At 64.2% G+C, this 57,392-nt stretch carries 58 protein-coding genes (1 of these 58 running past the window's edge); 13 read left to right on the top strand and 45 right to left on the bottom strand.

Annotated elements, in window-relative coordinates; genetic code table 11:
* Positions 1-341: 341 nt before the first annotated feature.
* The 8 genes from VKT51_07630 to VKT51_07665 form a co-directional block, all read right to left on the bottom strand.
* Complete coding sequence (locus VKT51_07630; protein HLJ84022.1) at positions 342-1,832, bottom strand: glycosyltransferase family 39 protein; 1,491 nt, start codon at positions 1,830-1,832, stop codon at positions 342-344.
* Entirely contained in the window at positions 1,829-3,262 is a 1,434-nt protein-coding gene (locus tag VKT51_07635) for a glycosyltransferase family 39 protein (GenBank protein ID HLJ84023.1), read from the bottom strand. The genes VKT51_07630 and VKT51_07635 overlap by 4 nt, the downstream gene beginning before the upstream one ends.
* Before the next feature lie 8 nt (positions 3,263-3,270).
* The gene (locus tag VKT51_07640) at positions 3,271-4,023 is read right to left on the bottom strand and encodes a sigma-70 family RNA polymerase sigma factor (GenBank protein ID HLJ84024.1); all 753 of its coding nucleotides are present in this window, start codon (positions 4,021-4,023) and stop codon (positions 3,271-3,273) included.
* Positions 4,024-4,025: 2 nt separating this feature from the next.
* On the bottom strand, positions 4,026-5,252 hold the full coding sequence (locus VKT51_07645; GenBank protein HLJ84025.1) for a type II secretion system F family protein: 1,227 nt from the start codon (positions 5,250-5,252) through the stop codon (positions 4,026-4,028).
* A gap of 102 nt (positions 5,253-5,354) precedes the next feature.
* Positions 5,355-6,443 carry a type IV pilus twitching motility protein PilT gene (locus tag VKT51_07650; protein ID HLJ84026.1) on the bottom strand — a complete coding sequence of 363 codons (1,089 nt, stop codon included), beginning with the start codon at positions 6,441-6,443 and terminating at the stop codon, positions 5,355-5,357.
* 79 nt (positions 6,444-6,522) lie between these two features.
* A complete protein-coding gene (locus VKT51_07655; protein ID HLJ84027.1) occupies positions 6,523-7,992 on the bottom strand; it encodes a glycosyltransferase 87 family protein in 1,470 nt (489 codons plus the stop codon).
* On the bottom strand, positions 7,989-9,449 hold the full coding sequence (locus VKT51_07660; protein HLJ84028.1) for a hypothetical protein: 1,461 nt from the start codon (positions 9,447-9,449) through the stop codon (positions 7,989-7,991). Before VKT51_07660 ends, VKT51_07655 begins: the two co-directional genes overlap by 4 nt.
* Entirely contained in the window at positions 9,446-11,329 is a 1,884-nt protein-coding gene (locus VKT51_07665) for a hypothetical protein (GenBank protein HLJ84029.1), read from the bottom strand. Before VKT51_07665 ends, VKT51_07660 begins: the two co-directional genes overlap by 4 nt.
* A gap of 177 nt (positions 11,330-11,506) precedes the next feature.
* On the opposite strand from VKT51_07665, the gene VKT51_07670 reads away from it, so the two are divergent.
* Positions 11,507-12,430, top strand: a complete 924-nt coding sequence (locus VKT51_07670; protein ID HLJ84030.1) for a glycosyltransferase — start codon at positions 11,507-11,509, stop codon at positions 12,428-12,430.
* 186 nt (positions 12,431-12,616) lie between these two features.
* Here VKT51_07670 and VKT51_07675 read toward each other — a convergent pair whose 3' ends face one another.
* The 14 genes from VKT51_07675 to VKT51_07740 are packed head-to-tail and all read right to left on the bottom strand — an operon-like array spanning position 12,617 to position 23,838.
* Positions 12,617-13,315, bottom strand: coding sequence for a hypothetical protein (locus VKT51_07675; GenBank protein HLJ84031.1), 699 nt, complete (start codon positions 13,313-13,315; stop codon positions 12,617-12,619).
* Positions 13,316-13,341: 26 nt separating this feature from the next.
* Positions 13,342-13,518 carry a hypothetical protein gene (locus VKT51_07680; GenBank protein HLJ84032.1) on the bottom strand — a complete coding sequence of 59 codons (177 nt, stop codon included), beginning with the start codon at positions 13,516-13,518 and terminating at the stop codon, positions 13,342-13,344.
* Between the two features lie 32 nt (positions 13,519-13,550).
* Positions 13,551-13,955: a hypothetical protein gene (locus VKT51_07685; GenBank protein ID HLJ84033.1), complete on the bottom strand. Its 405-nt coding sequence runs from the start codon at positions 13,953-13,955 to the stop codon at positions 13,551-13,553.
* Positions 13,956-14,007: 52 nt separating this feature from the next.
* Positions 14,008-15,081, bottom strand: a complete 1,074-nt coding sequence (locus tag VKT51_07690; GenBank protein ID HLJ84034.1) for a glycosyltransferase family 2 protein — start codon at positions 15,079-15,081, stop codon at positions 14,008-14,010.
* Between the two features lie 3 nt (positions 15,082-15,084).
* On the bottom strand, positions 15,085-16,212 hold the full coding sequence (locus tag VKT51_07695) for a DegT/DnrJ/EryC1/StrS family aminotransferase (protein ID HLJ84035.1): 1,128 nt from the start codon (positions 16,210-16,212) through the stop codon (positions 15,085-15,087).
* Position 16,213: 1 nt separating this feature from the next.
* On the bottom strand, positions 16,214-16,948 hold the full coding sequence (locus tag VKT51_07700) for a cephalosporin hydroxylase family protein (protein ID HLJ84036.1): 735 nt from the start codon (positions 16,946-16,948) through the stop codon (positions 16,214-16,216).
* Between the two features lie 2 nt (positions 16,949-16,950).
* Entirely contained in the window at positions 16,951-17,619 is a 669-nt protein-coding gene (locus VKT51_07705; GenBank protein ID HLJ84037.1) for an acetyltransferase, read from the bottom strand.
* Positions 17,616-18,842, bottom strand: a complete 1,227-nt coding sequence (locus VKT51_07710; GenBank protein ID HLJ84038.1) for a class I SAM-dependent methyltransferase — start codon at positions 18,840-18,842, stop codon at positions 17,616-17,618. The genes VKT51_07705 and VKT51_07710 overlap by 4 nt, the downstream gene beginning before the upstream one ends.
* Positions 18,839-19,927 (bottom strand): CDP-glucose 4,6-dehydratase, encoded by a 1,089-nt coding sequence (gene rfbG, locus VKT51_07715; protein HLJ84039.1) that lies wholly within the window; start codon positions 19,925-19,927, stop codon positions 18,839-18,841. The genes VKT51_07710 and rfbG overlap by 4 nt, the downstream gene beginning before the upstream one ends.
* Complete coding sequence (gene rfbF, locus VKT51_07720; GenBank protein HLJ84040.1) at positions 19,918-20,691, bottom strand: glucose-1-phosphate cytidylyltransferase; 774 nt, start codon at positions 20,689-20,691, stop codon at positions 19,918-19,920. The genes rfbG and rfbF overlap by 10 nt, the downstream gene beginning before the upstream one ends.
* Complete coding sequence (locus tag VKT51_07725) at positions 20,688-21,491, bottom strand: shikimate dehydrogenase (protein ID HLJ84041.1); 804 nt, start codon at positions 21,489-21,491, stop codon at positions 20,688-20,690. The genes rfbF and VKT51_07725 overlap by 4 nt, the downstream gene beginning before the upstream one ends.
* Positions 21,488-21,991, bottom strand: a complete 504-nt coding sequence (locus VKT51_07730; GenBank protein ID HLJ84042.1) for a YqeG family HAD IIIA-type phosphatase — start codon at positions 21,989-21,991, stop codon at positions 21,488-21,490. The genes VKT51_07725 and VKT51_07730 overlap by 4 nt, the downstream gene beginning before the upstream one ends.
* 5 nt (positions 21,992-21,996) lie before the next feature.
* On the bottom strand, positions 21,997-22,953 hold the full coding sequence (glpX, locus tag VKT51_07735; GenBank protein HLJ84043.1) for a class II fructose-bisphosphatase: 957 nt from the start codon (positions 22,951-22,953) through the stop codon (positions 21,997-21,999).
* A 27-nt stretch (positions 22,954-22,980) separates the two neighbouring features.
* Positions 22,981-23,838 carry a CBM20 domain-containing protein gene (locus tag VKT51_07740; GenBank protein HLJ84044.1) on the bottom strand — a complete coding sequence of 286 codons (858 nt, stop codon included), beginning with the start codon at positions 23,836-23,838 and terminating at the stop codon, positions 22,981-22,983.
* A gap of 107 nt (positions 23,839-23,945) precedes the next feature.
* Between VKT51_07740 and VKT51_07745 the strand changes: the two genes are divergently transcribed.
* From VKT51_07745 to VKT51_07755, 3 genes are read left to right on the top strand one after another with little or no spacing between them, the layout of a single operon-like run.
* Complete coding sequence (locus VKT51_07745) at positions 23,946-25,484, top strand: mannosyltransferase family protein (GenBank protein ID HLJ84045.1); 1,539 nt, start codon at positions 23,946-23,948, stop codon at positions 25,482-25,484.
* 8 nt (positions 25,485-25,492) lie between these two features.
* Complete coding sequence (locus VKT51_07750; protein HLJ84046.1) at positions 25,493-25,924, top strand: GtrA family protein; 432 nt, start codon at positions 25,493-25,495, stop codon at positions 25,922-25,924.
* Positions 25,921-27,411, top strand: coding sequence for a glycosyltransferase family 39 protein (locus VKT51_07755; GenBank protein HLJ84047.1), 1,491 nt, complete (start codon positions 25,921-25,923; stop codon positions 27,409-27,411). The genes VKT51_07750 and VKT51_07755 overlap by 4 nt, the downstream gene beginning before the upstream one ends.
* Here the strand turns inward: VKT51_07755 and VKT51_07760 are convergent.
* From VKT51_07760 to rpsB, 14 genes are all read right to left on the bottom strand, one after another.
* Positions 27,397-28,059, bottom strand: coding sequence for a hypothetical protein (locus VKT51_07760; GenBank protein ID HLJ84048.1), 663 nt, complete (start codon positions 28,057-28,059; stop codon positions 27,397-27,399). The genes VKT51_07755 and VKT51_07760 overlap by 15 nt on opposite strands.
* Positions 28,040-28,882, bottom strand: coding sequence for a DUF2837 family protein (locus tag VKT51_07765; GenBank protein HLJ84049.1), 843 nt, complete (start codon positions 28,880-28,882; stop codon positions 28,040-28,042). Before VKT51_07765 ends, VKT51_07760 begins: the two co-directional genes overlap by 20 nt.
* Before the next feature lie 9 nt (positions 28,883-28,891).
* A complete protein-coding gene (locus tag VKT51_07770; protein HLJ84050.1) occupies positions 28,892-30,169 on the bottom strand; it encodes a pitrilysin family protein in 1,278 nt (425 codons plus the stop codon).
* Entirely contained in the window at positions 30,157-31,326 is a 1,170-nt protein-coding gene (locus VKT51_07775) for a polysaccharide deacetylase family protein (GenBank protein ID HLJ84051.1), read from the bottom strand. The genes VKT51_07770 and VKT51_07775 overlap by 13 nt, the downstream gene beginning before the upstream one ends.
* Before the next feature lie 12 nt (positions 31,327-31,338).
* Positions 31,339-32,784 (bottom strand): proline--tRNA ligase, encoded by a 1,446-nt coding sequence (gene proS / locus VKT51_07780; GenBank protein ID HLJ84052.1) that lies wholly within the window; start codon positions 32,782-32,784, stop codon positions 31,339-31,341.
* Positions 32,785-32,820: 36 nt separating this feature from the next.
* Positions 32,821-34,230: a hypothetical protein gene (locus VKT51_07785; protein HLJ84053.1), complete on the bottom strand. Its 1,410-nt coding sequence runs from the start codon at positions 34,228-34,230 to the stop codon at positions 32,821-32,823.
* A gap of 26 nt (positions 34,231-34,256) precedes the next feature.
* Positions 34,257-35,393: a flavodoxin-dependent (E)-4-hydroxy-3-methylbut-2-enyl-diphosphate synthase gene (ispG, locus tag VKT51_07790; protein HLJ84054.1), complete on the bottom strand. Its 1,137-nt coding sequence runs from the start codon at positions 35,391-35,393 to the stop codon at positions 34,257-34,259.
* Positions 35,390-36,415: a M50 family metallopeptidase gene (locus VKT51_07795; GenBank protein ID HLJ84055.1), complete on the bottom strand. Its 1,026-nt coding sequence runs from the start codon at positions 36,413-36,415 to the stop codon at positions 35,390-35,392. Before VKT51_07795 ends, ispG begins: the two co-directional genes overlap by 4 nt.
* 96 nt (positions 36,416-36,511) lie before the next feature.
* Positions 36,512-37,687: a 1-deoxy-D-xylulose-5-phosphate reductoisomerase gene (gene dxr, locus VKT51_07800; GenBank protein ID HLJ84056.1), complete on the bottom strand. Its 1,176-nt coding sequence runs from the start codon at positions 37,685-37,687 to the stop codon at positions 36,512-36,514.
* 12 nt (positions 37,688-37,699) lie between these two features.
* A complete protein-coding gene (locus tag VKT51_07805) occupies positions 37,700-38,557 on the bottom strand; it encodes a phosphatidate cytidylyltransferase (protein ID HLJ84057.1) in 858 nt (285 codons plus the stop codon).
* Positions 38,554-39,075, bottom strand: a complete 522-nt coding sequence (gene frr, locus VKT51_07810) for a ribosome recycling factor (protein ID HLJ84058.1) — start codon at positions 39,073-39,075, stop codon at positions 38,554-38,556. The genes VKT51_07805 and frr overlap by 4 nt, the downstream gene beginning before the upstream one ends.
* A gap of 16 nt (positions 39,076-39,091) precedes the next feature.
* Positions 39,092-39,850 carry a UMP kinase gene (gene pyrH / locus VKT51_07815; protein ID HLJ84059.1) on the bottom strand — a complete coding sequence of 253 codons (759 nt, stop codon included), beginning with the start codon at positions 39,848-39,850 and terminating at the stop codon, positions 39,092-39,094.
* Between the two features lie 2 nt (positions 39,851-39,852).
* Positions 39,853-40,407 carry an elongation factor Ts gene (locus tag VKT51_07820; GenBank protein ID HLJ84060.1) on the bottom strand — a complete coding sequence of 185 codons (555 nt, stop codon included), beginning with the start codon at positions 40,405-40,407 and terminating at the stop codon, positions 39,853-39,855.
* 71 nt (positions 40,408-40,478) lie between these two features.
* On the bottom strand, positions 40,479-41,243 hold the full coding sequence (rpsB, locus tag VKT51_07825) for a 30S ribosomal protein S2 (protein ID HLJ84061.1): 765 nt from the start codon (positions 41,241-41,243) through the stop codon (positions 40,479-40,481).
* A 203-nt stretch (positions 41,244-41,446) separates the two neighbouring features.
* Between rpsB and VKT51_07830 the strand changes: the two genes are divergently transcribed.
* Together VKT51_07830 and VKT51_07835 are read left to right on the top strand one after the other, a co-directional pair.
* Positions 41,447-42,373 (top strand): AAA family ATPase, encoded by a 927-nt coding sequence (locus VKT51_07830; GenBank protein HLJ84062.1) that lies wholly within the window; start codon positions 41,447-41,449, stop codon positions 42,371-42,373.
* Entirely contained in the window at positions 42,370-43,077 is a 708-nt protein-coding gene (locus VKT51_07835; protein HLJ84063.1) for a hypothetical protein, read from the top strand. The genes VKT51_07830 and VKT51_07835 overlap by 4 nt, the downstream gene beginning before the upstream one ends.
* Positions 43,078-43,080: 3 nt before the next feature.
* On the opposite strand, the gene csrA is transcribed toward VKT51_07835, so the two are convergent.
* Together csrA and VKT51_07845 are read right to left on the bottom strand one after the other, a co-directional pair.
* Entirely contained in the window at positions 43,081-43,287 is a 207-nt protein-coding gene (gene csrA, locus VKT51_07840) for a carbon storage regulator CsrA (protein HLJ84064.1), read from the bottom strand.
* 96 nt (positions 43,288-43,383) lie between these two features.
* Positions 43,384-43,659, bottom strand: coding sequence for a hypothetical protein (locus VKT51_07845; GenBank protein HLJ84065.1), 276 nt, complete (start codon positions 43,657-43,659; stop codon positions 43,384-43,386).
* A 182-nt stretch (positions 43,660-43,841) separates the two neighbouring features.
* On the opposite strand from VKT51_07845, the gene VKT51_07850 reads away from it, so the two are divergent.
* Positions 43,842-44,342 carry a TlpA disulfide reductase family protein gene (locus VKT51_07850; protein ID HLJ84066.1) on the top strand — a complete coding sequence of 167 codons (501 nt, stop codon included), beginning with the start codon at positions 43,842-43,844 and terminating at the stop codon, positions 44,340-44,342.
* Positions 44,339-45,907 (top strand): long-chain-fatty-acid--CoA ligase, encoded by a 1,569-nt coding sequence (locus VKT51_07855; protein HLJ84067.1) that lies wholly within the window; start codon positions 44,339-44,341, stop codon positions 45,905-45,907. The genes VKT51_07850 and VKT51_07855 overlap by 4 nt, the downstream gene beginning before the upstream one ends.
* A gap of 78 nt (positions 45,908-45,985) precedes the next feature.
* On the opposite strand, the gene VKT51_07860 is transcribed toward VKT51_07855, so the two are convergent.
* Positions 45,986-46,762, bottom strand: coding sequence for an ABC transporter permease (locus tag VKT51_07860; protein HLJ84068.1), 777 nt, complete (start codon positions 46,760-46,762; stop codon positions 45,986-45,988).
* Entirely contained in the window at positions 46,759-47,679 is a 921-nt protein-coding gene (locus VKT51_07865) for an ABC transporter ATP-binding protein (protein ID HLJ84069.1), read from the bottom strand. Before VKT51_07865 ends, VKT51_07860 begins: the two co-directional genes overlap by 4 nt.
* A gap of 203 nt (positions 47,680-47,882) precedes the next feature.
* Here VKT51_07865 and VKT51_07870 point away from each other — a divergent pair, with 203 nt between their 5' ends.
* A complete protein-coding gene (locus VKT51_07870) occupies positions 47,883-49,340 on the top strand; it encodes a hypothetical protein (GenBank protein HLJ84070.1) in 1,458 nt (485 codons plus the stop codon).
* Here the strand turns inward: VKT51_07870 and VKT51_07875 are convergent, their stop codons facing one another.
* Positions 49,341-50,489, bottom strand: a complete 1,149-nt coding sequence (locus VKT51_07875) for an aminotransferase class V-fold PLP-dependent enzyme (GenBank protein HLJ84071.1) — start codon at positions 50,487-50,489, stop codon at positions 49,341-49,343. It lies immediately after the preceding gene.
* Between the two features lie 89 nt (positions 50,490-50,578).
* Between VKT51_07875 and VKT51_07880 the strand changes: the two genes are divergently transcribed.
* On the top strand, positions 50,579-51,364 hold the full coding sequence (locus tag VKT51_07880) for a CAP domain-containing protein (GenBank protein HLJ84072.1): 786 nt from the start codon (positions 50,579-50,581) through the stop codon (positions 51,362-51,364).
* 7 nt (positions 51,365-51,371) lie between these two features.
* On the opposite strand, the gene VKT51_07885 is transcribed toward VKT51_07880, so the two are convergent.
* On the bottom strand, positions 51,372-53,102 hold the full coding sequence (locus VKT51_07885; GenBank protein ID HLJ84073.1) for a peptide ABC transporter substrate-binding protein: 1,731 nt from the start codon (positions 53,100-53,102) through the stop codon (positions 51,372-51,374).
* Between the two features lie 21 nt (positions 53,103-53,123).
* On the opposite strand from VKT51_07885, the gene VKT51_07890 reads away from it, so the two are divergent.
* Genes VKT51_07890 through VKT51_07900 form a run of 3 tightly spaced genes read left to right on the top strand, consistent with a single transcriptional unit; the run spans position 53,124 to position 55,230 of the window.
* Entirely contained in the window at positions 53,124-54,011 is an 888-nt protein-coding gene (locus VKT51_07890) for a 3-hydroxybutyryl-CoA dehydrogenase (protein HLJ84074.1), read from the top strand.
* Between the two features lie 6 nt (positions 54,012-54,017).
* Complete coding sequence (locus VKT51_07895; GenBank protein HLJ84075.1) at positions 54,018-54,434, top strand: hypothetical protein; 417 nt, start codon at positions 54,018-54,020, stop codon at positions 54,432-54,434.
* A gap of 10 nt (positions 54,435-54,444) precedes the next feature.
* Positions 54,445-55,230, top strand: a complete 786-nt coding sequence (locus VKT51_07900; GenBank protein ID HLJ84076.1) for an enoyl-CoA hydratase-related protein — start codon at positions 54,445-54,447, stop codon at positions 55,228-55,230.
* 61 nt (positions 55,231-55,291) lie between these two features.
* Here VKT51_07900 and VKT51_07905 read toward each other — a convergent pair whose 3' ends face one another.
* The 3 genes in view from VKT51_07905 to VKT51_07915 are tightly spaced (at most 42 nt apart) and all read right to left on the bottom strand, a layout consistent with a single transcriptional unit that may run on beyond the window.
* Positions 55,292-56,029 (bottom strand): RDD family protein, encoded by a 738-nt coding sequence (locus tag VKT51_07905; protein HLJ84077.1) that lies wholly within the window; start codon positions 56,027-56,029, stop codon positions 55,292-55,294.
* Complete coding sequence (locus tag VKT51_07910) at positions 56,029-57,225, bottom strand: acetyl-CoA C-acyltransferase (protein ID HLJ84078.1); 1,197 nt, start codon at positions 57,223-57,225, stop codon at positions 56,029-56,031. The genes VKT51_07905 and VKT51_07910 overlap by 1 nt, the downstream gene beginning before the upstream one ends.
* A gap of 42 nt (positions 57,226-57,267) precedes the next feature.
* Positions 57,268-57,392: the 3' end of a RidA family protein gene (locus VKT51_07915; GenBank protein ID HLJ84079.1), read on the bottom strand. 277 nt of this gene lie beyond the right edge of the window; 125 of the gene's 402 nt are visible here — the last part of the coding sequence; its start codon lies beyond the right edge, outside the window; it ends in the stop codon at positions 57,268-57,270.

Below are 57,392 nucleotides of genomic sequence, written 5' to 3' on the forward strand. Positions count from 1 at the left end.
ATCGCCGTTGCGATCTGCTTCTCGTTGCCTTCGCACGCCGCGGTCTGCGATTCGGCGCGCGCATGGATGAAGTTCGGGATCAGGATGGCTGCCAAGATCGCGATGATCGCGATGACGATCATCAACTCGATCAGGGTGAAGCCTTTTTGGAGTCTTTTCACGTGAGAGAATCCTTTCGATTTCCTATGACGATGAGTCTGTCGCGCCCAATGTCGGAGGCGCATAATGGTACCATCTCGGGTATCGGCGTCCGTGCCAAAGAACCTTATGGTAACGAGCGCGCCGTGCCGCCGGCGCACTCCCATCCACACTCTAAATGCCCAGGTATCGAAAGGCCTAGACTAGGGACGGCCGTGACCTTGCTCACGGTTGCCCGACGGTTCGCGGGGCGAGACAGAATCGAACAGGATCACGGTCACCGCATCGGCCGCGTCGGCCCGAGGTTCGGCCCACCGATCGAGAACTCGCCGGTCCCGCGCGAGGTCCCGCAAGAGCACCCGCGCTGGATCCGCGTACCAATACTGATTCTCGACATACCATATGCGATCATGTGTGTGAGCGATTATCCATGCGCGCGCGTCGGGCAGCATCTGCGCAGATGCCGGCGCGGCCTGATCGTGTGCCGCAAACGCCGGATACGTCCCCACGACGAGAACCGGGAAACCCTGCACGAACAGCATCGCGTCGGTCCGCCGCTCGAGCGTCGCGACGTGGTTGTTGACGAGATACCAGTCCGTTCGCTGGTAGAGCGGATCGAGGATCATGTCGGCGTCGCAGATCGCAAACGTCGTCAAGACGATGGCGGCGAGCGCGACAGCTGCGACCCGGGCGCGCGTCGCAGCGAGAGCGGCGATCACGGCGGCTGCGCAGAGCGCGAAAACGGGTACGTATTCATGCAGGTAACGCGGAAACAGCAGCGGCTTATGCAGCACCGCCGTCAGCAAGATCTGGAGCGCAAGCGCCATGAGCATGAACGGCAGCGGCGTGCTGCGCGCCAGCCAGGCCCCGATCACGAGCACCGCGAGAATCACGACGTCGGCGCCCACGACGAATGATGCCTGACCCATCCACGCGAGCGGAATGCCGGCGAGCACCGACTCTACCGGAGCGAGCCGAAGATCGAAGTCTGGCCCGGCCGCGAGTCCGCCGTGAGCGTACTGAATGCCGACAGCGGCGATCCATGGTACGAATGCTGCGACCGCAAGACCGCCTGCCGCAAGGACCGGCCAACGGCGACGCGCATCGACGGCGGCGTAACAGCATTGCGCCGCGACCGTCAGCGCGCCGAGATAATGGACGTACGGCAACGCGACGGCGCACACCGCATACATGCTCCACACGATGGCCGGTCGGCGCCTGCCTTCATCGAGCGCGCAAAGCAAGGACCACCACGAGAGCATGCTGAGCATCGCAAGCGGCGCGTACATCCGATACACGCGGTCGGCATCCAAGAGGCCGGGTGCCGCAGCCGTCAACAGCGCCGCAACCGCCGCTCCGGCGTCACCCAAAATCCGGCGCGCAATCGCCCATGTCGCGACGATCGTGATAAGCCCGCACGGAGCCGTGAAAAGGCGGTAGCGTTCGGCCGGCACGTGGACCAGCATGATCAAGTAGTGTGAGAACAGATAAAAGAGCGGCGGGTGAGCATCGTTGTGCACGATGAGCTGCAGCATCGCCGGCAGCGGATACGACGCGATATGCAAGCTGAACGCTTCGTCGATGTAGAGGCTGCTCTTCGTCAGATTCCAAAAGAGCGCGACGGCGCCGATCGCGAGACCGAGACCGAGGCCGCCGTAGGCGATTAATGAGCTTGACGCACGCGCCCGTATCATCGCTGCGCTCCATAGAGCTCGATGTCGACGCTGTTCGCGGCATAGGCCTTCGGCTCGACCCAGACCCCGATCAGTTGCCGCCGTTGCCGAAGAGACCGTCGCACGGCGAGGCCGGGATCTGCAAAGTCCGGCTGATTCTCCACGTACCACACCCTGCGCAAGCGCTGCTCGCCGATCCAGCGGAGCGTAGCGGGCAGGTCGCCTGGAACATTTGGTCCCGCGAGCGCGTGACCCGCGAACGCAGAGAACGTCTTGACGACGACGATCGGGTAGGCTTGCACGAAGACGAACGCGTCGCCCGGCGCCACGTGCGCACGAATAGTCGCGTTGACGCTGAACCAATCCGTGAATTGATAGTACGGATCCAGCACGACGTTTTGCGCGCCGATGCTCTCAACCGTCACGAGAAGCGCCGCGCCTGCGATGGATGCCGCCGCCGCTCGCCGTGCCAGAACGGCCTGCACGCACGCGCCGATCGCGATCGCCATGGCTGGTGCCAGTGCGAACAGATAGCGCGATACCAGCAGATCTTTGTGGGCGAGCGCCCCCGCGGCGGCCTGCAGGACGATGCCCGCCAACCAAAAGACGATCGCCGTGCGTCGCACGGCGTACGCCCCCGCGGCGATGGCTGCGATGAATGCAACCGCGATGCATTGGGGAAGCACGTCCGACACCGTCCACGTCACGGGCGTGCCCAAGGCGAAGAGTTCGAACGGAGCATCCCACCATGGCGCCTGAGCAAAGCCGGTAGCGCCGGCGGCGAATTGGGTGTGCGCGAACGCAAACCAAGGCGCGAACGCTATCGCCGCTGCGCCGCACGCGGCGAAGACCGGCCAGCGCAGCGCGGGCTTTGCGGCTGCGAAAGCCGCTTGGGTTATCAGCGTGATCGCACCGAGATAGTGGACGTACGGCAGCGCGACCGCCGTCGATGCATATGCGGCGAAGCGCCAGAGCGCAGGTCTCGCAGTGCTCGCTTCATCGGCTCTTATCAGGAGCCACCACGAAACCGCGGTCAAGGCTGTCCACAGCGAGTACATGCGGAACAGCCGGTCCCATATGATCATCCCGGGCATGAGCGCGACGACGAGTGCGCCGACGAGAGCCGCTGCGACGCCGAATCTGCGTCCGATCGCCCACGTGGCGGCGATCGTCACGACGCCGAGCGGCGCCGTCAGGAGCCGGTATTGCCAGAGCGGCCAATGGGCGACGCTGAAGATGGCGTGGGCCAGCAGATAGAACCCCGGCGGCTGAACGTCGAGCGTCGCGGTATCGCGCAAGAGCTGCCCGATCGGCTCGGCTCCGATGCGCAGCGAGAACGCCTCATCGAGAAAAGGGCTCTGATCGGTCACGTGCCAGAGCCGCGCGAGCGCGCCGATCGCGATGCACAGCCCGAGCCACGCGTACTCCGCGTAGCGCGACGTGTGGGTCATCGCTCTCGTCAGGTTATCTCGTGCCGCAGCTTCTTCAACACATTGCCGATCGTGCGCGAGATGTGTTTTTGCGAGAAGCCGAGCCTGCGTGCGATCTCCGTCTGCGTCAGGTCCTGGAAGAAGAAAAGCTGCACGACCCGCTGCTCGAATTCCGCGAGCCGCTCGAGAGCGCGGTCGAGAATGATCCTGTCTTCCACCGGCAGCGAAAACGTGGTGTAGCGCTGGCTGCGGATGCGATCGATCTGCGGCGTCTGGTCGGACGGAGTTTCGGAAAGCGAGAGCAGATTGTACGTGTCGCGCAGCTTGAGGATCTCATTCACGCCGTCCGGCGTCACGTTCATATCCGCCGCGAGTTCGAACACCGTCGGCTCGCGCATCAGCCGCGACGTCAGCCGGCCGTGGGATTCGTGCAGACGGCGATTCAACGTGCCATACCAGCGGGGCACGCGCATGCGCGGCACCACGTCGCGCACGTAATGCGAGATCTCGCCGCCGATGACCATGCGCGCGTAGGCCTCGAACGGTACGCCGAGCGAAACGTCGAAGCGTTCGACAGCTTTGATCAGGCCGACGTAGCCGACTTGTTCGAGGTCGTCGCGATCGACGAGCCCGCGGCCGTAGTGCGCCGCGATCGAGGTGACGAGCGGCGCATGAAGCAGGACGAGGGCGTCGCGGCTTTCGATCGACCGGGTCTGCCGGTACGTCTCGAACTCCGCCGCCCCCGCCTCGCTCGTCTGCGCAGGCCTCATGGCGACCGACACCCCTAGTGGATGTTTCCGATGATCTGATACAGGGGCAGGAAGATAGAGATGACGATGAAGCCCACGACAAAGCCCATGCCCAAGATCATCAACGGCTCGAGCAGCTGCGTCAGCGCGGCGAGCATGTAGTCAACTTCAGTGTCGTAGAAGTCCGCGATCTTCGCAAGCATGCCGTCGAGGTTTCCGGTCTCTTCACCGACCGAGACCATCTGCGTGACGAGCGGCGGGAACAGACCCGAGAGCTGCAGCGGAACCGCGATCGACTCACCTTCGCGCACGGAGTCGCGCACTTTTGAGACCGTCTCGGCGACCACTTCGTTGCCGGAGGCCTTGCCGACGATCTCCAGAGCCTGCATGATCGGCACGCCGGATTGCAGCAGGGTGCCGAGCGTCCGGCAGAAACGCGAGATCGCGACTTTGCGGATGAGCATGCCGAACACCGGCAGCTTGAGCTTGAACGCGTCGAATTGTCGGCGCCCGACCGGCGTCGCGACATAGCGGTTGAAGAGAATGAAGCCCACGATGAGCACGGTCAGCGCGATGACGTCCACCACCGGGTTGCGCACGCCTTTGGTGAACGTTATGAGGATCTGCGTCGGCAACGGCAGCTTCATCTGCATCGACTCGAACATCGCGACGAATGTCGGCAAGATGAACGTGACGAGGAAGAGGACGATCAGCACCGCCATCACGAGGATGACGATGGGGTATGTCATGGCGGACTTCACCTTCTTCTTCAGGTTGAAGTCCTTCTCAAGGAAGCCGGCCAGACGGTTCAGCACGTCGTCGAGAATACCGCCGAGCTCGCCCGCGCGCACCATGTTCACGAACAGCGGTGAGAACGTGCGCGGATATTTTCCAAGCGCGTTCGCAAGCGTCGCGCCGCCTTCGACATCGCGACGGATCGCGATGAGAATCGGCTTGAGCTGCGCGTCTTCCGTCTGAACGCTGAGGACGTCGAGACAGCGGACCATCGCAAGACCTGCGTTGATCATCGTGGCGAACTGTCGCGAGAACACGACGAGCGATTGTTCCCCCACGCCTTTGAAACGTCCGAAGATCGCGCCGAGGTCGGAGTTGAGAACCCCGCCGCCCTTCTGCGTGATGCCGGTCACGTAGTAGTTCATCTCGCGGAGCTTCGTCCGGAGAACGCGCTCGTTCTCGGCTTCTATGACGCCGTTGACGGTCTTACCGGACGCGTCTTTCGCCTGATATGCGAAACTAGGCATGAATGCTATCTCTCCAGGATCAGAGTTGCGTGTGCTCGCCGACCACGAGGATCAATACGAGGATGAGCAGCCAGAGCAGTGACAGTTGCATGAAGTGTCTCCTTACACTCCCTCGATGAGCTTGCGCAGCTCCTCGGGGTGCATTGAGGCGTTCAGCGCCTCTTCCGATGTGATCATGTGTTTGCGCACGAGGTCGCGCAGCGACATGTCGAAGGTCTGCATGTGCATGATGCGGCTCGTGACGATGGCGTTGTGGATCTGGTGCGTCTTGTTCTCACGGATCAGGTTCCGGATCGCCGGCGTCGCGATCATGACTTCGGCCGCGGGCACGCGCCCGACTCCCGAGGCATGAGGCAGCAGGCGCAAGCAGATGACGGCTTCGATGACCGACGCCAGCTGCACGCGGATCTGCTGTTGTTGGTGGGCGGGGAAGACGTCGACGATGCGATCGATTGTCTGCGCTGCATCGGACGTGTGCAGGGTCGCGAAGACGAGGTGACCCGTCTCGGCGATGGTCAGCGTGGTCGCGATCGTGTCCATGTCTCGCATTTCACCGACCAGCACCACATCCGGGTCTTCGCGAAGCGCCGCCCGCAAAGCGTTTCCGAAGCTGTAGGAGTCGTGTCCGATCTCGCGCTGGTTCACCATGGACATCTTGTGATAGTGCAGATACTCGATCGGGTCTTCCATGGTCAGGATGTGGCGTGCCATGGTCTGGTTGATCACGTCCACCATCGAGGCCAGCGCGGTCGACTTGCCTGAGCCGGTCGGACCGGTGACGAGTATCAAGCCGTGCGGTCTTGCGACCAGGTCGGCCATCACGGGCGGTAGATTCAGACTGGCAAGCGGAGGAACCGTGGAAGGGATCGCGCGCAGCACGGTGCCGATCACACCGCGTTGCTTGAACGCGTTGATACGGAAGCGGCCAAAACCTTTGAGGCCGTGGGAGAAATCGAGCTCGAGATTCTTCTCGAATCGTTCCTTCTGGTTGTCCGTCAAAATGCTGTAGATGAGTTTCTTCATCTCATCCGGCGTGAGCTTCGGAAATTCCGTCGGCGTCAGCCTGCCGTCTATGCGCAGCATCGGGGGAAGCCCGACGCACATGTGAAGATCCGACGCGCCGCGTTCGATGGTCACGCGCATCAATTCATCCATGCGAAGGCCCAGGAGATCGGTGACGTTCGTGGCCATCGTATCAACTCGCTCCGAGATGTCGTCCCGCGGAATAAGTATGAGACCGGGGTCGCCGCTCTAGTAGTCTATCGGCACTTCACGTCCGCGCCGTTACGTCGGCAACCCTGGCGCCCCGCCACTGGGCGGCCACGATGGGCGCCGCCACCAGGGCGAACGCTGCCGCGACGAAGAGACCTTCGTTGAGCGGTGATGGTATGACACCTTCGTGCGCGTAGCCCAAAAGGGCCAAAGACCCAAACCAGGCGGCGTAAACGGCCCAACTTCCTCGAGCGGCGCACGCCGGCGCGAGCCAGACCACGTACCACGGATGGAGCGCCGGCATCGCGAGGACGAGCGCCGCGATCGGCCGCACGATGTCCGCGACGCTCTGCCGCTTCGCATATCGGACCACCGATGCGACGAGGACGATCGCGACCGCGGCGAAGAGCGCAAGTTGGATCAAGCGCGGCCATGTGACGTCGCCGATAAACGGGAACGGCCCGAATCCGCTTGCGATCGGCGCGCTTCCCGCTCCGCTCCGCAGGAACGGCAGAGCGAGCAACCAGTTCAACGACATCAGCAGCGAACTACCGATCGCGGCGTCGCTCGCAGCCGCCGAGCGGCCGAGGTGGAATGCCTGCGCGCACAAAGCCGGCACGACGAGCGCGAGGCAGCCGAGCAGGATAGCGCCGAATACGTTCTTCTTCCATGCGCGTATGACGAGAAACGGCAATGCGATGATCGCGACGTATTTCAACGCGATCGACGCGCCGGCGAGAATGCCGGCGATCAGCGGAAAGTCGTCCACGAGCGCAAATGCCCACACCGCCGGGGCGATCATGAGCACGTCGTTGTGTGCGCCGACGGCGCTCTCGTACAGCACGACCGGGTTGAACGCAAATGCGGCGAGCCGTCGTGCCCTTTCTCCATCGGGCACGTTCTTGAGCATTCGTCGCAACGCGAGTATGATGGCGAGTGCCGAGAGCACGCCGACGAGCCGCCAGCTCCACAACTGAAATACGAGCCCGGTATTTGATTCCGCTCGCGCGAGCAGCCCCGCCAGAAGCGTGAACCCCGGCCCGTAGGGATCGCCGAACGGCGGATTGTGGAGGACGGCGTAGAGTGCGGAGAGCGTCGCGTCGTTGACGTGGACCGCGGTCGTAAGGGCGTACGGATCGATACCGAACACGCCATACAGCCGCCCGTACGCGACGTAATAGTACGCATCGAATGCCTGCAAGATCGAGAACGCCGACAGCGCGAGGCCGGCGCAGACGAAGCCCGCGATGACAGGACCGCATCGGGATCGTGCGCCGCCGGACGTCACTAGTCCGAACCCGGCGGCCGAGACGACGGCGATCGTGAGCCAGACGGCGATGAGCACGGACCACGACGCTGCGAACTGCACGACGGGGATCGGCTGCGCAAGTCCGCGCAAGTAGTATGCTGCGAAACCGCTCGCCGGCGCCGGCACTGAAAGCGCGGCGAGGTGACGTACGAGAGCCGATCCGGCGAACGCGGCGCCCACCGCAGCCGCGATGAGCAGGACGGCGCGCGGCTTCGTCATCCGGCAGAACCCGGCGCGGTCCTAGGCTGCGATCGCGCGACGATCACAGGCACGATAAGAAACGCAAGGCACAGCGTGACGGGGACCCACGGCGCCGACGCGGTCATCGCAACGCCGTCAAGCGCGTAGATGCCGGCCAGCAACGCTCCGTACCACCACGCATACGTCGCCCAGCGCCCTCCGCCGGCGACGGCGGGCAAGAGCCACTGGCCGTACCAGGGATGCATGGACGATAGCGACCACAAAAACGCGGTGATGGTCCGCCAGATCTCGCCGGGTCGCGGCCGCCAGACGAAACGGATCACACCGGAACACGCGATGACGGCAAACGCTGCTAACACACAGACCTGGATGAGTCGCGGCCACGAAGCGGTGCCGAAATATGGCAACGATTGCAGCCACGGAAAAGCAGGGCCCGACCCTATGCCAAACGTGAAGATCGGGATGTTCGCAAGCCAATCTACCGACATCGAAAACGCGCTGCCCAACATCGCGGCGTTGCCCGCCGTCGCCGACGGAAACGCGCGGCCGCACAGCCACGGCACCGCGCATGCTATGAACAAGCTGGCGATCCACGCAGCGCCGTGTCTGTACGCGATCCTGCGCAAGAGAAATGGTAGCCCGAGTATTGCCGGCAGCTTTATCGCGATCGACGCACCGGCGAGAAGCGCCGCCGCGAACGGCAAGCTGTCCGCGATCGCAAACGCCCACAATGCCGGCGCGAGCATGAGCATGTCGTTGTGCGCGCCGACGACCGATTCGTAGAGCGCAAGAGGGTGCAGGCCGAACGCGGCCGCGCGCGTCGCAGCCTGCGCTTTGCCGAAGAACCGGTACGTATACGCGACCGCCGAGGTGGCGACGAGCAGCGCCGCGGCGCCGAGTCCGCGATAGGCATACACGATAAGACCGAGTCCTGCGCTTGCGTCGATCTTGCCGACGAAACCCGCGATGATCGTCCACAGCGGCCCGTAGGGATCGCCGAACGGCGTCGCGCTCAAGAAGGGAAGTATAGGACCGAAGATCGGATCTGCGGCGGACAGCGGATGAGAGATCTGATACGGGTTTGCACCGAAATGTCCGTAGAGGCGGCCGTAGATGACGTATGCGTAGACGTCCCCCGCCTGCACGATCGGAAAAAAGATAAGCGCAAACGCCGTCAGCGCTTGCACGGCGAGAAGAACCGCCAGTGCCCGCCGGCCGACGTGCGACAGCGATCGCGAAAAAGCCGCGCCCACGGCGGCCAGCGCCGCGAGCACGCCCCAGACGCAGAACACGACGTTCCAGCCGGGAAAGGCTTGCTGCACGACGTGAATCGGCAACCGATAGGCCGCGAGATAATCAGCATGGGCGATCGCGTCGTAAAAATAAACCGTGCGGCCGGCTGCATACCCCGCTGCCCACCCGCCGAGCGCGGCGATCGCGACGAGCGCAGCCGCAAGAGGGATCGCGCGTTTCATGACGATGACGCCCTGCGGTGCGGAAAACCGTAGACGATCACGTCGTTCGCAGCGAACGCTCGCTGCAAAAAGCCCGCCCGTTCGTCGGCGTTGAGCACGGCCCAATCGACGCCCACCGGTGTTCTACGCACATACGCGGCGTTCTCGTTCACGATGAGAAGCGTGACGCCGAGATCGCGAAGCCGATCGTAGCGATGCGCGGGAGCCGTCGACCAGTCGATCGCGCATCGCTGTTGATAGTAGGGGTTGCAGCCGACGGCAGCGCCGCCGAGATAGTAGTTCCGTACGTCATCAAGCGCGGCGATGCGCTCGCCGCTTTGGAGATGTGCGATCGCCCATGTATCGGCCGCGTAGAACTCGAGACGCGCCGCAAGGTAATCGGATCCGCTCGCGCCGCCGGTCAGGTACGCGAACGCCGGGGCGATGCTGTTGGATGCGTCGCCGCCGCCTTTCGGCAGCCAATCGAGGGCAACGCCGCCGAACGACACGCACAAGAGCAGAGCTGTGATCGGACGGCGCTGTCGGGCGGCAACTGCATCGAGGCCCGCTGCGGCTGCGATCGCGTACGTCGCGACGGCGGGAACGAGAAAGCGCCACTGGCGGCTCGTCCAGAACCAGATCGTCGACAACACAGCCGTGATCACTGCGATGGGGCGCCCGCTTCGCACGAAGAACGCGGCCACGACGAGAACGCTTGCAAGCCGGAGCGCGTAACCAGGATCGCCGCAGAAAAGCTGCGGCTGGGTGAGCAGGCGCCATGGCAACGCGAAGAAATCGCTTATGGTCGGCGAGCTTCCGCACCAATCGCGCGTCATCGAGACGTAGAGCGTCGCAAAGTCGCGCGCGCTCTCACTGGCGCTGAATTGCGTCAAGAATGGATAGAGCGGATCGCCCGCAAGCGTCCAAGCCCTGAGGTACCATCCCGCGCATACGACGAACGCCGCGGCGAATCCAATACTGAGCGCTCTCCACCGAAGTGTGATATCCGCGCGGTATGCGATCACGACGAACACGATGCCGACGACGGCAAGTCCTGGATATTTGACCGCCGCGCTTGCGCCCGCGAATGCTCCCGCGGCCAACGCCGACTGCACATCGATCGGCTCTGCATAAAGCGCAATACCAAGCGCCGCGACGGCGAACATCGCATACGGCACGTCGACGTAGGGCGCCGGCGCCAACCACAGCCAGACCGCGGACGACGAGACCAGCGCGCACACGAGCGGCCCCGAACCTTGCCGCACGCGCTCGGCGACCGCACCCGAGATCAACGCAAGCATGATGCCGGCGAAGAGCGTAGAAAAAGCCGCGCCCGCGGAGCCGCCGAGCCAATATGCCGGGAGCGCGGCCGACTCGGCCAGTAGCGGAAATGCGGACTGCGCGATGCCGGGATCGAATGCGATATATCCCGATCGAAGCGCAGCCGCGGCGATTGGGAGGTGATACGCAAGCGGGTCCCAGTCGACGGTCGGCAGCGCCGCCGCCACGGCCGCAGTGAGCCATGCGAAGCCTGTCACGGTCCAAGCGAGCCGATCGAGCCAACCCCGGGCCGTCGCGGGATCGCCGTGCTGCGGCACGCTCACAGCACGACGCCATAGAAACGCGAGAGCGGCCAGCCCTAGGGCGATGAGCGCACCGAGACTGACCGGCGTGATGGCATGGACGAGCCCGAGGATGGCGACCGCAGAGCCCAGGACAGCGTAGCCGGCCGCTCCCCGGAGCGCGAGTCCGAACGGCCGCGCAGCGGAGCCGAAGATCGCTGAACGCGCCAACTCGCCGAAACCCAGGGCAGCGCCCGAGGTGGCGGCGCCCGCGCCAAGCCCGGCTGCAAGGCGCATCCAAAATGGCGCCGTGTCCAACATGGCCGCAGCTGCGCTCACATACCTATCTTCGGATGGTTCCTCGTGATTCCGCTGCCGCTTTCAGAGAACGGTCGTCCCGCGGGTCCTGTACGCTGCCTTCCCGCGCGGCGAATCCTCACCTGACGCATAAATGCCGATAATGGATATGAACGCACACGCACTCAAGTCCCACGACAGCAGGATACGCTCGCGCTGATGAACCGCCCGCTTGCCATCGGCATCATGGCATACAATGAAGCCGCGAACATCGGACCGCTGCTCGACAGCATTCTCGCCCAGACCGCGATCGACCGCATCAACCGCGTTGTCGTCATAGCCAGCGGCTGCACGGATGACACGTGCGCCATCGTCGAGCGCTATGCCGCGTCACATCCGATCGTGGAACTCATCGCCGAAAAAGCGCGCGGCGGCAAAGTCCGCGCCATCAACACCTTCTTCTCGCATGCGCCCGAACCGATCTTGATCGTCTCTGCAGCCGATCTGCTCTACGAACCCCAGACCCTCGAGGCCCTGACGGCTCCCTTCGAAGACGATCGCGTGGGCATGGTCGGCAGCCACCCCGTGCCGCTGAATTCGCACGACGACTTTTTGGGTTTCACGGTCAATCTCATGTGGCGCCTCCACCACGAGATATCGCTGCATCAGCCGAAGATGGGTGAGTTGATCGCATTCCGCAACGTCTTCCGAGGGTTGAACCCTGAGACTCCCGCGGATGAAGTGCAGATCGAACACGGTGTCCGCTCGGTGGGATTCGAGGTGCGCTACGCGCCCGATGCCATCGTTCGAAATCGCGGGCCGGAAACGCTCGTCGATTTCATCGCGCAGCGGACGCGCTGGATCGCCTACAACATGCAGATCCAGCGCAAACATCATCTGCCGGTCTCCACGTTGCGCACCGGACCTTTGCTGCGTGCCGCGCTCGCATCCGGACGCAGCGATCGCCGCCGGCTGCATTGGCTCGCCGGCGCCGCGATGCTCGAGGCGTATTGCCGCTTCCGCGCATCGATCGGGTACGGGCGCCTCAACGCCGCCGCCAACGGCGGCTGGAAACCCGTCGCGTCGACCAAGCAGCTCGTCCGCGACGGCGATGCCGATCACGCCGCCGCCGGCGCCCGCTGACAAACCCCGAATATTACGACCCTAACGGCCGGCGCGTCGTCACAGCGGCATCACGGGCGATGTCGATTGCCGGGGCGTTTGAGGCCGCGAGAGCGGCCGAATTCGAGCGGCGGAATTTGGTCAGCCGATGATCCGCCGCGTCCCCGGCGCAGACATCGCCGGTGATGCCGGAGATGGCCTCGGCGGCTATTGCTTTGTGGCGTCGACCTCGACTATCGCGGGATTGTCACTTCCATTGATCGTCCGCAGAGCTTCGACCGTCATGCCGATGGGCGCGCTTGGATCCAGCGCTTCGGTGACCGAAACGCCGAGCTTCGCTTTGACCTGCTCATCGATCGAAGTCCGCAGCTCGGCGGGAAGCATCTTGTACTTGTCCACGGCTGCCAGGACGATCTGCAGCTTGTCGTGTGCCTGCTTCGGATCGATCACCGCCACGACGGCGCCCTTCGCTCCGTTCCTAAAAACGGCGTACGTCACGCCGAATTTGCCCGCAGCCTCCGTCGACGACTGACGAGCGGCCGACTGGACGTAGGAGTATCCGGCCGGCGGCGACTGCTCGAGTTTGGCGAGCCACGACTTGGCGTCGGCGAGCGACCCCGAACTTTGCGCGATCACAGAATGACCGGCATATGTGCCCGCGCCTTGCGTGAAAAGGGTGCCGCTCTGCGATGAAATCGTCTGGTTGAACGGTTTTGCATCGAGGATCTTATCGTCGGCGGCGAGCGGAAAGTCCGTCGGGTTCGTCACCGTGGCCGGCACGGCGGCGTTCGAACCCGCTGCGGGACCTCCGGAATTACTCTGGCCGCCTGGACGCCCGGAGCAGCCCATGACGCAGGCTACGCCGAGAGACACCGCAGCGACGATAAGCGCGCGAGGAATATTCATCGATTCGCACATGCTTCTTTGCTCTTTCAACGGCGTTCGATTCCGCGCTCGACGCTCTCCACACCGGACGACACAGCTTGCTCCGCTCCGGTGAACAGTCCGATCAGCCAACGAATGGTGGCGATGAGACCGATGAGCGCGAAGACGAACACGATCCCGAACACCCAAGCGGCGGTGTGCACCAGATTAGTCAGAAACTCCATAGCGACGACTCCTCACATTCCGAGCAGAGTGCTTAGGGAGTAGCGGCCGCCGTAGCCATGTCGCTTGGCGCCGTGTTGCCCATGTGGGTGTGGTGCGATCCGGACGCATGGTCACCTGCGGCGATCGCGTCCGACAGGCACATATACTGACCGCTCTTGGTCCGGCCGTAATACGGGTCGCCCGCCTCGTGGTACGTATGTCGTTTGGTGTTGACCCAGACAATCGCGTCCTTGCAAGTCAGGTTGGCAGGTATCGGCGCGGCCTGCGCTGACATCGGCGCCTGCGCTCCGGTCGTCGCCATCGTCGTGGCAGCTGCAATCGGCGCGGCCGAGCTCGAAGACGAAGACGACGAAGACGAACTCCCGCCGCAGCCGGCGACCGCGGCAGCGACAACTGCTGCGAGGCACGCAGTCGTGAACAAAGCAAGACGTTGCATCAAGGAAATCCCCCCGGGCCCAGATTTTGACGTTAAGGGCTTGCGCGTTCGGTCAGGCTTGTGTTTTTGCCTCTGGTCCGCCCGCAATGGAATCCAGCCATCGAAGGTCGCTCTGAAGATCGCGGCCGGCAAGCGTCGCGGCGGCCCTTCGGGCTCGGGCCGCAAGACGCGCGCGTTCGGCCGATCTGAGCAGCGCACGCACGCCCGGAACGTTGCGGCATGCGGCCACAAGCAGACCGCAGATTAGACGGAGCACACCGCCATCGCCGCGGCCGCGCAGTCGCGCCAACGCCTCGCGAGCGACCGAATCATCTCCGCGCACCAGCGCTTTCACGCAGACCTCGAAGAGCTTCCAGCGGATCTGCCGCGCGAGGCGCGGGCCGACCGCCGCGCGGATCGGCGCCGGGATGCGGACGTCGGCAGCGAGCTTGTTCGCGATCAACAGCATGCCGTCGGCGACAGCAGCGTCTTGCCGCGCGGTGTTGGACGCTGCATGCGCGGAGAACACGGCGCTCGGCGTCCGATCGATCACGACTGGGAAGCGCGCCGCGATACGCAGTTCGAAGTCCAAGTCGCTCGGCGGTCCCACCTCGAGATCGAGACCGCCCACCAGCGACAGCGCGTCTCGCTTGAATACGACCGACGTCCACGTTGGATGCCGGTTGTCGAGCATGCGAAGAATAGACTCCGGCGGCCGGTAGACGCCGTCGCGCGGCCAAAGCCCGAGCGGTGCGAACCGGACGCTGCCGCTCGCATCCATTTCCAGCGTCGACGCCGCCGACATGAGCGCGTCGGGGGCGGCGGCGAATCCGCGGAAACACGTCTCGTAGCAGCGCGGAAATAGAGCATCATCGTCGGAAAGAAAAGCGAAGTACGGCGTCGTGATTTCGTCCAACGCTCGGGCGAAGTTCGCGGGGCCGCCGACATTCCGGTCGCGGCAGACGTATCGCACGCGCGCGTCGCGCGAGGCGAATGCCGCCACGACGGATTCCGTCTCGTCGCCCGACGCGTTGTCGAACACGATCACGACGAGATCGCGATATGTCTGTCCAAGCGCGCTCGCCACCGCCCGCCGCAGCAGCGAAGGCCGTCGATATGTCGGCACGATGACCGAGAGCGAAGCCATCTGTCAGGCGAACGAAACGACGGCATCGATGACGCGATCGACCCGATCGCGCCGCATGTTCGAATGCAGCGGCAGGGTGACTACTTCTTCTACGACGCGGTCTGTCACGGTCATGTCTCCGCGCCTCGCGCCCGCGAACGCGCTATGCTTGTGCACGGGAACGAAATGGATCCCAGCGTCCACGCCCCGGCTGCGTAGGTGCTCGATGAATGCGGAGCGCTTTCCCGACAGCACGCGCAGACTATAGATGAAGGGTGAAACGCCGGCGAAGTCGGATGCGGGAATGCGCGCCCACGAGAGTCTCGTGAAGGCGGCGTTGTACTCGCGGCAGACGACTTGGCGAGATGCGATGAACTCGTCGGCGCGCTTGATCTGCGAAACACCGACACTCGCCAGGATGTTGGTCAGGTGGTAGCGGTAGCCTTCGCTGACGACGTCATATTCCCACGCGCGCCGGTTCCGGTAGCGCTCGGTCGTGTCTTTGTCCACGCCCAGCAGGCGGAGGCGCTGCAGCCGTTCGCGCTCGCCGGCGTCGCCGACGACGACACAGCCTCCGTCGATGGACGTGACCACTTTGACCGGATCGAAGCTGAAGACGGCGACGTCGCCGTCGGCGCCGATCCGCGTGCCTGAGATTTCTGTTCCGAACGCGTGACACGCATCCTCGATGACCCGCAAACCCCGGGATTTGGCGAGCCGGTATACGCCCGCTCGATCGCAGGCGATGCCCGCGAAGTGCAATGGGATCAACGCCTTGGTGCGCGGCGTGATGAGCGCGGCCGCTTTCTCGCAATCCATGCCGAGATCGCCGTCACGGATATCGCACATGACGACCTCCGCACCGGACGCGCGGACGGCCTGATGATCGGCGACGTAATTGAAGGATGGCGTGATGACCTCGTCGCCCGGGCCGATCCCCGCCGCGCGGAGCGCGATGTGAAAAGCAGATGTGCCCGTGTTCACCGCGACCACGTAGCGTTGTTCGAGCCCGAGAAATGCCGCGATGCGCTCTTCGAATTCTTTGGTCGTCGCGCCCATACCCAACCAGCCGACGTCGAGCGCGTCGGTGAGGTGCTTCAGCGTGTCCACCCCGATGTGCGGCGCAAAGACCGGAACGCGTTCCTCGTGCACGTCAGTCCGCCACACAACGCAGATAGCCGCCGGGCGCTACGCTCACGAGCAGCTTGTCGTCGATCTCGCGGTCGATCTCAAAGCGCGGATTGAGCGCGAGAAATTCGCGCACCGCAGTCATCGGATTGTCGCCCTTCCCCCACGGTCGGTCGGGAAATGAATCCGCCGCCATGTGTTCGACGACCGTGTCCATCACGACCAGGTATCCGCCTTTTCGCACGAGCGGAGAATAGAGCGCTAGTTCCGCGCGCACGTGCGCGTGCGTGTGATTGGAGTCCAGCACAACCATCACGTTGTGCGCGCCGGCCGTTGCGGCGCGCACGCGCTGCGCGATCCTCTCATCCACCGATGAACCCTCGATGAGCGAGATCCTCGCGGCGAGCGGGTGCGATTCGATCGCCGCCCGGTTATGCGCGCGGATGTCGATGTCGACCGCGACCACTCGTCCGTCGCCGCCGAGAAGCTGCAGGAGCGACGCGAAGAGCACGGCGCTGCCGCCGTGCGCGATGCCCGTTTCTACGATCACCTCGGGCTTCGTCCGCCAGACGATCTCTTGCAGCGCGACGATGTCTTGTGGGTACTGGATGATCGGGCGGCCGAGCCACGTGAAATTGTACGAATAGCGGTGCTCGCACGACCGAAGGAAGAAATCCGTCGCGGCGGCGCGCAATTCGCGATCCGCCGCCATTGCCTCAACGCCCTGCGGAGAGGACGGCCTGCCTTCGTCGGTGCTCACGCTTAGGCTCCGCTCTGCGCGGCATGTGTGGTGCGCACTGCCGGCACGCCGGCGACCACCCAGCCTGACTCGACGTCACGCGTCACCACGGCGCCCGCGCCCACGACTGCGTCCGCGCCGATGTTGATACGCGGCAGCACGACCGCACCCGCGCCGATGAATGCCGCTCTACCCACCCGCACGCAGCCCGCCAGCGTTGCTCCCGGTCCGATGTGTACGCCGTCGGCGAGTTCACACTCGTGGTCGACCGTCGCGGCAGTATTGACGATGCATGCCACGCCGAGCTTCGCCCGCGTGCAGACGCAGGCGCGTACGAGGATCTGCGAGCCCGCTCCAACCGCCGCATCGCTCGCGACGAACGCGGTCGGATGGACGAGCGTCGCAGGCGTGAGTCCGCCGGACGCCAGCAGTTCGTGCAGCTCGAGGCGTTCGCGTCCGCGATCGCCGCCGATCGCCACGGCGAACGAGACCGACGTCCGGTCTCCCGCACGAAGCCAGCGATCGAAGCCTGAAGCGCCGATGTGGACCGGCACCTCGCCGAGCGGCGAGATGGCATGTGGATCGTTGTCGAAAAACGCCGCGGCGCGATACCCGGATGTCTCGAGAAACTCCGCGAGCACCTTCGCTTGCCCCTTCGTTCCCCACACGACGATCGGCGTTTGACCGTTCACGGTTCGACGGTCAGTCTCGGTATGGGCACGACGAAACGGCCGTGCCATGCCCGGATGCCCGCGAGTTGCTCCATCACTTCGTCTTTGAGGTTCCAAGGAAGGATCAACACATATTTCGGCCTTGCATGCAGGATGCGGTCCGGCGAATCGATCGGTATGCGCACGCCGGGGATCAATCGGCCTTGCTTGTGGGGATTCCGATCCACCGTATACGGTAACAAATCGGCGTGAATGCCGCAATAATTGAGGAGTGTTGTGGCTTTTGCCGGTGCGCCGTAACCCGCGACGCTCTCTTCGCGAGCCGCGGCGCCGCGCAAGAACTCATTCAGTCCGCTCTTGACCGTTTCGGCCGTCTTCGCCAAATCCGCGTACGGCTGCCAGGTCTGCAATCCGGCGGCGTCCTCGATCGCGCGAATGCGTGCCACATCCGGCGAAGGCTGCGCTTCGGCGACATGACGGACGTATAGCCGCAGCGATCCGCCGTGCGTCGGCAATTCCTCCACGTCGACGACGCGCATCTGGTGACGTTCGAACACAAGGGACGCGGTCGTCAGTGAGAAGTACGAAAAATGCTCGTGATAGATCGTGTCGATCTCACCGCGCGCGAGCAGCTGCAACAGGTGCGGGAATTCGAGCGTCAGCGTTCCGCCAGGCTTGAGCAATTCTCGAAGACCGGCCGCGAAATCGTTCAGGTCGGGAACATGCGCCAGAACGTTGTTCGCGATCAAGAGATCGGCGGCGCACCCAGATGCGGCAAGCGACCGACCTGTCTGCGCGCCGAGAAAGGCGACGCGCGTCGGAATGCCCTTTGCGACGGCGGCCATCGCGACATCGCGCGCGGGTTCGATACCGACCACGTCGAGCCCACGGCGGGCGAAACATTCGAGCAGGTACCCATCGTTGCTCGCCACCTCGACGATGCGCGATTCGGCTGAAAGCCCGAACCGCTCGACGGCACCGGCCGCGAAGCGTTCGACGTGCTCGAGCCACGATGTCGAATACGATGAGAAATATGCGTAATCGTCGGCGAAGATCTCGCGCGCCGACTGGAATTGTTCGAGCTGCACGAGCCAGCATTCGCGGCAGACGTGGAGCCGAAGCGGAAAGAACTGTTCGTCTTTCTCGCTCTTTGGATCGACGAAGGCGTTCGAAGGGGGTGACATCCCGAGATCGAGCGCGAGTCGCAGCGGGCCGCCGCACGAGCGGCACACAGCAGCGCTCACGCGACCGCCGCCTCGAAGCGCTCGATCTCGTCGCCCATCAATGTCGCCACGTCCGCGCCGCCGAGCTGCGCCCGGTACCACGCGACCGAGCGCCGGATGGCCGCTGCAAGGTCCACGCGCGATCGCCAGCCGAGCACTCGCGCAGCCGCCGTGCTGTCGAGCCGCAATGTGTTCGCCTCGACCGGATGCGCGCCCGCGGCTTGATGCCACGTCGCGCCGGCGCCCCACGCTTCCGCCAGTGCCTCGGCCACCCACTGGACCGGTCGCTCGTGATCCGGAGGCGGCCCGAGATTCCAGGCGCGGGCGATCGCTGCGCCGTCATCCGCGAAAAGCCTGCGCGCGATGTCGATGTATGCCGCAAGCGGATCCAGCACGAACTGCCAGGGCCGTATCGCAGCGGGGTAGCGAAGTTCGAGCGGTACGCCTGCGGTGAACGCCGCGATCGCATCAGGCACGAGCCGGTCCGCCGACCAGTCGCCGCCCCCGATGACGTTTCCAGCGCGCGCGATCGCGATGCGCGCCGCGCCGTCCGATCCGTCGCGCGGCGTCGCGCACAGACTCGCCGCGATGTGATCCGCACATGCCTTGCTCGCGGAATATGGCTCGTCACCGCCCAGCGGATCATCCTCCGCATGGCGCGGAGAGCCTGCGTGCAAGTCGTAGCACTTGTCGCTCGTCACGACGACGACTGCTCGGACGCTCTCGCACGCGCGGGCCGCAAGCACGACGTTCGCCGTGCCGATCGCATTCGTCTCGTACGTCCCTACCGGGTCGGCGATGCCCGCGCGGACGAGCGCCTGGGCCGCTAGATGAAAGATCACGGTCGGCCGGTGCGCGGCGATGCAGGTACCGAGCGCGGCTGCGTCGCGGATATCGCCGCTGCAAGAGTTCATGGACGTGGCGAGGCCTGAAAGCAGAAACGCATTTGGTCCCGGCTCCGGGTCGAGCGCAAAGCCTGCGACGTCGGCCCCAAGGCGGCACAGCCAGAACGAAAGCCACGCGCCTTTGAACCCGGTGTGGCCCGTGACGACGACGCGCCGCCCGCGCCAGAAGTCGCGCGCTTGGGTCGCCGCTATCAGCGCCACACTTTCCACGGTGCCCGGCCCGACGACCACAATTCATTCAGCGCATTCTTGTCGCGCAGCGTGTCGAGAGGCTGCCAGAAACCATCGTGCACGAATGCGGCGAGCTGGCCTTCGGCGGCAAGACTCTCCATCGGCTCGCGCTCCCAGACCGTCGCGTCGCCGCCGATGCGGTCGAGGACGCGCGGTGAGAGCACGAAATAGCCGCCGTTGATCCGCCCGCCTTCGCCCGCCGGCTTTTCGGCAAAGGCGGAGATCCGGTCGCGCGTGACCGTCAGCACCCCGAAGCGTCCGGGAGGCTGCGCTGCGGTCACCGTGGCGAGCAGTCCGCAGCGGCGGTGAAATGCGATCAAGTCGCCGACATTCACGTCGCTGAGGCCGTCACCGTACGTGAAACAGAAATCTTCTTCATCCTTCACATACGGCGCGACGCGCTTGAGGCGGCCGCCCGTGGCGGTGGCGTCGCCCGTCTCCACCAATGTCACCGACCACGGCTCCGCATGCGATTCGTGGACTTGCATGCGTCCGGACTTGATATCCAAGGTCACATCGGAACTGTGCAGCGCGTAGTTCGCGAAATATTCTTTTATGACGTAGCCGCGATATCCCAGACATATCACAAAATCATTGACGCCGTGCGCGGCATACGTCTTCATGATATGCCAGAGAACCGGATGACCGCCCACCTCTACCATCGGCTTCGGACGGACTTGCGTCTCCTCGCTGATGCGCGTGCCCAATCCGCCGGCCAGGATGACGGCTTTCATCGCGACGTGCTTTCCGCGCGCGGACGTGCGGCCCTCCCCGACGCGTTCGCGAGCGCGTCGCGCATCGCCGCGAGCGGCGCGGGCAAGCCTGTCCACCATTCGAACGAACGCGCCCCTTGATGCAGCAGCATGCCGAGTCCGTCAATGCGCGTTGCTCCGACGTTCGAAGGGACCGGCGATCGCGCGGCATGATAGTTCGCATCCGCTATCAGCGCATCGCCCGCGATGTGCGCGAGGATCTCATCCGGCACGTTCGCATCGCTCGGAAGCGCCGAGACGACGATCGACGCGAGGCCCGACGGTTGTGGTCCAACGAGGCGCGCGCGTTCGAGCGTCCGCGACCAGCACGCGACGATCGCTCCGGCGTCGGCGAGCGCGATGCCGATCGCGCGCGCTGCCGGCCCGGCGCCGAGCACGAGGACGCGGACGCCTCGCAATGTTCCGGGCCAGTTCTCCGCGAGCGAATCGAGCATGCCGGAGCCGTCCGTGTTGTGGCCCACGATGCGTTCCCCATCGAGGCGCGCGACGTTGACACCTCCGACGCGTTTGGCCTCCGGCGTGAGCTCGTCGACAAGAGGAAGCAGCGCTTCTTTGAGCGGTGTGGTCGCGTTGAATCCGGCCCATGCTTCGCGGCGGAAGCGGGAGATGAGCGCCGGCAAACCAGCGATATCCGTGCGCAGGGCGCTATACGTCGCGTTCCATTCGCTCGCAGCGAACGCAGCCGTCTGCATCGCGGGAGAGAGCGAATGGACGATGGGATCGCCGATGATCGCATATCGCGCGGGCGAACCGGCCGTCACGTGACGTGACCGCTGCGGCGCAATCTTTCGAGCAGCGGACGTTCGAGAAGTCGGATGACTTTGGTCGTCGGGAATTCCGCCGCACCCAAGGGCCTCACGAGCACCGCGCGCATGCCGACCAGCTTGCCGCCCAGGACGTCCGTGAAGATCTGATCGCCGACGACTGCCGCCTGTTTCGCCGTGACCCCGAGCGCGCGCAATGCGCCGCGAAAAGCCCACGGCGACGGTTTTAAGGCGCCGGCGATCGAGCTCACGCCGAAATCATCCGCGATCGCTCGCGCCGCCGATGAATAGTTGTTCGTCAAGAGGCACACTTTGATGCCGGCTTTTTGGACCGACCGCAACCAGGCGTCGCCGTCAGGCGTGACCTCGCGCGAGTTCCATGGCACAAGCGTGTTGTCGAGATCCACGACAAGACCACGGACGCCCCAGCGCTCGAACATCCCGATATCGACGTCTGCGAGCCGCTGCGCGAACGCATCGGGGGTGAGAAAGGCCATCAGGTTCAGCGCGGGCGACCTCGCAGCGGTTCTGCCCGCAAGTGATGGATCGTCTCCACGAAACGCGTCGTGCCGGAATGACTGTTCAAAATGATCGAGTGCGTTCGTGCGCCGTTTCCGGAGAAACGGACACCGCGGCACAAGTCACCGTCGGTGATGCCCGTCGCGACGAACGTCACTTCGTTCGTCTTCACAAGATCATCCATCGACAAAATGCGGTCGATCTCGCCGAAGCCCATTTCCTTCGCCCGCTTCACTTCGCCGTCGTTCCGGAATTTCAGACGGCCCATGAACCCGCCTCCCAGGCATTTCAGCGCCGCGGCCGCGAGCACGCCTTCCGGCGCGCCGCCCGTGCCCATCGAGACGTGGATGCCGGTGCTGTCGATCGCGGTTGCGATCGCGGCGTCGACGTCGCCGTCGGAGATCAGCTTGATGCGAGCGCCGGCCGATCGCACTTCCTCGATCAGCTCCTTGTGGCGCGGCCTATCCAAGATGACCACCGTGACGTCCGTGATGGGCCGTTCGATCGCGTTAGCGACGAGTTGAAGATTTTCTTTGACCGACGCATCGAGGTGCACGTATTGCGCCGCCCTCGGACCAACGGCAAGCTTATCCATGTAGGTGTCCGGCGCGTTCAAAAGACCGCCCTTGCTCGTGACCGCGAGCACCGCGATCGAGTTAGGCAGGCCGTTCGCGACGAGATTCGTGCCCTCTACAGGGTCGACGGCGATGTCGACCTCCATACCTCCCCGGCCGAGTTGCTCGCCGATGTAGAGCATGGGCGCTTCGTCGCGCTCGCCCTCGCCGATGACGATCCTACCCGAGATGTCCATCTCGTTGAGCACGAACCGCATCTTTTCGACGGCTGCGCCGTCCGCAAGATTTCGCTCGCCCTTGCCCATCCAACGCGAAGCCGCGAGCGCGGCGGCTTCGGTGACCTTGACGAAATCCAGCGTATCCATGTTATGTCGACTCCTGCACGGTGAGGTTCAAGAATTGAGATCTGCCCATCGCGCGACGACGTCCGTCACGGTCTGGGCCGCTCCGCTCCGCTGCACTGCAAGGCTGCGATTCGGCGTCGGCGTTCCGGCGGCCGTGCGTTCATCCGTCGACCACGACCCGCGCGTATAGCGATATTCGATCTGCGTGCCGGGCGCGAGTTGCATGACGACCGTGAAACGCCCGCCGCTCAGCGGCGTCATGCGCACGCCGTTCGGCGTCCACGAGCTCGCGTTGGTGGCAAGATAGACCGTGTCGCCCGGCGGCGTGTTGGGCGGGACCGCGACGATGAACGTCACGGCGACCGATGCCGCTTGAGATGGTATGCCGCGGAACGGCGTGCGAGACGCCACCACGTCGAAAGCCGAACCCGACGTCGAGTCCGTGCGCATGAGCACGTAGATGCCGGTATGCAGCGAGGCGATCGCAGCGGTCGCGCTGCCGACCAGCTTGTATGCGTTGCCGTCGGCGCAGACGAGGTATCCGTTTTGGGCGGCGATCACTTGTGTCGTGACGGTCGCGAAGCGCGCGAGGATGGACGTCACCACGCCGCTTGCGTTGAGCGAGAGGTCGACGGGTTCGCCGGGCATGAGTTTGGAGAGGGTTGCGGCCTGCGGCTCGGACCCGGCCTCCGCTTCCGTCACGGCCGCATCGGCGGCGACGCGCACCGCGCGCAGCGAGCCATCGCGTTCGATGGTCAGGAGCGTACCGTTCGAATCCGCGCCAAGGCTCACGAAGATGCCGGACAGCGCGGTTTGACTCGTCGCGTCGGTCGCCGCAGCCGTCGCAGAGATGCACATCGTGAAAGCGGCCACGGCGATGATGCTCGTCGCAACGCGGCGTGACATGTCCCGCCTATTGCCCAACTCATGACAAATCCCTCGGCGGAGCATGCATCCGGCTGAGACGTTCGCGCGTGGAGGGCCGTACTGCGGAACCGCGAAAAGCGCGTGCCGTGGATGCCGCTCAAGCCGAACCGGCGCGCCAGCCGCTCGCGGAGCCGCTCGGCAGCCACTCGCTGCCCGCGGGCTTGCGTCATCGCATCCGCGTCGCCGTCGTCGGCGGCGCCGGAGCATCGGCCGGTTTCTTCGGCTGGTACGTCGCTGCGACCCACGGCATCGTCGGATCCGAAGCATACTTTCCACTTGCAGCGGCGATGCTCGTCGCAGCCGCCGCGACGATCGCGGTCTGGCGGCTGTACGCCGGTTTCGCGGCGAAGCGGATCGGCATCGGCGAACCGACGATGCTTCGCGCCGACGCGTATTCGTTTCTCTCCTTTTACGCGCTCTGGGCGTACGTCGTCAGCGATCAGAATACGATCTCATCTGCGACCGGCGTCCTCGCCGCCGTTGTGCTGCTCTGGATCGCCGTCAAAGTCGGCGTCCTCGCTCGATTTTCGTTGACGGTGCGCGCCGTCGCCGCCGTCTTCATCGCGACGCGCGTGCCGATCATCATCGTCGCGATGCTCGGCGCCATCGTCATCGGTCAGCGCGCGGGCCAGCATTGGAGCCCGCAACATGGGCTGCTCGATGTCCTCGGCCGATGGGATGCACAGCACTATCTCGCGATCGCCACCGTCGGCTATCACGGGAAAGATATGGCGTTTTTCCCTCTCTACCCGTTTCTTATAAGCCGCTTGGGCGCCTTGATCGGCGACCACTTCATCGCCGGTCTGCTCATCTCGAACATCGCGTTCTTCGTGGCGCTGGCCTATCTTTTCGCGTTGACCAAACTGGAATTCGGCGACCATGAGACCGCATTCCACGCCATCTTTTACATCGCGATCTTTCCGACCGCGATCTTTTTCTCCGTCGTATACACCGAATCGCTGTTCCTCGCGCTGACGGTCGCATCGGTCTACTACGCGCGGCGGGGCAACTTCATCACAGCGGGAGTCGTGGGAGCGCTGGCGTCGCTCACACGCGTGGAAGGCGTGCTGCTCGTCCTGCCGCTGGCATACGAAGTGTGGCGCCAATGGCACGAGCGCAGAGGCACGACGCTTGCTCGGGGCGCGATCGGCCTCGCGCTGATACCGGCCGGCCTCGTCGTCTATATGGCGTATCTCTACGCCTTGGTCGGTGACCCGCTCTACTTCCAAAAGGTGCAGGCCAGCTGGAACCGGCACCTCGCCCCCCCGTGGGTCAGCATCAGCAACACGCTGCAGGAGCTGAGCCGGACGCCGATCGCGTCGAGCGGCGCCATCAATCACCTCTTGGAACTCGCGTTCACGCTTTCGTTTCTGGCGCTCCTCGTCGTGGCGTTCCGCTCGCTGCGTCCGACGTATGCGCTCTATTTCGCTGCTTCGCTTCTCGTGCCGATGTCCACAGCGAGCCTCATGAGCATGCCCCGCTTCGACCTCGTCGTGTTCCCCGCGTTCATGCTCTTGGCGCTGTGGGGCAGGCGTCCGGTCGTGAATTCCGCGATCGTCTCGCTGTCGCTCACGCTGCTTGGCGTCTTCACGGTCTTTTTCGCCGACTGGTATTGGCTCGCGTGACGCGCTCTGTGGCCATAAAACCGCGGCGAGGCGTTCGTCAGTTCTTCAAGTTCGGCGTGGTCGGCGCATCCGGCGCAGCGGTGAGTTTCGTCGTCTTTCACGCCCTGAATCATTACGGGATCATCAAGACGGTGGCGTTCGCGATCGGATTCCTACTGGGCGGCGTCAACAACTATTGGTGGAACCGCCACTGGACGTTTCGAAGCCGAGGTCATGCGGGCAAGGAGCTAGCGCAGTTCCTGGCGGTCTCCGCGCTCGCGCTTGCGGTGAGCGAACCCATCCTCATCGTCTTGGATCGCGCGCTTCCGGCAACGCTTGCTCACCGTCCTTCGTTCGTCTGGTTCGGAGCGACGCTGGCCGGCATGGCGATAAATTTCTTCGTCAATAAATATTGGACGTTTCGTCACACGCATCTCACCGAGGGCCGTGCGGACTCGTGACTGACGCCGTCCGGCGGCGGCTGCCGCTGCTCGGCGTTCTCGTGCTCGCGGCCGCGCTGCGGCTATACGGCTTGCACAACCCGATCTTGGACCACCCCGGATGGAGGCAAGGCGACGAAGCAGCGATCGCGCGCAACTTCGCTCAACTCGAGAACGACATCGGCAGGCCCCAGACAGATTACGACGGACCTCCGCCGAATTACGTGGAGCTCGAACTCCAAATCGTGCCCTATCTCGCCGCGCAGGCATATCGCGCTTTTGGCGTCCACGAGATCTTCGCGCGGCTCATCGTCATAGCGTTCAGCCTCGGCACGGTCGTGCTCTTGTATCTCTTCGGCCGTGACGTTTTCTCGCGGCGCGCCGGGCTGGTCGCCGCCCTTGCGTTTGCGGTCGCGCCGGGCGCCGTGTATTACGGCAGGACGTTCACGCCGGACACGGTCATGCTGTTCTTCATGACGGGCACGCTCTATTGGTGGTGGCGTTTTTGCGATCGCCGCGACCGTGCCGATTTCGCATGGGCCGTGATCTTCGGCGCGTTCGCGTGGCTTGCCAAACCGGTCGCGCTCATAGCGTTTGTTCCGATCGTCGCGCTGGAAGTGTCGCGCCGCTCTTGGCGGGGAATGCTACAAGACGGCTATCTCTATGCGTATGCCGTGCTCACGCTTATCCCCAGCTTCTTCTACTTCCGTCACGTGCACGACATCGCAGAGTGGCACTGGGCATCCGGCATCACGCAACTCCATGTCCTGCCTGCGCTGCGCACCGCTCTGACGTCTGCGCACGGCCTGCTCGGCGCCTTGCAAGGCATGCTCGCGCTCTTGCGCATGCTTGCGTCGACCGTCCTCGGGCCCGTGCTCTTCGCGACCGCAGTTTTCTCTTGGTTCGCTCTCCCGCGCGATGAGCGAGAGCGCGATCGTTTATGGTTCTTCGGCGGATGGCTCGCCGCGTTCGCCGCGTATGCCTTCACCGTCGTGAACGTCGAACGCGTCGACTACTATCTATTTCCTATACTGCCGCTCGCCGCGCTCATCACGGGCGGCGCGCTCGATAGTTTCGCCGGCTTACGCGCGCTGCGTGCGGACGTGCCCACGCTCGCCGCGCTCGGCGCCGCGCTGTTCGTGGTCGTCTACGCGAACATGCTCGAGATCCACGCTTACTACACGTGGAGCCGCCCGGTGTATTCGGCAGCAAGCGAACTCGACCGCGTGCTCCCCGAAGGGGCCCTCGTGGTCATGGGTCACTACGATCCGTCCGTGCTCTACGTCATAGGACGCAAGGGCTGGGAGGAAGATCCGCTGCTGTGGACCGTGCACGACATGCAGAGCGCTCAACGGAAGGGCGCGGCCTACTTCATCGCCGTCGAACTTCCGCGCCTGCGCGCGAACAAAGCGTTGTACGCATATCTGCAGCGCTTCGCACGCGTGCCGGTTTCATCGGGTTGGCGTGTGTACGACCTGCGGCGGCGGGCGCCGTCAGGGGATGGGTAGCAGTTCCGGCGCTTGTGTCTGCGCGGCTTCCCTGCGGTTCTCCGCGCCCGACTGCACGAGCGCGCGATAACTGACCAACCGTTGGGTCGAGCGGCGCGCTTCGAACTCGAGGTTGTACGAATCGACGATCGCTTTCGTGAGATGCCCCGTGTCGTAGTCGGCGCGAAACGTCTTCAGCTCTTTCGCTATCTGCTTGTTCGCGGAGACGATCGTCTTCAGACCATCGGTTATCGAAGTGCCCATCGTCTCATAGAGCGGATAGTTCGCCAAGACGACCTCACGGCGGATCTTCGCCTGCTCGATCTGCGTCGCAAGAGCCTGCGCGACCGAATCTGACGGCGCGTATGCAAGCGCTTGCGTGATATCCGCGCCGGCGGCATCGAGCTTACTGTCGGTGAACTCGGCTTTGGCGCGCAGCGATAATGCCGTGGCGAGTCCCGCCCGAGCCCGCACGTTCTTGGAATCGAGCCGCAGCGCCAATTCGTATTCACCGAGCGCTTCGGCGACGTTCCCCGATTTCAGCGCGGCATCGCCTTGCGACGTGCGCAGGTCCACCATCCAGCGGGAAGCGCCTCCGCATCCTCCGGCGGCCAGCGCCATCGCAAGGACGAAGGCGGCTGCGAGCGGTCTAGCGGTGGTGGATGCCATGGTCATAGAGGAATCTTGCGACATGCGCGATCACTCCCGCTGCCGGCACGAGCAGCACTTGCGACAAGAGCGTGCCGACGATGCCGGTCAGCACGAGATACAGCAACATTGCTTTCACATCCGCTTCCGGACGTTGTTCGAGCGCCGTCTGGTCCGTGATGAGCGCGGCGGCCGGATCGACGATGAGCGTCAGCGTGATTGTCGCGACGCCCGTGATCAGACCGGAGAGCGCGATGCAGGTAGCGGTCACTTCGGGCGCCAGCACGCTCGCATACAGACTCGAGAGCGGTCCGGCGACCCAGAACGCGGTGACGACGACGTTCCAGATGAGAAACGATTTCGGCAACGCCTTTGCCTGGTAGCGCAGCGTCGCGGCCGTCGGAATCCGGAATTCCGAGAAGACCCACGTGAAGACGGACGGAGATGCGAGCCGCCCGAGCGCGGCGATGAGCGATCCTGAGCGTTCGAACGATCCGATCCCGCGCGCGAGAATGCGAGCTGACCACGGGATGAGCGCGCCGCCTATCGCAGCGCCGAAGGTGGCCGCGATCATGACGAGGCGAAGGCTTGCGTCGAAGCCGGTGACGTCGTGCGTGCTTCGCGCATGATCGGTGAGCGACGAAAGCAGCGGCGCGTAAAAGAGGTTGAGCAGCCTGCCGGTCGTGGCGAACAGGTTGAAGAGCGTCAAGCCGGTCGCGACGCGCTTCGTCCGCACGCCGGCGAGACGCGCCGCGCCCGATGCCATCTGCAGGGCCTGGGCGAACATGTACAGGACAGCGGCGACGATCAGGTAGAGGTCGGGGAAATGGCGGAATACGTCCACAGCCGCGCCTTATGCTGACTGGGCTAACGCGTCGCCGTCAAACGCCTCGTCAACCGGACCGACCACCGTCATCGCGAAACTTCCGGATGCGAACATCGACGCGGCCAGCGCATCGACCTCCGGCTTCGTCACCGCGTCGATACGCTCGGCGACTTCGGCCGCCGGCACGTTGCGGCCGACATTGAATTCCGTGCGCCCCAATCGCAGCATGCGCGTGCTCGTGCTCTCAAGGGAAAGCAGCATGCCGCCCTTGAGGTGTTCTTTCGCGCGTGCCACTTCGAGATCGCTGACGCCCGCGGCGGCCATGTGCGCGAGCTCCGAGCGGATCAGACGGACGACTTCTGCCGCGTTTTGCGGCCGCGCCGCGGCGGCCACCGCAAACGTTCCCCCGGGCCGATACGCGTTGTGCATCGAGTACACGCTGTAGACGAGGCCGCGCTTCTCGCGGATCTCCTGGAAGAGCCGCGAGGCCATGCCGCCCCCGAGTATCGCGTCGAGGACCGAGACGATGTACCGCCGCTCGTCGGAGACAGCCATACCTTCGACCCCGATGAGGATATACGTCTGCTCGCAGTCCTTGCGCTGGACCACGCGAACCGGATAGAACTCGGGCCGCGCGACGTCTGCGGGCGATAACCCGCCGCGCATCTGGCCGAGCAGACGTTCTGTCTGCGTGACGAATTCGTCGTGATCGACGTTGCCCGCCGCCGTGAGCACCACCGCCGCGGGTGAATAGTGGGCGCTCATGTACGAACGGATGAGCTCGGGCGTCAATCCCGACACGGTGGATGCATAGCCGATGATCGGCTCCCCGAGAGGGCTGCCTGACCAGGCGGATTTCAAGAACAGATCTTGGTTTATCTCGTCGGGCGAATCGTCGTACATGCGGATCTCTTCAAGCACGACCTGCTGTTCTTTGCGCAGTTCCACCGGATCGAAGTTCGAGTGCAAAAACATATCCGCGAGCACCTCTAGCGCAAGCGGGCCATGCTCATCGACGACACGCGCATGATAGCACGTCGCTTCTTTGTCGGTGAAGGCATTGAGATTTCCCCCGATCGAATCCATCAGCTCGGCGATCTCGCGCGCGCTGCGTGTCGGGGTGCCCTTGAACAGCATGTGCTCGATGACGTGGGAGATGCCGCGCTGGCCGGACTCCTCGTGCGCCGATCCGATGCCGACCCACAGACCGAGACTTATGCTGCGCACGTGCGCGATGCGCTCCGTGATGACCCGGATGCCGTTGCGCAGCGTCGATTTGCGATAGGTATCGTTCAGTTCCGCCATGCTCGATTTCGTCGATTCAGATCTGCGGCCCAGGCCGCATCGATGTATGCTCGCTCCGGCGCACGCCCGCGGATCACCGCGATCGAGAATACCGTGCGATCGGTAGGTACGGCCAGGTCACCGGCGACCGTCGCCCCGGCCGGCACAGGTTGCGGCACGACCGCCCACACGTCAACTTCGCCGACGCTCGGCGCGGCGGCAAGCGCCGCCGCCGCCATGTCGCGTGCGTCCGCCTCAAATCCGTCGGGCGTCACGGGCGCATGCAGCCCGCGGCCGGATAACATGATGCCGGCGACGGTCGCCGGCGGCACGTTCAAAACGCGGACCTTCTCGATCGGCTCGGAATACGAGTTCTGCAGGAGCCGGACGCCGATGAGTTCGGCTATGGGAGCATCGTTCCCCTCGGCGCGTTCGCGCGCGATCGAGACGAGCGCAGCTTGGCTCGGTGCTGCGGGTCCGGCGAACGCGCCCGCCCCGAGGACCGTGCGGAACAGCGCGACGCCGGCGCCGTGCAGCACCCGGTATCTCGGTAAGGCGAAGAGGTCGGTCATCGCTCGCGGTCCGATTCTGCCAGGTTCGGTCGTGAACGCGGCGCCGATCCCGGCGCGCGCGAGCGTTGCTTCGACGCGCGAGTCCCAGCGGCCGGCGGGGTACGCAAAATCGCTCACCGGTGCTTTTGTCCACGATTGCAGAGCGGCGATCGAATCGTCGATCTCGGCGGCGCGCGCCGTCGCGGAGAGCAGGGTCAAGTCGGAGTGATGGACGGTGTGCGCGCCGAGCTCCATGCCCTGTTCGTTCAGGCTGCGCACTTGCGCGACCGAAACGTGGCCGGCCGTTCCGACCAGACCGGTCGAGATGAAGAACGTGCCAACTGCGCCGTCTGCGACGAGCAGCGGGGCCGCGATCGTCGAAGCATCGGCGTAGCCGTCATCGAAGGTCAAGGCGACTTCGCACGGAGCGAGCTCGCCGTCGCGCGCATCGCGGACCAACTGAGCGGCGCGCACGAGCGTGCAACCACGCCGGCGCAGCCACAAGAGCTGTTGCGCGAATTCTTGCGGAGAGACCGTCAGCGCGCGAGCGTATCGACCGGGGGGCGAGTCAGGCGCCACGTGGTGGTACATGAACACCGCCGCGACCGCCGCAACAACGATCCGCATCGGCCCGCCGCGTCAGTACGAACGCGCGAAAAACGCGCGGACGGGCGCAGGACATCCGCAGTACGCGCAGAGCGCCCCAGGATCCGCGGGGCCCGAGATGACGCGCGACACGGCGCTGGTCTCCGCTTTGATGGAAAGCTCGCACTCGGTGCGCGCGCACCACGCAGCTGAGACGAAGCCTGTCTGCGCGACGAGCCCGTCGACGAACGACTTCCGGTCGTGCGCGACCACGGTCCGGCGATTCCGCTCGTCGAGCGCGCGCGCGTGCAGCGACCGTTGGATATCGGCGAGGATCTCGACGACGCGCGCCGCGAGCTGTTCGCGCGGCACGGCGATTTTTTCAAGCGTATCGCGGCGCGCGAGCGTCACCTGCCCCGCCGCGATATCGCGGGGGCCGATCTCAGCGCGCAGAGGCACGCCGCGCATTTCCCACTCGTTGAACTTCCAGGGCGCGGTCTGTTCCTGCCGGTCGTCCACATGCGTTCGCGCGACGCCTTGGAGCAATGCTTCGATTTCGCGAGCGGCGATCGCGACGGAATCGTCCCCTTTCTTCGGAATAGGGACGACGACGACTTGGTGCGGCGCGATGGCAGGCGGCAGGACGAGGCCGCGATCGTCGCCATGCACCATGATGACGCCGCCCAAAATCCGCCACGAGACGCCCCACGATGTGGTCCACGCGTGCTTGATCTGTTCGTCCACATCCGTGAACTTGATATCGTAGGCTTTTGCGAAGTGCTGGCCGAGCTCGTGCGACGTGCCGGCTTGTAGCGCTTTGCCGTCGGGCATGAGCGCCTCGATGGCGAATGTCGCGGCCGCGCCAGCGAATTTTTCGTGGTCGCTCTTCTGACCGGTGATCACCGGCAGACAGAGGACGTCCTCCGCCACGGACCGGTAGATCTCGAGCATGCGCTGCACTTCTTCTGCCGCTTCGGCCTGCGTCGCGTGCGCCGTGTGCCCTTCTTGCCACAGAAATTCCAGCGTTCTCAAAAACGGGCGGGTGGCTTTCTCCCAACGCACGACGTTCGCCCACTGATTGATCAAGATCGGCAGGTCGCGATGCGACTGGATCCAGCGTGCGTACATCATGCCGATGATGACTTCGGACGTCGGCCGGATCGCGAGCCGTTCCGTGAGTTTTTCGCCCCCGCCCTCGGTCACCCAGGCGACCTCCGGCGCAAAACCCTCCACGTGCTCGGCTTCGCGCGCAAGCAAGCTCTCGGGTATGAAGAGCGGGAAATACGCGTTCTGATGGCCGCTGGCTTTGAAGCGGCGATCGAATTCCTCGCGGATCAGATCCCATATCGCGAAGCCGTACGGGCGGAGCACGATGCAGCCGCGCACGGGCGCATAGTCCACGAGCTGCGCGCGCAAACAGACCTGCGTGTACCAGTCCGAAAGATCCGCGCCTTTCGGTGGAATGCTCTTCATCTCTCGCTTGGCCGCATCATCGCGCATGCGGTTCAATTCCGGCGGCCAGTGCAAAACCCTTGGTCACGTGTGGAAGAACGCGATGCGCACAGATTCGCCCGGCACGTCGCGCGGGAAATACCATTGTCCGCCGAGCTGATACGTCGCGGCCAAGAAGTGTGCGATGCGCAATCGCGGATCCACCTGATACGGTTGATACTCGATATACCAGATGCGCGCATGGCCGCGCAACGCTTCGATGGTGGACTGCACATCGTCAGGCGAGAGAAGGCCGCCGTACGTCCTGCCCGCCAGCAGGTCTGTGCGGTCGATGACGCGGATCGGCGTGCCGCGGACGAAGACAAAGACGTCTTGCGGAGCCGCACTTGACCGGAGCACGCGCTCCACGGCCGGCCAGTCCGCGGTGTAGTTCGACGGAATGGCGGCGTATGCGATTGCTTGCGCCGCGAGCGCCGCGCCGGCTGCCGCAAGCGCGATGCGTGCCGCAAAGCGACGGGAATGCAAAGCCTCGGCAACTGCCACGCCGAGCCACGCGCACAACGCGTACGCGGCGACGAGGTAGTAGCGGTCCATATACAACGCCTTGTGCGTTGCGATCGCCGCGGCGACCGTCAACGCCGCAGGCAACGCGAGGTACGGAAGCATTGTCGAGCCGGCCCGCCGCAATGTTGCCACAAACGCCCAGATCGCGGCGAGCCAGACCAGCGCTGACAACGCCATCAGTACCGGCCCTTGTGCAAAGGGCGCGATCGTCGCCTGCGCGGCGAGGGCGGCGATGGATCCTGGAACGTCGTTCAACTCTTGCGCAAATGCGAGACCGCCGCGCGGGGACTGGTGGAGGAAGACCGGCAGTTGCGGCAGCCACGAACAGATCGCGACCATGGCGCCGATGAGCCCGCGAACGAGCGCGCCGCGCCGCGCGACGAGAAGAAAAGCCAGTTGGGCCGCGAGAAAGAAAAAGCCGAGGTAGAGCAGCCAGATGCTGATCGCGCTGCAGGCCGTCCATCCTATCCATGCGCAGCGCCGCGCAGTCGGCGAGACAGCGCCGCCCGACACCGCGATCGACAGCAGCACGAACGATGCCACAATAGCGGCGTCGAATGGAGCGTACATGCGGATCATGCCGTCGTAGTAGATAAGCGAAGGCATCAACGCGGCAGCGCCGCCTGCGGCGACGGCGGCGCCCGGCTCCATGTTCCAGACGAGAAGCAGACGCATGAGCAACCAGACGGAGAGCGTGCCGAGCAGCGCCATCGCGATCCGCACGACGACGTCCGGAGCATGGAGCGCGACGAACGGTTTGAGGAAGAACGTGAAACCGGGCGGATGGACATCCGCGTGATAGAGATAGGCTAGGGCATCGCTCGCCTTCTCGCCCGCGAGCTGCAGCGACAGTCCCTCATCCACATGGAGCGGTCGCGCGACCGCTTCGTAGATGCGCAAGGCCGCGGCCGCAATAAGGACCGCGGCCATGCCGCGACCGGCGGACCAGAACCTGCTCAACGATAGCCGGGATATCGCTCGGCGATAACTTTTTCTATCTCCTCGCGAAGGCCGCCTAAGAGTTCCGCCTCGGGCAATGAGCGCACTTTCACGCCGTCGCGATAGATGAGCCCCATCCCCTTACCGCCGGCGATGCCCACATCCGCCATGGATGCTTCACCCGGTCCGTTGACGGCGCAGCCCATGACTGCGACCTTTACCGGCGCGCGATATTCCGCCGTCACCTGTTCGACGAGTTCCGCGAGCTTGAGGATATCGACTTGCACGCGGCCACACGAAGGGCATGCGGTGATCTCCGGTCCGCGCTCGCGCAGGCCGAGCGATTTCAAAATCTCCCAGCAGACGGGAACCTCTTCGATCGGGTCTGCGGCAAGCGATACGCGGATTGTGTCGCCTATGCCCTCGGCCAGCAAGATACCAAGTCCCACGCTGCTCTTCACCGTTCCGGTGCGCAGCGTACCGGCTTCGGTGATGCCGAGATGGAGCGGATAGTCGCACTCGGCCGCGAGCATACGATAGGCGAGCACCGTCGAGCGCACGTCATGCGCCTTCAGCGATACGACGGTGTCGAAAAAATCGAGCTCCTCAAGGATGCGGATGTGCCGGCGCGCGGATTCTACCATGCCTGCCGGCGTGCGTCCGAGCGACTGGACGATGTCGGGCGCGAGCGAGCCCATGTTCACGCCGATGCGGATCGGCATGGACTGCGCCTTGGCCGCGCGCACGACCTCGCGGACCTTCTGCGCATCGCGGATGTTGCCAGGGTTCAGGCGCAGTTTATCCCAGCCGGCCTCGATGGCTGCCAGAGCAAAGCGGTGGTCGAAATGGATGTCGGCGACCAACGGTACGCTTGCGCCTTGTTTGATCTTCTTGCACGCTGCCGCGGCTTTCTGATCCGGCACGGAGATGCGGACGATCTCGCAGCCCGCCGCAGCCAGCCGCTCCACTTGGTCGAGCGTGGCGGCCCAATCATCGGTCTTGGTCGTGGTCATGGACTGCACGCTGATCGGCGCCCCGCCGCCGATCGCGATTCGTCCGACGTTCACGCGGCGCGCGGCGCGCCGAGGAGCAAGCGGAGGCTGCGCGTCGCGTTCGCGCACGCCGCTCCACTGCGGAACCTGATCGAGCGTCACAGGCCTCCCTTTCCGGAGACCCATTGTGCGATGTCGTGGTAGGTCACCACGATGAACAGCAGCATGATCACCGCGAAACCGGTGAGATGCACAAGGCCTTCTTTCTCAGGGTCGACCGGTCGTCCGCGCACGCCTTCCACGACGAGGAACGCTAAGCGGCCGCCATCGAGCGCCGGGATCGGCAAGAGATTGAACAAAGCGAGCACGACCGAAAGGTCGCCGGCGATCGTGAGCACGTAGATCGCGCCCGATTGCTCAGCCTGGATCACGATCCGTGCCACACCGACGGTGCCATGGATCGCGGACGAGTCGCGGCGCTGTATCGCGCTCACGATCGATGTCACCTCGAGGTTGACGAAATCGCCGACGTTCGTAAAACCGAAACCAAGCGCCGCGAGCGCAGATCCCTGAACGAAAGTTGTTCTCGGTATGAAGCCGAGGAGCCCAACCGTGGCGCCGTTGGGAAGCGTGCTCGATTCCGTCGTGATCCGATAGTGAAGGATCGCTTTACCGCGACGCACATCGACGGTCACCGGTTTGACGACTTCACGATGGATCGAATCGACGAGTTGGTCGCCGCTCTTCACGGGTTGACCGTTGAAGGCGACGATCTCGTCTCCCGCCAGCAGCCCGGCACGCGCTGCGGGCGCACCGGGAATCACCGAATCGATGATGTTGGTCCTGCCCGTCGGCACGCCGAACGTGAAGCCGATCAGCGCGTAGATCGCAACGGCGAGTATAAGGTTGAAAACCGGTCCCGCCAAAATGATGACGAACCGCTGCCAAAGCTTTTTGTGCTGAAAATTGCCGGGGTCGGCAGTCCCGTCGTCGGCGGTGTCCTCGCCTCGCATCTTGCAGTAGCCGCCTAACGGCAGCGCGTTAATGCTGTACGCGGTGCCGCCGCGGGTGACGGATGCGAGCCTTGGGCCGAAGCCGACCGCGAACTCCTCGACGTGAACCCCGAAGCGCTTCGCAAAGACGAAATGCCCGAATTCGTGGAATACGACGAGGACGGCAAGCATGAGGAGAAAGACCGCGACTTGCCAGATGACCGCGGGGTCGAAGGCGAGGAGCAGAGCGACGATAGCCGGACTTCCGATGACTTTTTCTTCCGTGCGCTAGTGCGCGGCTGCGAGTATTGCGGCGTGTGCGTGCGCGCGCGCCCAACGGTCCGCGTCCGCCACCGCCTCTTCGGAGACGATGTGGCTCTCGTGGGCCTCGAGCGCGCCGGCGACCAGCGCTGCGATGTCGGTGAGTTGGATTTTCCCCGCAAGATATGCCCGTCCTGCCTCTTCGTTCGCCGCCGAGAGCACGGCGGGATACGTACCGCCGCGCGCGAGGGCGTCATAGGCGAGGCGAAGGCAAGGGAACCGCGCGTCGTCGACGGGCTCGAATGCCAGCGTCGTCGCGCGACCTCCGAGTCCGATCGCGCGGCGCGTCGGTTCTGCGCCGGGCCCCGAGGGAAGACGCTGCGGGTACGCGAGCGCGAACCCGATCGGAACACGCATGTCGGGCGACGCCAACTGCGACTTGACGCTGCCATCGCGGAAGAGCACGAAGGCGTGTACGATGCTTTCGCGGTGGACGACGACTTCGATCTGTTTTCCCGAAAGGCCGAAGAGTCTGCTCGCTTCGATCACTTCGAGACCTTTGTTCATGAGCGTCGCGGAATCGATCGAGTTCTTCGCGCCCATGACCCACGTCGGGTGGCGCATGGCTTGCGCCGGAGACGCGTGCCGCATCTCGTCGAACGAGCAGTCCCAAAAAGGACCGCCGCTCGCCGTGAGGACAACGCTCGCGACGTCATCAGACCGTTCACCCTGCAGACACTGAAAAACAGCGCTGTGTTCTGAGTCGACCGGCAGCACGCGCGCGCCCGCGCGCGCTGCATCCGCGATGAGGAGATCGCCGGCCGCGACGATGATCTCTTTGTTCGAAAGCGCGACGTCGATGCCGGCACGCGTCGCGGCGAAAACCGCGCGCCACGCCGCCATGCCGTCGGTCGCCGCGAGCAGCCGATCGGCGCCGCTTTCGATCGCGCACGCGCGTAAGCCGTCTGCACCCCAAACGATGCGCGGCTCGTAGTCGAGGGCTCCGGCCAAGCGCTCCACGTATTCGCGCTTTCCCACCGACAGGACGGCCGGGCGGAGCTTGTTCGCCTGGGAAGCCAAGACGTCGATGCTCGAGTTGGCGGCCAGCGCACACGCGCGGAACCGATCGCCGTGCGATGCGATGACCTCCAAAGCTTGACGGCCGATGGATCCGGTGGATCCCAGCACCGCGATCGAGCGCATGACTCTTCTTCTCTAGAGCCGCCCGGCCGCGCCGAGCACCGTGTACGCGATAAAGCCCGCGACGAGATAGGAGTCGAAGCGGTCGAGCACGCCGCCATGTCCGGGCATGATCTCACCGGAATCCTTGACGTGTGCGTTGCGTTTCAGCGCGGATTCCACGAGGTCCCCGACGACGGCCGCGCACGAGACCGCGAATCCGAACAACAGCCCAAGCCACCATGGCGCCGCGATCTGCGGTGCCTGAGCCAAGAGCGTCGCCGCGCCGGTCGCGACGAGGCACGCGGCGATCGCACCTTCCCACGTCTTACGCGGTGAGAGGTGCGGGGCGAGCGGAGTCCGTCCGATGCGCAGGCCGACGACCATTCCGACGATGTCCGTGAGCGCGACGACGACGATCGTCCAAATCGTGATCGCGATGCCATGCACGACGGAGCCGCTCTTGTCGAGCAGCAAGAAATATGAAAGCGGTTTTCCGAGGTAGAGCGCCGCGAACGCGGTCCGGCTCGAGCGCTCGAAAAATGTGGCTGTGCCGTGCCGGAAAGCCGAGAGCAACGAACCGAGGACGATAAAGCCGACGAGAGCGGATTCGAATCGCTGCAGTTGGCCGAGGAGCGGCAAGATGACGTAGGCGAGACTGCCGCAGAGCGAGACCGGAAGCGAGAAGTCGCCGCCGGCGCGGCGCGCCAGATTGCGAAGTTCGATTATGCCGAACGTGGCGATGATCGCGAGGATGAACGCGAGCGCGGGAGGATAGAACACCGAGCCGAGACCCGCGGCTGCGACGAGCGCGCCATTGAGCACGCGCCGCCCGCTCAAGGCCGCGCCAAAACCGGCTGCGGGGACGATTCCGGCGGCTGGCCCGGCGCTCACACCTCCATGATCTCCTTTTCCTTGCCTTGCACAAGCGCGTCCACGTCGCCGATATAGCGATCGGTCAGCTTCTGCACGTGGTCGTTCGCCCGGCGGAACTCGTCTTCGCTGACTTTCGCGTCCTTATGCATGGCCTTGAGGTGATCGTGGCCGTCGCGCCGGATATTTCGGATCGCGATGCGGCCCTCTTCTGCCCGTTTGTGGACGAGCTTCACGAGGTCTCTGCGCCGTTCTTCGTTGAGCGAGGGAATGCCCAGACGGACGACGTTGCCGTCGACATTCGGCGTGATGCCAAGGTCGGATTTCTCGATGGCTTTACGCACGTCGCCGATCAGCGACTTGTCGTGCGGCTGCACCAAGAGGCTTCGCGCGTCGGGGACGCTGATATTCGCGATGTGTTTGAGCGGCATCTCGCTGCCATACGCCTCGACCAGGATATGGTCGAGCAGCGCTGCGTTAGCGCGGCCCGTGCGGATCGACGTGAACTCGGCGCGCGCGTTCTCGACCGCCTTTTTCATGCGCTCTTCCAGGTCTTTATACAGTTGGGGCAACATCGGCTTGCGCCCTCCCGACGAACGTTCCGATCGGTTCGCCCCAGATGACGCGGCGGATGTTGCCGCTGCGCATGAGCTCGAAGACGACGATCGGCAGTGAGTTGTCCATGCACAACGTCAGCGCCGTGTTGTCCATGACCTCAAGGCCGAGCTTGAGCACCTCCAAGTAATCGAGCGTGCGGAAGCGCACGGCGGCGGGATCCTTTTTCGGGTCCGCGCTGTAGACGCCGTCGACCTGTGTGGCTTTGAGAATCGCTTCGGCGCCGATTTCGAGCGCGCGCAGCGCCGCAGTGGTGTCCGTGGTGAAATACGGATTGCCCGTGCCACCTGCGAAGATCACAACGCGGCCCTTCTCCAAGTGGCGGATCGCGCGCCGGCGGATGTACGGTTCGGCCACTTGGTGCATCGAGATCGCGGTCTGAACTCGCGTCGTGACGCCGCTGTTCTCGAGCGCGTCTTGCAGCGCCAAGCCGTTGATCACCGTCGCGAGCATTCCCATGTAATCGGCGGTCGACCGATCCATTTCCGAGCCGGCGGCGCGACCGCGCCAGATATTCCCGCCGCCGATCACGCAGGCGACCTGAACGCCGGCCTGCGCCACTTCCTTGATCTGATTCGCGATCAGATACAGCTTCTCGGCGTCGATCTGCTCGCCGCCCTTGGCCGCGAACGCTTCGCCACTGAGCTTCAGCAGGACGCGCCGGTAGATCGGTTTGTCCGGCGCTCCGTTCTCAGTCATCGTTAGTTATCGCCGATGTCAAAGCGGGCGAATCGCCGCAGGCGGATATTCTCGCCGAGCACGCCGACCGCGCTTCGGATGAGATCGGCGATCGTCTTGCTCTCATCGCGGACGTACGGCTGGTCGAGCAGGACGGACTCCTCGTAGTACTTTTCGATCTTCGAGCCGAGCTCTGCTTCCTTGGCCTGGCGGACGTCCGCAGGCACGTCCTCGCGCCGGACGTACAGCGGTCGCGCTGCACATATGTGCACCGCGATATCGTGTGCCAGGCGCTGGAATTGATCGTTCTTCGCGACGAAGTCGGTCTCGCACGCAAGCTCGACGAGTACGCCCATGCGGCCGCCTTGGTGGATGTAGTGCCCGATGATGCCCTCGCGGACTTCACGGTCGGCCTTTTTCTCGGCGAGCTGCTGGCCGCGCTTGAGCAGAAGTTCGGTGGCCTTCGCCATATCGCCGCCGGCTTCGGCGAGTGCCCGCCTGCAATCCATGATGGGCGCTGTGGTCGCCTCGCGCAACCGCTTGATCTCTTGCGCGCTCGGCGCGTAGTCAACTGTCATCGAACTGATTCTCGCTCCATCTCATCCTTGTAATACGGAGGGCAAGCGCTGCTTGCCCTCCTGGTGCGTCTTCAAGCCGTCGCGGGACTCGGCTCCGGCATAGCGGCCGGCGCGGGCGGAGCCGGCGGCGGTTGAGCGGCGGCCTCGCTGGATTCGCCGCCGGATTCCGCTTCCGTACGGCCCTCGATCACCGCGTCGGCGATCTTTCCGGCCATCAGCTTTACCGCTCTGATCGCGTCGTCGTTGCCCGGAATCGCGAAGTCGATCTCGTCGGGATCGCAGTTCGTGTCCACGACCGCGATGATCGGGATTTTGAGCTTGCGGGCCTCAAGCACCGCGATGCGCTCTTTGCGCGGATCGATGATGAACAGGGCGTCGGGCAGACGCGGCATATCCTTTATGCCGCCCAAGAAGCGCTCGAGGCGCTGCAGCTCGTCATCGAGGCGGCTGACCTCTTTTTTGGGCAGGACATCGAACGATCCGGTATCGCGCATCCGCTCGAGTTCCCGCAGGCGCGTGATGCGCTTCTGCATGGTCTGGAAATTTGTGAGCGTGCCGCCGAGCCAGCGCTGCGTGACGTAGTACATCCCGCAGCGATCGGCTTCTTCCTTGATCGCGTCTTGCGCTTGCTTTTTTGTGCCGACGAACAGAAATATCTTGTTGCGCCGCGACATCTCTTTGACGGCGGAATACACTTGGCGCATCTTCACCACCGTCTTCTGGAGATCGATGATGTAGATTCCGTTACGCTCTTGAAAGATGTACTTCGCCATCTTGGGATTCCAGCGGCGTGTCTGATGGCCGAAATGCACGCCGGCTTCAAGCAGCTGCTTCATGGAGATGACGGATGCGGAGGCAGACAAAAGAGACCTACTTTCCAACCGGACCTGGCGGACCGGCCACGTCATTACGTTTGCTAGGACCGGAAACGGCCCTAAGTTTGGCAGCGGCCGATAGCTTCGGCCTTTTGCCCACGGTAGTATAGCACAGCCGGTGGTCTGGCGCAAATCCACACGGCGAGGGGCGAGCCAAACGTCGCTTGAAAGTCTGCGCGATGTTCCGCGACGCCTTTGGGCTGCGAACCGACCCATTTCTCGATACCGCAGATCCTTCATTCTACTACGAGACGCTGGCCTGCGCGCATGGAAAGCGACGTCTTTCCGACTGCCTTTCTCTGGGGCAAGGGCTCGCCGTCGTCGTCGGTGCCATAGGCGCCGGCAAGACCGCGCTGCTCAACGCGGTACAGGACACGCTGCTCGCGTCGGACCGAAATATGGTGGCATCCATCCTCGATCCCTCGTTCGAAGATGAGTCGGCCTTGCTCGATGGCATCTGCGCTGCTTTTGGATTTCCCGCGACTGCCGCCACCGCGCGCGCTGCAAAGGATGAGTTGAAGCGTTCGCTCTTCGCGACATCGGCCGACCCGGAACGCCAAGCCGTCCTCTTCATCGACGAGGGGCAACTGCTCCAGCCGCCCGCTCTCGAATGTCTCCGCTCGCTGCTGAACTATCAATTAGATGACCGTAAACTTCTTTCAGTGGTCATCGCCGGTCAACCCGAACTCGCAGTCAATCTGCAAGCGCAGCTCAATCTGAGCGACAGGATCGCGCTGCTCTTGCACCTTCAGCCGCTCACGGAGAGTGACGCTGCAGCGCTCTTGCAGCATCGCCTGCGCAAGGCGGGTTATTCGCGACCGGACCCGCCCTTCGATCCGGATGCGGCGGCGTTGCTCTGGAGACTCTCCGGCGGATTGCCGCGACGATTGACGTATCTCGCGCGAGAAAGCATGGAAGATGCGGCGCAATCCGGCCGCGATCGCGTCGCGGTCCGCGACGTCGAGACCGCCGACGCTCGCTCTCTCGCGCGCATCGCCCCGGTGCCGGCGCCAAGCCTGGCGCACAGCCACGCCGAACATACACAGAGGTCGGCGCGTCCCTGGTGGGCCTTCTGGCAGAAAGCTTCATGAACTCCGACGACGCGAGGCTATCGGCCGATATGCTGCTCGTTCGAGCTCGCCGGAACCGGATGCAGGCGCGTTTACATACGACCGCGCGACCAGGCGAGAGAGCACCGGCTGCCCCCGAGGATCTCCTCGTCGCCGACGATGACGCGATCATTGACCCGGGATCGGAGGACACCGAAGCCGCCGAGCCTCTCGCCGAGAGGCAATCGCTGTCGCCCGGCTTCACCTTCTTGCGGCCGCTGGACGGGGTCAGCCTCGCGGGTGTCGCGTGGTCCGGCTCGATCGAGCACGCGGTTTTGCAAGACGCGATCGGTTGCGCGCCTGCCAATCGCGACGCACGCTACGCAATGCTGCTGCAAAGCATCCCGGATCGACCGCTCTCGGGCGCGCAGCGCGGAGAACCCGCGCTCTGCGTGACCATATCTCCCGCCGATCTCGCGTTCCTCGAGCGCGCGCTCGAGCGGGCCGACCGCGGCCAGCGCGAGCGCCTCGCGTGCGCAGCGTTGCTTCCGAACGCACTTTCGGATGCGCCTTCAGCCGCGACGGCGGCAGCGGCGCATTCGCTCGCGGACTATCGCTCGGTCGCATTGGTCGCAGCGTGGCGCGGCCTCACCGGGCTCGCGGTATCCGCCGAAAGCGCGCGCGAACTCGAAGCCTCTGCAGCGCGGCTGCTCTCGACGATGCGTGCGTTCCTCGGAGAAACCTAGGGTTTAAACGACCGTGGCGGGCTGCCTGATGCCGTCCAGTTTGACGACGTGTGATTCGCGTTCGCGAAGAACTTCCGAGCGGTGGACGGGTATGGAACGCGGCGCCGTGATACCCAATTTGACCTGATCGCCTCCGACGGCGACGATCGTGATCCGGATGTCATCCCCGATGACGATCTCTTGATTGAGCTTGCGGGTCAAAACAAGCATTGCGGCCACCGTACGAAGTCAGTGCCAAAAGGGGACTCTGCCGTTCCACCGGCGGCGAGGACCATCCTCCGGCGGGCGTTCCGGCTGCCGGAAAGGCTATTCGGCGGTGAGACCGGCCGCCAGCCGGCCGAGGAGCGCCTCGACGATTTCCGCGCTCGAGATGAAATATTTGCCTTTGCGGACCTTTGCGCGCAATTCGTGCACGACGATATCTCGTTCTTCAGGCATGAGATCCAGGAACTGACGCAGCGCTTCATCCCGCTTCGTCTTCGCGACCGGGGGACTCGCGGTTTTCGTCGTCTCTCCGATCGCGAGCCGGTCGCGCAAGTAGGCGTCGACGGCGGCTTTGACCTGGCGCGCGGATATCTTCATGTTCGTGATACCATCGGCCGCGTGTTGACGTTAGTGAAGGGAGGGCTCATCACACACGGCCAAGTCCGTCCCGATTCTCACTTTGGTTGGTCCATCGCGCCGTCGCATCGTATAACTGTTGTGAATCTGGTCACGATGCGCGCGCGACGCGCTCACACTGCACACGAGGTATACGATCACCGATGAGGACCCTGCTTTACACCGCCGCGATCGCCGCGCTGATCGCCGTCGGACAGCCGCTCACTGCAGCGGCAGACGTGCCGCTTGCCGTCGGCAAACCGGCGCCGCCGATCGCGCTGTTGTCGGTCGACGGCAAGTCGATCACGCTTGCGCAATTCAAAGGCCGGCCGCTCTACGTGAATTTTTTTGCCAGCTGGTGTCAGCCATGCAAGCTTGAGCTCCCGTTCATCGTCAAGCAATATCCGGCTTACAAATCCCGCGTCGCATTTCTCGGCATCGACGAGCTGGAGTCGCCCGCGCAAGTGAACGCTTTTGTGAAGCAGATCGGTCTGCCGTACCTGATCGGCCTCGATCCCGGCCCGGCCGGCAGCTCGTACGAGATACAGAGTCTCCCGAAAAGCATCTTCATCGATAAGCACGGGATTGTCCGCGCGATCTGGCGAGGCTACATAACGCCGACGATCTTCCGGCAGAACATGGACGTGATCGCCGGTTCCCCGTGAACCTGGCGCTCGTCGTATCTGAGTTCCTCGACCGGGCGCGCTCGCTCTACGGATCGGAGCTCGCGGTCACGTGCGGTCCGGTTCAACTGACGTACCGCCAGCTCGCCGAACGGGTCGACCGGCTTTCCGTCGGGCTCTTGGGACTCGGCGTCAAGCGCGGCGACGTCGTCGCGTATGTGTCGTTCAATTGTCACCGGCTGCTTGAGGGCTACTACGCCGTTCCGCAGCTCGGCGCCGTGCTACTGCCGATCAACATCCGGTTGACGACGCGCGAGATCGCATACATTCTTAGCGACGCCGGCGCGAGCACCGTGATCCTGGACAGGGCGCTGGCACCGCTCATCGCGCCCATCATCAGAGATCTGCCGGCGCTGCGCAGCGTCGTCCTCATGGGGGATGCCGCGGCCGATCCGTCGGTCGACGGCGTCGACTACGAATTGATGCTGTCGAGCGCGCGGACGTCGTTCGAGCGGCCCGAGCTCCACGAGTTGGACGTGGCAGAGCTCTTCTACACGAGCGGCACGACTGCGCAACCCAAAGGCGTCATGCTCACCCAGCGGCAGCTGTATCTGCACGCTCTGCACGCGCTGATGAGCATCCGCTGCGATGATATGACGGTGCTGCTGCACAGCATCCCGCTCTTTCACGTGAACGGTTGGGGCTCTCCCCACTTCATCACGCTTGTCGGCGGACGACACGTCATGCTCGCGCGATTCGATCCGGCCCAAGTCCTCGCGACGATCGAGCGCGAACGCGTGACGATGGTTTTTTTGGTGCCGACGATGGCGCATGCGCTTGCGGCCGATCCCTCGTGGCAGACGCGCGATCTTCGTTCGTTACAGCGCGTCATGCTCGGCGGCGCAGCAGCTTCGCCGAGTTTACTCCGCGTGCTCGATACGAGGCTTCCCGATTGCATCGTGACGTGCGGCTACGGTCTCTCCGAAACGTCGCCCGTTCTGAGCGTCGCGAACGTCAAGCGCGGCGGCGCGACGTCGGCCGATGAATCGCGCGATGTCCGCGGAACCGCCGGGTTGCCGATCCCCGGAGCGACGATCGAGGCGATGGACGACGATGGCGCGTTGTTGCCGCACGACGCCGTCAGCTGCGGCGAGATCGTGGTCCGGTCAAACTGGGTCATGGACGGCTACTGGCGTCAGCCTGAGGCTACCGCCGCTGCGATGGCGCACGGCTGGTTCCACACGGGCGACGTCGGCTCCATCGATCCCGACGGATACGTCCGAATCGTGGACCGCAAGAAAGACATCATCATCACCGGCGGCGAGAATGTTCCGTCCATCGAGATAGAAAAAGCCATCTACGAACACCCGGCCGTCGCCGAATGCGCGGTCATCGCTGCACCCGACGAACACTGGGGCGAAATCCCGCTCGCGATTGTCGTGCGCAAGCCGGGCGCCGGCGCAGGCGAATCGGAAATCATCGAGCACTGCCGGCGTATTCTCGCGAGCTTCAAGGTGCCGCGCCGAGTCGTGTTCGCGGACGCGCCGCTTCCGAAAGGGGGCACCGGCAAGATCCTCAAGCGCGAACTCCGCGACCGCTACCTTTAGCTATCGCCGAAACCTTGTCTGAAGGGGCCGACGCCAGTCGGCCCACGTTTCAAGCCGGCCCTTAGGCACGCGACGTGCTCAGCCGGAGAGGCGGCGGCGTAAGACGCGCTGCGGCAGCCAGACGACGAGGACTATCGCAACGGCCAGCCAGCCCACTTCTTCGAGCGTGCCGATCGTGGGCGTGCCGGCGATCAGGGAGCGGCACGCGATGACCGCGTGATAGAGCGGCGTGGCCCACGCGACATCCTGCGTCCAACGCGGTAACCTATCCAAAGGAAAGAACACCCCGGCGAACATCACGAGCGGCGTCACCAGCAGCGCGAAGTAATAGAAGAGATGTTCCGGCGTTTTGACGATGAACGCGACATAGAGTGCCGGAATCGCGAAGAGCACGCCGGTGAGCGCGAGCACCGGAAGACAGAGCAGCGCCAGCCACGAGTGCACGAGACCGAGCGCAGCGATCACGCCGAGAAAGATGGCGCCGTACAGCGTCGCGCGGAACGCCTGCCAGAGATACTCGCCGGCTGCGATCTCCTCCGGTTCGACCGGTGCGGTGACCATGGATTCATAGACGCCGTTCGTCGTCAGCCGCTCGTAGCCGCCCCACGCAGCGTCGAACGTAGCGGCGTTGACTGCGGTCAGCGCGAGCATGCCCGGACCGAGATACTGCAATAGAGACCCATGACCGCCGAAGCTGAAATACGCGCCGAAGCCGTAGCCGAAGGCAACGAAATACACGATCGGCTCAACGATGTTGATCGTGATGCTCGACCAGGCGAACGTCTTCCACGCGAGGAGATTGCGGCGGAACACCCGCCACGCATTCGGTCGAAAAAAGGCGCGCAACGGATTCAATCGCGCAGCTCCCGGCCCGTGATGTTCAAGAAGACGTCTTCCAGCGTGGCCGGTCTAGCGACATGCCGCTGCAGCTCGATACCGTGCGCCGTAAGCGCGCGCAGCAAGGCCCCGTTGTCGAGCGTGTAGAGATAATCGGTGGCGCCGAGCCGTTCGCGCCGGACGAGCAGGCCCCCGGCCGCCGCTGCAAGCGCGGCGCCGTCCGCGCCGCTGACCTCGAGCACATCGGGCGCGGCGTAGGCGGCGATGAGTTCCGCCGGCGTGCCTAAGGCGAAGATGCGGCCTTCGTCCATGATCGCGATGCGATCGCAAAGACGCGCTGCCTCGTCCATATAGTGTGTCGTGAGTACGATCGTGAGGCCGCTTCGCTTCAGCGCCGCTAGCGTTTCCCAGACGAGCAGGCGTGCCTGTGGGTCCAAGCCCGTCGTCGGCTCGTCGAGGATCAACAGTTCGGGATCGGTCACAAGCGCCTTGGCGATGACCAACCGCCGCTGCATCCCGCCGGACAGATCCCTCACCCGGTCGCGCGTACGCCCTGAGAGGTTGAGCAGCGCAAGAGCGTTCTCTGATTTTGCTTTGCATCGGGCCGCCGGGATATCGAAAAACGACGCATACGTCAGCAGGTTATCGAGAACGCTCAATTCCGGATCGAGCGCGTTCGCCTGCGTCACGACGCCGAGCCTGCGTCGAATCTCAGCTGAATGCGAAGCGGCGTCGAGGTCCACGACGCGCAACGTGCCGCTCGTGGCACCGATCCGGCAATAGACCATCTTCATCGTCGTGGTCTTGCCGGCACCGTTGACCCCGAGAAATCCGAAACACTCCTGCCGGCGGATGTCGAAGTCTATCCCGCGAACGGCGCGTACGGCGCCGTAATTTTTTGTGAGCCGCCGCGCTTCGACTATCGTTTCCGACATGACCGGCGCGGATTCGTCGCGCGGACGAAAGCAGCCTTGGCGGTCCGGCGCCGGAAGGAGTGGACACAAATGCCGGGCAAACGGGCTCGGCGAAATCTATGCGACGATAAGGATCCGTTCGTGATACGCCACCTCTTCCGGATGAACAAGCAACCGAAACTGCCGCCGGCGTGTCCAAGCCGCACGCCTCACGGAGGCTGTTGATGCGCGCACCGTGCAGCGCAAACGCGCACGAAGTACTCTCCCCTCCCGACAGGGCGCGTTACGTCGCAGAGCATCTTCCCCCGGATCTCTTCCGCAGCGTCGCCGGACCGGACCAAGCGGAGGTCGCCCAGACCGCTTGGCGCATCTCTCCGGAACCGTTCCCTCTCAAGCCATCCACGGTCGCGGCGTTCAAAATCCTTGGCGCCGATCTGCTCGCGTTTTATCGCGCTGTCAACAAACTGTATTATCGCAGCGTGCGCAGGACGGCCCCGCCGTTCATAGCCGAATATCTCGAGATGGGCAAGCCGGAGCACATCGTCCGGCTGCAGCGGCAAAACCGCTTCAAGAACGACATCCCCGGCGTGATCAGGCCCGACGTCATCCTCACCGATGACGGATTTATCGCGAGCGAATTGGACTCCGTACCCGGCGGTCTCGGCTTTGTCGGCGCGATGGGCGAGACGTACTGTCAGCTCGGCTTCGATCAGATCGGCGAGTTCGATGGAATCGTGCGCGGCTTCGTGCAAATGCTGAGCGCGCTGACGAACGGCAAAGAGAAACCGGTGGTCGCGATCACGATCTCGCGCGAATCGCATGACTATCGCGGCGAGATGGACTGGCTTGCGGGCGCGGTGACTCGCACCGGTCTAGCGGAGGCGGTCGCGGTCTCACCCGACGAGGTCATCTTCACCGAAGAGGCGCTGGTCGTGGACACGCCGGAGGGCCGGCGCAAAGTCGACGTCCTCTATCGGTTCTTCGAACTCTTCGATCTGCTCAACATTCCTAAACAAGAACTCATGCTTTATTCGGCGCGGCACAAACGCGTCGCATTCACCCCGCCGCCGAAGTCGTTCCTCGAGGAGAAACTGCTTTTCGCTCTGTTCCACAACCCTGCTCTCGAGACGCTCTGGCGCAAGGAGCTCGGGTCGGAGACGTTTGAGCGCCTGATAAAGATATTTCCGCAGACGTGGATACTCGATCCGCGCCCGCTGCCGCCGCAGGCCGCGATCGCCGGATTGAACACCGATGGCCGTCCGCTGCAGGCATGGAGCCAGCTGTACGGGTTATCCAAATCGGAGCGGCAGTTCGTCGTCAAGCCGTCGGGTTTCAGCGAACTCGCGTGGGGCAGCAGGGGCGTGCATGTCGCGAACGATCTCACGCACGACGAATGGATGGCCGTCATCGACGGCGGTCTCGCGATCTTCGAGCGCACACCGCACATCCTGCAGCGCTTCCACAAAGGCAAGCGCATTCAAGTTTCGTACCTGGACAACGTCACCGGCGGCGTCCGGCCGATGGATGGCCGCGTTCGGCTCTGTCCTTACTATTTCGTCGCGGGCGACGAAGCCGTGCTTTCCGGCGTCCTCGCCACGATCGCGCCGGCCGACAAGCGCCTCATTCATGGGATGAGCGACGCAGTCATGACGACGGCGCAAGTCTCCGACACCGGCTACTGATCAGACGATCGCGTCGAGCACGCGATCGATGTCGGCCGCGGTGTTGTACCCGTGCGGCGCAACGCGAACTCCCGATTCTCTCACGGTGACTTGAACGCGCGCGTCGTCAACGCGACGCTGCAGTTCGGCCACGCTACGGCCCCCGCGTCCGACCAACACGATGCCCGACCTCGTTCCCTGCGCGACGGAACTCAAGACATCGAGGCCAGCTCGGCCGCAACCCGCGATCAGCCGGTCCGTCAGCGCGAGCACGTGCGTTTCTATTTTTTCGAATCCGGCCTTGTCGAGCAGCCGCAGACTCTCGCCGAAAGCGATCAAGCCTGGGTAGTTGATCGTTCCCCCTTCGAATCGGGCGGCGCCGGTTGCGAATTCTTGCGCGTAGTCGAGGAAGTTCATCGGGTCTCGGACCGAGCGCCATGAAGCAGACGTGGGCCGGAGGCGATCGCAAAGATCGCGGCTCACAAAAACGACGCTCAAGCCCTGTGGCGAAAGCAGCCATTTCGCCACGCCGAAGTAGCACAGATCCGCTCCGCATGCGCGCACGTCCAAAGGAAGCTGTCCAAAGCCCTGGATCGCGTCGATCGCGAAGATGATGCCGCGTTCACGGCACCACGCTCCGAGCGCCGCAAGATCATGGCGATAGCCGTCGCCAAAGCTGACAAACGAAACGGCGACAAGACGCGTGCGCGGACTTGAGACGCGCTCGAGCGTCTCAACCGTCAGCCGCTCCTTCGGTGCGCGCAGGAGCTTCACACGCACGCCTTTGTCACGCAGGGAAAGCCATGGATAGGCGTTCGCGCCGAACTCATTGTCGGTCAACACGATCTCGTCGCCGGCCCGCCAGTCGATGCCGTTGGCGCCCAGGAGCGCGCCGTCCGACGTCGCGCGCATGAACGCGATCTCATCGCTTTCGGCATTGATCGCCGCGGCGACCGCAGCGCGAACGTCTTCCTTACGGGATTCGATATCGAGGATGCCGTTGCAACCATCGGCCATCTGAGCATCCATCGCGGCGACCATCGCGGCATGCGCGGGCCGCGGCAGCGGGCCCACCGCCGCATGGTTGCAATACGCCCAGCGCTCGCAGACAGGGAACAGCGCTTGGTCGAGCGGCGAAGTGCCGACCGTCACATTGTTTGCGATCGTCAACGTTTTGTGGTCTCCGTCACCGCGCCGCGCACGCGTTTCTGGGAACAATCGATTCGATGCGTTGAACAAGGGAGACCACCGTACCTTCGATGCTCCGACGACCTGCATTCACGTTGTGCGCGACGATCGCCGCGCTGACTTTGGCATGCATGCAATGCGCGCCGGCTTCGTCGATCCCGACGCTCGCGGATGGCGAGCACGTTCTCGTCGCAGTCGAGCCGCTGCTCGCATCCATGCAGATCGCATACTCCCTCAACGCCGGTCACTTGGTCGTGGGCGACCACGCGTACATCGGGCCCATGGTCATCGACGACGGGCTGCACTACGCGGAGTCGCGCGCCATCGCGAGTTTTCTCAACCTCTCCATCGTGTACGAAAACGGCGTGATGACGTTCGCGCCGCCCGCCCCGCGTTCCGGAGCCGGGAGCGCTGCTCCGCCCGACGACATGATGCGGGCACTGCGCGATCGGCTGCTCGGCCTGCTGAATGCGCATCGCGCGGCCGCCGGACTTCGTCCGCTCGCCTTCGACAGCACCGCCGGTTCTGCGGCAGAGATGCAGGCCGAAGATATGGAAAACGCAGGCATCATGCGTCACACGGACAGCATGGGGCGCAGCCCGTTTGAGCGCTTCAAGAGCTTCGGCGGTCGTGCGTCGCTCTACGGTGAGAATGTCGCCTATTACGGGCTCCAGCTCAGCGACGAGCAGAATCTGTGGACCGCGATCGATAAACTCGATGCGATGATGATGGCCGAACAGCCGCCCGACGACGGCCACCGCCGGGCCATCCTCAATCCCGCATTTCAGTCGGTTGGATTCGGCCTCGCTTCAGGATCGAACGGGATCTATCTCGCCGAGGATTTCTTCGCGCGCTAACGCGCTCCTAATGCAGCGCCCATCGCCACGACTGCCATTGCGGGATTATTCCGCGCGACGGCGCGTACTCTGAAAGACCGTCGGTCACCATGCCGACGCGATCTCTGAAATAAAGCGGCAGACCTGCCATGGCCTCCATGCGAACTCGTTGGATCTGGGCGTAGAGCACCTTGCGGCGGGCGCGATCGTTGAGCGCGAGGCCTTCTTCCTCCAGGGCGTCCAGATGCGGATCGCAATATCTGCTATCGTTGGCACCCGAGGGCGAAAAGTATGCGCAACCGTCATCGTTGAGCGCGCCCGGATCGTAGTTGACGCTAAAACTGTACGTCGCGAGGTCGAAGTTCGCGGTCCGCACCGGGCCGTTCAGATTGAAGATCAAATCGTACGGATAGTCTTTTATCGTCATGTCAGCGCCCACACGCCGCAGATCGGCTTGCACAAGAGCGGCGAGCTGCGCGCCCGCGCCGTCACCGGCGATCGCGACGAGCACCATGCTCAGTCGCGTGCCCGCGCGATACCGAAACCCATCCGGCGCCAAGCGCCAACCCGCTTGGTCAAGGAGCGCCGCAGCACGTGCGGGATCGTGCGGATAGCGCGGCACGTCCTTCGTATACCCCCAGCTCCAGTTCGGCAGCCATTCATCGGCCAGCGTGCCCGCATCGTGGACGACGTCGTGCAGTATACGCGAGCGATCCACAGCAAACGCGACGGCGCGCCGCACAAGAACATCGTCGAGCGGCGCACGGGACGTGTTCATATCAAGCACGCTGAGGCGGAGGCTCGGCGAGACCACCGGATGCATGCCGGTGACGGTCGCGAACTGCGGCAACCGTTGCGGTCCCGCATCGAAGTCGGCGTCGATCTCGCCTGCGCGAAATCCGACGAGTTCGTTCTCGGTCGACGGTCTGGAACTGAAGATGATCTGGCGCAGCGACGGCGCGCCGCGCCAGTAGTGCGGATTGGCGACAAGCGTGATCGGGCCACCGCGCACCCACGACTGCACGACAAACGGCCCGGTGCCGATCGGCTGGGCGCTATAGGGAGCGTCGTTCATCTCTTTCAAACCGGCGATCAAGTGGGCGGGCATCACGGCGATCGGCCCCTCTTGGATCGCGGCGAAGAACCGCGACACGAACGGCGCGTATGGTTTCGCGAGATGCACGATCACTGTGTGCGCATCCGGTGCGTCGATCGTCACGACCTGGGTATAGCCGTCGCGCTCTTGCACGTTGTTACGCGGATTCATCACCTGGCGCCAGGACGCGATGACGTCCGCAGACGTGAAGGGCGCTCCATCCGACCACGTGACGCCTCGCCTGAGGCGATACGTGATGCGCAAGCCGTCGCGGCTCACGCCGCCATTCTCGATACTGGGCACGCTTTCGCAGAGGACGGGAACGATATTTCCCTTATCGTCCAGCTGCACCAAGTATTCGAGCGTATAGCTCGCGAGTTGATAGACGAAATCTGCGCCGGAAAGCATGGGATTGAGCGTCGTCGGATCCGAGATGTCGCTGATGCGGAGCACGCCCGGCCGAGCGCGCGGCTGCGGCCCGATGCCGCTGGAAAGACGACCGCAACCTGCGAGGATCGACGCGGCCGCCGCACTCGTCGCAATCGCCATGACGATGTCATATCTGCGCACGATGGACGTCTGCCATTCCCTGCCGTCGCACGCAATTCTTGCGAGGCAGGGTCCGCCGTCTGCTTGACCCAACCTGTCGAGGTCAGCGATCATTTTGCGAAAGGGTCTTTTTCCATGCGGGAGATCAAGCGAGTCGGCGTGTGCGGCTGCGGCCTCATGGGGTCCGGCATCGCGCAAGTCGCGGCTATGGCCGGTCATGACGTCGTCATACTCGAAGCCGTTCAGACTGCGCTCGACAAGGGCGTCGCGGCCATCGGCGCTTCACTTGGCAAATTTGCAGAGAAGGGCAAGACGCCCGACGGCCAGCCGTTCGACGCGAGTCTTCGCGACGCAACGCTTGGCCGAATCAAGACGACGACGAGCGTCGCCGATCTTGCCTCTTGCGATCTCGTCATCGAGGCGATTGTCGAGAACATGGCGATAAAGCGGGAGCTCTTCGCCAAACTTGACTCGCTCCTGGCACCCGGTGCAATCATCTGCTCGAACACGTCGAGTCTCTGCGTGATCGAGATGGCGGCTGCGACCAAGCGTCCGGAGCTGGTCGCCGGTCTCCACTTCTTCAACCCGGTCCCCATCATGAAACTCGTCGAAGTCGTCAAGACGATCGTGACGAGCCAGGAGACGATCGACGCGCTGTATGCGTTCGCCAAGAAGTTAGGCAAGACGCCGGTGCTCGCGCAAGATACGCCGGGATTTATCGTCAATCGGCTCCTCGTGCCCTATCTGCTCTACGCCATCCGGGCGTACGAAGCCGGCCTCGCTTCTCGCGAAGACATCGACGAAGGCATGAAGCTCGGTTGCGGCTATCCCATGGGACCGCTGACGCTCCTCGACTTTGTCGGCTTGGACACGACGTATTTCATCGCCGAGATCATGTTCGATGAGTTCAAAGACCCGATGATGGCGCCGCCCCCGCTGCTCAAGCGCATGGTGCTCGCAGGACATCATGGCAGAAAGTCGGGCCGCGGCTTTTATGACTACTCAACAGCCACGAAGAAGTAAGCTTGCGTGAGTTTGGATCTGTTCGGCGGCGATTGGCTGAACGCGTGGCAAAGTGAACTCAATGCCAACGTGGCCTATAGGGACGCGGCCGCGCAGTGGGAATGGCCGCTGATCCTCTGCGCGTGCGGGGAAGACGGATCGCAAAAAGTCTGCGCGTTTCTCGATCTTTGGCGCGGCGAGTGCCGCGAGGCGCGACCGGCGATCGCTGCCGATGACGAGCGGGCACGGTTCATCATCAGCGGATCGTTCGCGGTCTGGAAGCAGGTCTTGGACGGTCACCTCGAAGTGGTCTCAGCGATCATGCTGCGCAGGCTCGCGCTCGACAAAGGCAGCGTCTCGAGTCTGCTCGGGTATATCGGAGCCGCGAAAGCGCTCGTGGTGACTGCCGCAGCTCTGGATACGGCCTATCCGGCCGGCACGTGAGGAGACAAGAGTGAACTACGAGACCATCCTTTTAGAGAAGAGCGCGGGCGTGGCGACGATCACGCTCAACCGGCCCAAGGCCCTTAACGCGCTCAACGAAGCCGTGCTTTCCGAACTCGTCACGGTGATCGACGAGTTGGAGGCCGATCCGAACATCCGAGCTGTCATCGTCACCGGCGCCGGCGACAAGGCGTTTGCGGCGGGTGCGGATATCGGAGAACTCAGCCGGCTTGAAGATCGAGCAGCGGCCTCCGCCAAGGCGCGCGCCGGACATCGTGTCACGGCGAAGATCGAGCATTCTCGTCTGCCGTTCATCATGGCGATCAACGGCTTTGCGCTCGGCGGCGGTCTCGAGCTTGCGATGGCCGGCGACATGCGCATCGCCGCCTCAAACGCGAAGCTGGGTCAGCCGGAAGTGAACTTGGGCATCATCGCCGGTTTCGGCGGTTCGCAACGGTTGCCGCGGCTGGTCGGTCAAGGCATGGCCTCTTATCTTCTGCTCACCGGCGAGATGATCACAGCCGACGAAGCCAAGCAGGCAAACCTCGTCGAGAAAGTCGTGGCGCCGGAAGCGCTTATGACGGAAGTCAAACGCATCGCGAGCGTCGTCGCCGCAAAGGCGCCTCTGGCGATCGACGCGACCAAGCGCGCGATCCATAAGGGAATGATGCTCGATCTTCACGATGCGCTGGACCTCGAAGCCGAAGAATTCGGGGCCATCGCGATCAGCGCCGATGCACGCGAAGGCACCGCCGCCTTCTTGGAAAAACGCGCTCCGCGCTTCACCGGATCCTAACATCGGGGATCGACTGTCGGCGTGGGCCGACGAACGTCGGCCCCTTCATTCAAAGCCTCATTCAGAGGCGGGCGACTTGGGTGCGCGCGAGCTGGACGAGCTGCTGCGACGCACTCGCGCCGTCCGCCCAGCCGAAGACTGCCCACGAGACGGCGGCGGTGACCGCGAGGGCCGCGAGCGGCGCGAGGCGCCCCATCCGCGAATTCGCCACGCGCGTACCCGAAACGAAGTCTCCGAGTCGCTGTCGCCGGCTTGTGACGGTCGCAAGAGCGAAGCCGATCGCGCAGAGATCGAGCGGCTTCACGATGTTGCGGATCAGTGCGCGGCCCATTCCAATCCGTCTGCCGTCCGTGCGCACCACGCCAAGGCCGACGAGACCTTTGCCGAGCGTCGCCCCGAACATCGCTTCCGCGATGACGCAATACAGTATGATGGCGGCACCGACCGCAGGCCAGAGCACGGCGTCCACGGTCCAGCCGGCGCCGCCCGCGCGGTCGTGTAGAGCGCTCAACGCGGCCAAAACGCCGAGCGCGATGAGAAAGCCTGCCCCGAAAATATCAAAGACCAGAGCGGTCGTGCGCCGCGCGATATAGACGCCGACGTCGCCGATCTCCGGCGTGGCCGGCGCAACCATGGGCGTGGCTGTTGACGTCGGCTTCGTCGCCGACGAAGCCGGGCGCGGTGCGGACTGCGATTGAGCCGGCGCCGCGGTATCCGGCCGGTCCATGACCGCACCGCAAGCCGTGCAGAACGCCGTGCGTTCGGGTTGCGCCGCGCCGCACTTCCGGCACGCCGGCATCAGAGCGCTTCGACGATGCCCGCGATGCCCTGGCCCCCGCCGATGCAAGCGCTCGCGACGCCAAAGCGCTGCTTGCGTCTCCGAAGTTCGTGCAGCAGCGAGTAGGTGATGCGGGCACCGCTCGCACCGAGGGGATGGCCGAGCGCTATCGCTCCGCCGTTAGGATTCAGCCGATCCATGTCGAGGTCCAACTCCTGGGCGCACGCCAAGACTTGCGGCGCGAACGCCTCGTTTATCTCTACCACGTCCAGCTGCCGTAGTTTCATCCCTGCGCGCTCGAGCGCTTGAGGAATCGCGAACGCCGGACCGATGCCCATGATGTCCGGGTCCACCCCGACGACGCCCCAGGCGATGAGCCGTCCGATCGGCGATAGGCCGTCGCGCGCGGCCTGGTCCGCTGTGGTCAACACCACCGCCGCGGCGCCGTCCGTTATTCCGCTTGCGTTGCCCGGTGTCACAACTCCGCCCTCGACGAAGCGGGCCGGAAGGCGCGCGAGCTGCTCCATCGTGACTTCGGGTCGAGGCCCTTCGTCGGCTGAAATGACGACCGGACCTTTACGCCCTGGAGTTTCGACCGGCACGATCTCTTCGGCGAAGAACCCGGTCTTGATCGCCGCGGCTGCTCCGGCTTGAGAACGCAGGCTGAACTCGTCGCTTGCGACCCGCGAGATCGAATACTTGCGCGCAAGGTTCTCTGCCGTGATCGCCATCGGCATGCCGTTGTATGAGTCCGTGAGGCCCTCCCAGAGCGTGTCTTCGAATTTCGTCTGCTGTCCGAGCGCCAGGCCGAAGCGCGCCCCGCGGACGACGTGCGGTGCTTGGCTCATGTTCTCCATGCCGCCGGCCAGCACGTACGCCGCTTCACCCAACAGCAATTGCTGCGCGCCCGTCACGATGGCTTGCAGGCCGGAGCCGCACAGGCGGTTCAGCGTCAGGGCCGACGCGTCGCGGCGGCAGCCTGCTTTCAGTCCGACGTGCCGCGCGCCGTAGATCGCGTCGACGCTGCTCTGGATGACATTGCCGAAGATGACCTGGTCGATGCGCGATGGATCGACTCTCGAACGCTCGAGCGCCCCTCGCGCCGCAGCGGCACCGAGATCGATCGCGGAGACGTCGCGCAGCGCTCCGCAGAAGTTGCCGAACGGCGTTCGCGCGCCGTTGACGATCACAATGTCGGGTCGGACTGATGAGGCCATGACGGTGCTTCCTTTTGGTGCGCTTGAATGGGTGGTGCGCGTTTACTCGCGCGCGATGGCGTCCGCTTCGATCTCGACGAGCAGCCGCGGATCGATCAGCCGCACGACTTGGACGAGGGTCGACGCGGGTTTGATATGCGCGAATGATTCGCCGTGCGCCCGCCCGA

It is taken from the genome of Candidatus Eremiobacteraceae bacterium, from assembly GCA_035295225.1.
In the GTDB taxonomy this organism is placed as follows: Bacteria; Vulcanimicrobiota; Vulcanimicrobiia; order Eremiobacterales; family Eremiobacteraceae; genus JABCYQ01.

Bases quoted from the DNA above. Each gene is read 5' to 3' on its own strand.
- VKT51_07630 (HLJ84022.1), bottom strand. From the start codon at position 1,832: ATGATACGGGCGCGTGCGTCAAGCTCATTAATCGCCTACGGCGGCCTC.
- VKT51_07635 (HLJ84023.1), bottom strand. From the start codon at position 3,262: ATGACCCACACGTCGCGCTACGCGGAGTACGCGTGGCTCGGGCTGTGC.
- VKT51_07645 (HLJ84025.1), bottom strand. From the start codon at position 5,252: ATGCCTAGTTTCGCATATCAGGCGAAAGACGCGTCCGGTAAGACCGTC.
- VKT51_07650 (HLJ84026.1), bottom strand. From the start codon at position 6,443: ATGGCCACGAACGTCACCGATCTCCTGGGCCTTCGCATGGATGAATTG.
- VKT51_07655 (HLJ84027.1), bottom strand. From the start codon at position 7,992: ATGACGAAGCCGCGCGCCGTCCTGCTCATCGCGGCTGCGGTGGGCGCC.
- VKT51_07660 (HLJ84028.1), bottom strand. From the start codon at position 9,449: ATGAAACGCGCGATCCCTCTTGCGGCTGCGCTCGTCGCGATCGCCGCG.
- VKT51_07670 (HLJ84030.1), top strand. From the start codon at position 11,507: ATGAACCGCCCGCTTGCCATCGGCATCATGGCATACAATGAAGCCGCG.
- VKT51_07675 (HLJ84031.1), bottom strand. From the start codon at position 13,315: ATGAATATTCCTCGCGCGCTTATCGTCGCTGCGGTGTCTCTCGGCGTA.
- VKT51_07680 (HLJ84032.1), bottom strand. From the start codon at position 13,518: ATGGAGTTTCTGACTAATCTGGTGCACACCGCCGCTTGGGTGTTCGGG.
- VKT51_07685 (HLJ84033.1), bottom strand. From the start codon at position 13,955: ATGCAACGTCTTGCTTTGTTCACGACTGCGTGCCTCGCAGCAGTTGTC.
- VKT51_07690 (HLJ84034.1), bottom strand. From the start codon at position 15,081: ATGGCTTCGCTCTCGGTCATCGTGCCGACATATCGACGGCCTTCGCTG.
- rfbF (HLJ84040.1), bottom strand. From the start codon at position 20,691: ATGAAAGCCGTCATCCTGGCCGGCGGATTGGGCACGCGCATCAGCGAG.
- VKT51_07730 (HLJ84042.1), bottom strand. From the start codon at position 21,991: ATGGCCTTTCTCACCCCCGATGCGTTCGCGCAGCGGCTCGCAGACGTC.
- glpX (HLJ84043.1), bottom strand. From the start codon at position 22,953: ATGGATACGCTGGATTTCGTCAAGGTCACCGAAGCCGCCGCGCTCGCG.
- VKT51_07740 (HLJ84044.1), bottom strand. From the start codon at position 23,838: ATGTCACGCCGCGTTGCGACGAGCATCATCGCCGTGGCCGCTTTCACG.
- VKT51_07760 (HLJ84048.1), bottom strand. From the start codon at position 28,059: ATGGCATCCACCACCGCTAGACCGCTCGCAGCCGCCTTCGTCCTTGCG.
- VKT51_07770 (HLJ84050.1), bottom strand. From the start codon at position 30,169: ATGGCGGAACTGAACGATACCTATCGCAAATCGACGCTGCGCAACGGC.
- VKT51_07775 (HLJ84051.1), bottom strand. From the start codon at position 31,326: ATGCGGATCGTTGTTGCGGCGGTCGCGGCGGTGTTCATGTACCACCAC.
- proS (HLJ84052.1), bottom strand. From the start codon at position 32,784: ATGCGCGATGATGCGGCCAAGCGAGAGATGAAGAGCATTCCACCGAAA.
- VKT51_07785 (HLJ84053.1), bottom strand. From the start codon at position 34,230: ATGGCCGCGGTCCTTATTGCGGCCGCGGCCTTGCGCATCTACGAAGCG.
- VKT51_07795 (HLJ84055.1), bottom strand. From the start codon at position 36,415: ATGCTTGCCGTCCTCGTCGTATTCCACGAATTCGGGCATTTCGTCTTT.
- dxr (HLJ84056.1), bottom strand. From the start codon at position 37,687: ATGCGCTCGATCGCGGTGCTGGGATCCACCGGATCCATCGGCCGTCAA.
- frr (HLJ84058.1), bottom strand. From the start codon at position 39,075: ATGAAAAAGGCGGTCGAGAACGCGCGCGCCGAGTTCACGTCGATCCGC.
- pyrH (HLJ84059.1), bottom strand. From the start codon at position 39,850: ATGACTGAGAACGGAGCGCCGGACAAACCGATCTACCGGCGCGTCCTG.
- VKT51_07820 (HLJ84060.1), bottom strand. From the start codon at position 40,407: ATGACAGTTGACTACGCGCCGAGCGCGCAAGAGATCAAGCGGTTGCGC.
- rpsB (HLJ84061.1), bottom strand. From the start codon at position 41,243: ATGAAGCAGCTGCTTGAAGCCGGCGTGCATTTCGGCCATCAGACACGC.
- VKT51_07835 (HLJ84063.1), top strand. From the start codon at position 42,370: ATGAACTCCGACGACGCGAGGCTATCGGCCGATATGCTGCTCGTTCGA.
- csrA (HLJ84064.1), bottom strand. From the start codon at position 43,287: ATGCTTGTTTTGACCCGCAAGCTCAATCAAGAGATCGTCATCGGGGAT.
- VKT51_07845 (HLJ84065.1), bottom strand. From the start codon at position 43,659: ATGAAGATATCCGCGCGCCAGGTCAAAGCCGCCGTCGACGCCTACTTG.
- VKT51_07850 (HLJ84066.1), top strand. From the start codon at position 43,842: ATGAGGACCCTGCTTTACACCGCCGCGATCGCCGCGCTGATCGCCGTC.
- VKT51_07865 (HLJ84069.1), bottom strand. From the start codon at position 47,679: ATGTCGGAAACGATAGTCGAAGCGCGGCGGCTCACAAAAAATTACGGC.
- VKT51_07870 (HLJ84070.1), top strand. From the start codon at position 47,883: ATGCGCGCACCGTGCAGCGCAAACGCGCACGAAGTACTCTCCCCTCCC.
- VKT51_07880 (HLJ84072.1), top strand. From the start codon at position 50,579: ATGCTCCGACGACCTGCATTCACGTTGTGCGCGACGATCGCCGCGCTG.
- VKT51_07885 (HLJ84073.1), bottom strand. From the start codon at position 53,102: ATGATCGCTGACCTCGACAGGTTGGGTCAAGCAGACGGCGGACCCTGC.
- VKT51_07890 (HLJ84074.1), top strand. From the start codon at position 53,124: ATGCGGGAGATCAAGCGAGTCGGCGTGTGCGGCTGCGGCCTCATGGGG.
- VKT51_07905 (HLJ84077.1), bottom strand. From the start codon at position 56,029: ATGCCGGCGTGCCGGAAGTGCGGCGCGGCGCAACCCGAACGCACGGCG.
- VKT51_07910 (HLJ84078.1), bottom strand. From the start codon at position 57,225: ATGGCCTCATCAGTCCGACCCGACATTGTGATCGTCAACGGCGCGCGA.